This is a genomic window from Cellulophaga sp. L1A9, assembly GCF_009797025.1.
Classification (GTDB): Bacteria; Bacteroidota; Bacteroidia; order Flavobacteriales; family Flavobacteriaceae; genus Cellulophaga.
In genome coordinates this window covers 1-57,671 of the sequence record NZ_CP047027.1, presented here as the reverse complement: position 1 = coordinate 57,671, position 57,671 = coordinate 1, and the positions used below count along the sequence as shown (strand labels likewise).

Genomic DNA, 57,671 nt, shown 5'->3' with positions numbered 1-57,671 from the left:
GTGCAGAAGTTATCAATGAGACTGCAGGAACGGCAGAAGTATGGATGAATAAAGGAATTGATCTAGTGATGGATTTTGGTCCTAAGATTTTAATGGCAATAGTTCTATACCTTGTTGGATCATGGATTATTAAAAAAGCAGTAAAATCTCTTCATAAAGTTTTAGATAAAGGTAGTTATGATGAATCACTAAAGCGTTTTATCATGAACTTGTTGTCATGGGCTTTAAAAATATTCTTAATTATTATTGTAATCTCTAAACTAGGCGTAGAGACAACAAGTTTTGCAGCAGTTATTGCAGCAGCAGGTTTGGCTATAGGCTTAGCATTACAAGGTTCTTTATCAAACTTTGCAGGCGGAGTTTTAATTATGATCTTTAAACCTTATAAAATTGGAGATTTAGTAGAGGCGCAAGGTATTTTAGGAAATGTAAAAGAGATAGAAATTTTTACTACCAAATTAATCACTCCACAAAATAAATTAGCGATTGTACCAAACGGAGCAATGGCGAATGGGAATATTATTAACTATACCGCAGAAGGAAAAATGCGTGTAGATACTACCGTTGGTATTGGTTATGGAGAAGATATGAAAAAAGCTAAGGAAGTGCTTTTAGAAATGCTTGTTGCGAACCCTAAAGTATTAAAAGATCCTGCACCTTCAGTAAATGTAGAGGCCTTAGCCGATAGCTCAGTAAATTTAGCGGTTAGACCGTTCTGTAAGCCAGAAGACTATTGGGATGTGTATTTTGCAACGATCGAAGGTTCTAAATTAGCACTTGATAAAGCTAAAATTGAAATTCCTTACCCACACGAAGTTCAAATTAATAAGTAATTTACATTACGATTAAGCATAAAAAAAGACCGCAATTTGCGGTCTTTTTAATTTTTAAGCTATTACACGTTTAAATACCCGTATAATTACTAGGAGTAATTACTTTTAATTCAGCTTTAATAGCATCAGAAACCTCAAGCGTATCAATAAACGTAGCAATAGATTGCTGATTTATCTTCTCATTAGTTCTTGTTAAGCCTTTTAGAGCTTCATATGGGTTTGGGTAAGCCTCACGTCTTAAAATTGTCTGTATAGCCTCTGCAACCACAGCCCAGTTGTTTTCTAGGTCTTGTTCAAACTTTTCTTTATTCAATAATAACTTGCTAAGACCTTTTAATGTAGATTGAAAAGCAATCATGGTATGTGCAAAGGGCACGCCTATATTTCTTAAAACAGTACTATCTGTTAAATCGCGCTGTAATCTAGATACAGGTAATTTTGCAGACAAATGCTCAAAAATAGCATTAGCAATACCTAAGTTACCCTCAGAATTTTCAAAATCTATAGGGTTTACTTTGTGTGGCATTGCAGAAGAACCAACTTCGCCTTCTTTAATTTTTTGTTTGAAATACTCCATAGAAACGTAAGTCCAGAAGTCACGATCTAAATCAAGGATAATTGTATTTATTCTTTTTAAAGTATCAAATAAAGCGGCCATATGATCATAATGCTCTATTTGTGTAGTTGGGAAAGAGTGATAAAGTCCTAGTTTCTCTTGTACAAATTCTTGTCCAAATTCCTGCCAATTAATGGTAGGGTAGGCTACTTTATGTGCATTGTAATTTCCTGTGGCACCACCAAACTTAGCAGCACTCGGGATGTCATTCAATAAATTAAATTGCTCTTTTAAGCGCACGACATAGACCTGAATTTCTTTACCCAATCGGGTAGGAGAAGCCGGTTGTCCGTGAGTACGTGCTAACATAGGTATGTCTTTCCACTCCGATGCTAATGCTTCTAGTTCTTCTAGAACTTCAAAATACTGTGGCACATAAACTTCGTTCATAGCATCTTTCAAAGAAAGAGGAATTGCTGTGTTGTTGATGTCTTGAGAAGTTAGTCCAAAATGAATAAACTCCTTAAAAGCTTGTAAATTTAAACCGTCAAATTTATTTTTTATGAAATACTCAACAGCTTTAACATCGTGGTTCGTTGTTTTTTCTATCTCTTTGATTGCTAAAGCATCTTCAGAAGAAAATTTAGTATAAATTTCTCTTAGAGTTTCAAATTTAGAAGTATCAAAACTAGAAAGTTGCGGTAAAGGGATTTCGCATAAAGCGATGAAATATTCGATTTCTACACGAACTCGATATTTTATCAATGCTTCTTCAGAAAAGTAATCTGCTAATTTTTCAACTTTGTTTCTGTAGCGACCGTCGATCGGAGAAATCGCATTCAGTTTGTTTAAAGACATTTTATAGAAATTGATTGGTTTTATAGAAGCGGTAAATATAGCGATTCCTTAAACAGCTAAAAAACTAACAAGTAAATAATTGCCGAGGTAAAACCTATTTTATCTTCGCTAAGGTTAACCTTGCTCTGGCTTTATATGCAGCACTGCCTTCAGGATAATTTTTTTCTAGAATGACTTTTAATTCTGGGAGAATCCATTTAAATTTTTCACCCAGTAAGAGTAGGCTCGTCATCGCATATGCTTGTGCAGCAACTTTTTGATCTGAAATGAGCCAATCAAAACAAACGGATGTTATTTTTTCTAAATGTTTTTTTGTTAAAGCTTTCTGAGTATTGTTCGGTGTTTTTGAGAAATAGCTTTTCGTTAAATACTCGCATATTTTAGCCATAGGGCGTACTGAAGAATCTAAATGAACTGTTGCTAAGTTAGCGGTGAAAAGATTGAGGTAAGGAAATAGGTAAGGTAAGTTTTCTTTAGCGCTAAACTCCAAAACCCAAGATGCTTTACATGAAATGGGGTCGTCTGTGGTAAATGCAATCTCTAATAAGGGAGCGATTAAATATGGATTTGTAGACACAAGTGTTGCCATTTCTGCTCTTTTTTCTCTAGAGTGATTTACGGAGTTTAGCGTTTTATACAGGGCATCTGTCGTCATTAATTGGTTTTAATTAATTGCGCTACTAACTCTGGAATTCCTTCAACAGCAGTTTTTTCTATAATGCTTAAATTGTTAAAGTCATTTTTAGTGATATTAGGTCTGGGGTCTATAAAATAAATAGGCGTATCATTTTTTATAAAGTTGACAAGGCTTGCAGCCGGATATACTTGCATGGATGTTCCAATAATGATTAGAATATCTGCTTCTTGCGTAATTTCAATAGCTTTATCCAGTAAAGGCACCGCCTCGCCAAACCATACAATATGGGGCCTTAATTGATGTCCGTTTATACATTTATCACCTAATTTCATGTCTTTTTTCCAATCTAAAATCACGGGAGTTCCTATTCTAGATATTTTTGTGCTTCTAGCTTTTAACAGCTCTCCGTGTAAGTGAATAACCGATGTGCTACCTGCTCTTTCGTGTAAGTCATCTATATTCTGGGTAATGATGGTAGTGTCAAAATATTTTTCGAGGGTGGTTAATGCGGAATGGGCATCATTGGGGTGTACATTTAGAAGTTGTTTTCTTCGTTGGTTGTAAAAATCTAATACAAGTTTAGGATTCTTTTCAAACCCTTTTGGGGATGCAACTTCCATAACATCATATCCTTCCCATAAGCCATCTGCATCTCTAAAAGTCTGTATGCCACTTTCTGCACTTATACCTGCTCCTGTTAAAACAACAATTTTTTTCATATGGTGCGCTAATTTATTTATAAAAATATACATTTTTATATTTTTATTATCTTCGATTTATGATTGATTTAAAACTTTTAAATTATTTAGAAGAATTTATCTCTGAAGAACGCAAACAACGTTTTCTTCAGATATTGGAGGAACGTACATATGAAATTACGGTTGCAGTAGAAGATGTGTTTCAAATGCACAATACGAGTGCTGTTGTTCGTAGTTGTGATATCTTTGGCATTCAAGACGCACATCTTATAGAACGCAAGTATGGCGATCAATTGGATAGTCAAATAGCAATGGGGTCTCAAAAATGGGTAGACATACATAGGTATGAGAATACAAAAAGTTGCATTGATACATTAAAACAAAATGGATATAAAATTATAGCAACGACACCACATGATGATTCTTGTTTGCTGGATGATTTTGAAATAGAAGGTAAGACGGCTCTTTTTTTTGGTACTGAGCGAGACGGGTTAAGTGAAGAGGTATTAAAAAATGCAGATGGGTTTTTAAAAATACCGATGGTTGGTTTTACAGAAAGTTTAAATATTTCTGTATCCGCAGCAATTATATTACAAAGTCTAACCACAAAATTGAAGAAAGAGCGCAATGATTGGCAGCTTACCGATGATGAGAAAATTATCAAACAAATTGATTGGACGAAGAAGTCTATTAAAAGTATAGAAGGGGTGTTATCACGATATGTAAGTTAGATATACGGGTATGAAGCCCATAGTCACAAAACGTACGCTAAGTAATAATTTTCATAAGGCATCACTGGTCCATTTCAAAAAAACTGCTCCTCTTTAGTTTAAGTTGCAAATCAATATAACATATTAAAACTAGCTTTACTGAATCATATCTCAAGGGCTGGTGCTTTCTTAATTTTATAATCAACAGTTAACATTATGAAAAGCTAATCATTAGGTTAATATTTCATGTATCATAAAATGATTACAAAAGTTAACATTACGTTTGTAAGAATTTATAAACAGCTATTAAAACCAGTTAAAATGAGAAATCGATGTCCTATTTTAACTTTTGTAATTATCAGCACCTTATTAATCTTCTCTTGTCAGAAAGATTTGGATTACGAACAGGAAGATATTTCTTCAAGAGAACAGGTCGAAATATACAAAACTACTATATTGGGAAAGAAGCTTAACAACCCTTTTACGGTTGCGAACATGCAAGTCGCCTACGATAATCTAATCGAGAACAATACGGTTAAAAAAAATGCTCAAGCTAAGTCAGCCAAGACCAGTGACGAGATAAAGGCATCTCATTACTATTACCGATTTCTACCCAAAGATTCCGTAGAATATCTAAGACTTATCGATGATGAAATTCTCGACATAGTGAACGAGCCTTTGGATTATGAGGTAGACCAATCCGGCGTAGGCTATTTTGACCCGTCTTTGGACCCATCGCTACCCTATAGCTATCAGTATTCTATATTTCCAGTTGATTACAAATTTCCTGCTGACATAAAGCATGAAAAACTTGAGGAAATGTACTTTCCCCTTGATGAAGAGGATATACTCGACGCCGAAAAAGAAAAGTTCGTTTATCTTCCCTTGGACAAAACTTCCGCTAAGGTAAGAAAATATGGATTGAATTTTTTGAGTATGCTAGAGACGGAAGCTGTCAAGATTACCAACAACCTTGATTCTGACGAGCTTGAAAAGTATGTTTATACAGACAAGGAGGGTAAAACTGTCAGCTATAAAGATATAATGGATGAGAATCTTAATTTACAAGATTTTAATATTGACTACTCGAACTATCAGGATGAAAGCCTAAGCGCTAGAAGATGGAGTCCTAACGGTAGGGTAACCGTTTTGGAGGATGCACTATCAACTTCTAATAGGGTAATAGGTGTTGCGGATGCCGAGATCAAAATCAGGAAATGGGGTCTTATCGTAATAAAAAAGACCAGAACGAACTCCTTGGGAAATTTTATAAGTAGTTCGACTAGAACGAAGAAGGTAAAGTATGCTGTTTATTTTAATAGTCCTACCAGGTTCAGAATAAATCAAGGCACCGTATTGGTAGAAGCAAGGCATAGGGGTACAAGCACTTATAAATATGGGGCATGGAACCAATATTTTGGTTCGGGAAGAGCTCATTTTTATTCTTTGATTCAAAATGCCGCATGGGAATACCATACAAAATGGATTCCACAGTACAGCCTTAGAAGACCGAGGTTCTGTGAAATCAAGGCCGTTTACGATAACGATGTAAGCTCTCAACATAGACCTGCATTGTTAAGCGGTATAGTTTCAGATATTAGGATAACTAGAATCAGAAATGGTTCTTACAGAGGAAGTGATGGGGTATTTGCAACCACTACCCATGAACTTACACATGCCGGCCATCGTGAAATGGATCCAGGAATGTTTTCAATAGTGGCGAATAGTTGTAGAAGGGGCATACTCTTGGAAAGCTGGGCGGAAGGCGTAGAGACCATAATTACGAACAGAAGATACGACCGATATGATTCTAGTTATTTTAATGAAACCACAACATCATTTACTGGCTGGAACTCAGGTACACAACTACAAACACCTGCTGGAATGACTGAATATACACCAATAGTAATCGATTTAATTGATATCACGAACCAAAGAAATATTTTACCACTTCCAGTGCCAAACTTAAGACCAACAGACAATGTTTCTGGCTATACCCTATCGCAAATACAATCAGCTCTTAACGGATCTAGGTATCAGACAACTTGGAGAGATAAACTTAACAATGTTCGACCCAATGGGGTAACTACCGCCGAGCTGAATCAATTATTTTCTTATACGCTTACAGCATCATGTGATTAATTTTTTTAACTTATAACAATACAATGAAAAACTTGATATTTTTGATTCTAATATTGTTGTCGTCCTCTGGTTGTGAAAACTGTTCCGATGATGGGGAGGTAAACAATCTCTTGACCGACACGGAAAGGGAACTTATACCTTTTACCAGTACAACAATTGTAAATTTTATAAATGTAAATTCAGAAACCTTACCCGGCCAATACGATGCAAAAACCAATGAAATACGAGACCTGGATATCAGTAACGATGAGGAATGTTTTGCCACAAATATTGAAAACGAATTAACCATTCTAGAGATTGCGGAGCAAAATTTAACAATACAGATTTCGGTAGGTACAGATAGAAATGATAATCTAGGGTTCGCAATTGATTTGATTCAAGATCCAACGCAAAGATTCGTTTTATTGGAATGTGACGGAATCGTTGAAAACTTAGAAAATTTAAGAAAGGAAATCACCTCTCACGGCTTTCAGTTTACCAACGTGTATGTCTTCACCCCCTGTACCGAAAACTCGGTCGTTCAAAGGATACTATATTCATCGGAAAACGGTATTGAACTTATTGAATTTGCTGACGACACCTTTTTAAGATTAGATTTGTAAGCAATTATTTATACTTGACTTTAAAGTGGTCGCCGCTAAGTCGGAAGGCCACTTTCTATTTTTAGAGAAAAAAGCTTTAATCTACCAAAAATCAGTCCGAGATAAGTTTGATTGTCCGACAGTACGATAAATCAGGAACTCTACCGGGAGGTATTGGGGTGTGAAGCCCCCATATAAAATATTGAGGCCTCTGCTCTAGCAAAAAAACGAATCGGAAGTACTGTGGTACCGATACCTTTAGAAACATACATTTTTGTAGTCGTTTTTTTATACCAACCTCTAAGGTAATTTCCACTTCCTCCAGGGGTGTAAAATGGAATGCCAAAAAAAGTAATTTGTCCTCCATGGGTATGCCCCGAGAGTACGAGTTTAATGTTTATGTTTTCTTCAATATTCAAGGTGTCAATAACATCCGTGTAAGCAGGACAATGGTTTAAAACTATTGTTTCGATTTTTTTATCGATATTATGAATTGCTTTTAAAAAATCGGGTTTGCCGCGTAAAAAATCATCAATTCCTACGATGTTTATAGCTCTATTTGCTTTCTTGAAAACATAGTGCTCATTGATAAGAACAATACCGTTGTACTTTTTAAAAGTTGCTTTTAAAGTGTCCAGATCTACCCGTGCATCATATTCTTTATTGCCAAGAATAGCTATTTTTAAGAGGTTAGGATCAATAAGATCTAAGAGTTGTTCTAAAATATGGTAAGTATTTCTTCTGGATATGGTGTCTCCTGTAAATACAATAATATCTGGTTTTTCTGTATTGATTTTCTCAGCGATTGTCTTATGAAAATATTTAATCTCTTTTAAGTGCAAATCAGACAACTGAATAATCTTTATTTTAGCTTTTGTAGCATCGCTGAGATCATGTGTATTCCAATCAATGATGTATTTTTCTATCCAAAAACTATCGAGATAGATGAACCCAACAACCCCTAAAAGCCCTAAAATAAGATTCTTAATAAACACGCGTCTTTTAATATGCATTGTACACTAAAATGAAACAGGGAGTAAAGGAAGCGTATTTATGAAAATGGTATTGATTATTTAGTAAAATTTTAGCATACTATTTATTCTACCAACTCTAGGAGGGCTATATCAAACTCGTTGTCTAATTCAATTTTACCTTTATTGACCACAAGAAGGGTGTTAGAATAGGCTTCTCGTAATTTAGTTGCGTCACCAAAGAATCCTTTTACGCTAAGTGTTTTCTTTCCTTTGGGGAGGTTTAAGCCAATGACTACTTTGTCTTTGTATTCATTATTTGCGTAGGTTCTCTCAAAAACATAAGGGGTTTTGGAAAGCATTTTATGTGTACCTGCCCCAATTGCAGGATGTTTTGCTCTAAAAGAACCTAGTTTTTGCCAGTGGGTCAGTATTTTTTTTGTTTCAGGTAAGCTGTCTATTTCATTCCAATTCATAAACGAGCGTAATGTAGCATCACCTTGTGCACCTTCTACGGTTAGGCTTCGTGAAGATTCATCCCCGTAATACACTTGTGAAGCCCCAGGAGTAAGTAATAATACATTCGCGGCATGGTAAGGATCTAGGCGTTCTTTGTCAAAAGGCTGCCCATCATCATGTGATGTTAAATAATTTACTACGCTTTTGCCGTATAGTTTTGATTGTAATAAGGTGTTGTACTTTTTAAAAATGGTCTCGTAGTCTTTTTTAGCATCACTCTTAAGTTCAAAATTGATTAAGCTTTTGAATCCGTAATTGTAATAATCTACTTTTTTATCTCCAAAATCATATTCGCGACCACTGGAAATACCATAATTATAAACTTCACCTACCATATAAAATGGATTACTATCTAAAACGGCACTTGGGTGTTTCCTTTTCCAAGTATCAAAAGCAATAGAAGCTTGTTTGTAAAGTTCATTCCAAGCACTTTCGTCAGCGTGTTTAACAGTATCTACCCTAAAACCATCAATTCCAAAATCATTTACATAATCTGTCAACCATTTTGTAATGTAGGCTTTTGAGCTTCTGGAGCAACCAGAGCGTTTAAAGAATAAATCTAATTCATCCAATTCAGAACTTAACCTACCTTCTGCTTTCCATTTGGCCAATAAATGATCGGGTAGTGCTACTTCTTCATCACTTTCTGTTTTAATATCTGGTAAGTTTTTTACTAATGTACAGGCTGTGGTTGTTTCGTAATTCTCAAAAGTACAGGTAGGTGCTGTGCGTACCCATTCTTCTGGCCAAACAGGATCAATAGCTGTTACTGGACCGGTATGGTTTAAAACAACATCCATTAAAACGCGTATTCCGTTTTCATGTGCAGTTTTTACCATTGCTTCTAAGTCCTCTCGCGTACCAAAATTAGGATCTAGTGCAGTCCAATCTTTAGTCCAATAACCATGATAACCATAACTATTGCCAGTGCCTTCGTCTGTTGCACCATGAATTTGCTCTACAACAGGAGTAAACCAAATGGCATTGATGCCTAGTTTTGTAAAATAGCCTTCTTCTATTTTTGCCGTGATTCCTTTTAGGTCTCCTCCCATAAAACCTCTTAGAACACCTGTTTCTTCGGTTCTTTCAAAGTTTACATCATTGGTAGGATCTCCGTTGTTAAAACGATCGGTAAGTAAAAAGTAAATATTAGCTCCTTCCCAAACGAAAGGATTTTTTTTAGGAGTAACTATGCTATTTTTAGGTGTGTTTGATTGTTCAGGTTTAGGGGTGCTTTTTTCTTCCTTACAAGAGATGAAAAGAACAAATCCTAATAGCAATAGCAGGACTTTTTTCATTATTATTTATTTTCGTTAAAGCTATAAAATGATAATGAAAATAGAAAATTTATTTAGAATGCTTAGGTATTAAAAATCACTATTTTTTACGGTTTAAGACTTTGTAATCTTCATAACACCCGCTAATAGCATCTAGAATTTGCAAATCGTTTGCGGTTGCAATAAAAGATTTAGAATAATTGCAGTTGTTTAAGATGTCTTCAATATCTACTTTTTCAATATGCAATAGTTCCATTAGCGTTTCTCGGTCAAATTTAGAAGCCAATAAATCTTTAATGGCATCATCTTCTTTAACTTTTCTAAGCTTTTTCATTTGGTTCGGCTTTTTGCCGAATAAATTCCGCAATAAATCTGCGGGGTTTAGAATAGCCCCTAGAACTTTGGTTACGGCACTCGGATTTTTTTTACCAGCTTCATAACTCGTATTTAATCCTGAAATGCTATATTGATAAGAATCGTTTAAAGGTAAGTTTTTAACATCGATTTCTAAGTAACCAGTTAAATCATATGAGGTAACGATTACTTCTTCAAGGGCATATGCAAGTTCTGTTAAGGTGATTTTTGTATTCTTGAACTTTAACATGTCATTGGTGACACGAACTTTTTGAGATTTAAAACCCAAATAGCTAAAGTATAAGGTATCATTAGCCATGGCTAGGATGTTGAACTCTCCTTTTTCATTGGTAATGGTTCCTACGACTTGATTTAAGTTTACAACATGTACGCTTTCCATTAAAGAGCCGTCCTGTGCGTTTACCACAATAGCTTTTAAGAATTCGTTCTTTTCCTGAGTCTCTTGAGAAAATCCAATAGTAACAAAGGCAAATAAAAATATATAAATAAGGTTGTTCTTCATCTGAAAATAAATATTTAAATGCGTCAGATGTAATTCACTTTAAAAAATGCAATAGTGCAGTATTTATGGTGATTCTTACGTTTGACAAAGAAAGGCCTAAAATACTAAACAAAACAAAAAAATACGCCGAAGCGTATTTTTTAATATGAAATTAACTAAATTTTAGACTAGAAAAAGCCGCTTCTGCGTTTGCTTTTGCTGCCGCTACTAGATTCTCTACTTCCACTACGTGAACCAGATTTAGATCCTGAACCAGAATCAGATCTTCTTCTAGATGATCCTCCTTCAGAACTACCTCCATAACCACCATCTCTTGATGATGAAGATCTGCGTTTTTTGAAGTCTCCTCCGCCGCCACCGCCACCGCGATTACGATCTCTTCCACCGCCACCGCCACTGCGGTTACGATCTCTTCCTCCACGACCTCCGCCACCACCTGGGTTGCTAGAAATCTCAACATTTACAAATCTACCATCAACCTTAAAGTCTTTAAAAGTCTCTAAAATTTTAGGAGTTATTGCAGCATCAGTGTTAAAGAAAGAGAAACTTTCTTTAACATCTACTTTAAAAATATCATCTTGACCTACTTCTAAAGTATCTCTTAAGAAGTCTTTAAGTGACATCCAATCGTATTCATCTTTTTCTCCAACATTGATAAAGTAACGAACAGAACCACTAGTAGGTATTTCACCACTACCAGTATTGCTGCCTCTTTCTTCTCTATCTCCTCGGTCAGAGTTTCCAGAATTTAAATCTCTAGTTTTGTTGTAGTAATTAAAGAAACGTGTAAATTCTACTGAAATTACTTTCTTAATAAGCTCTTCTCTGTCGATATCTTTAAAGACATCATTTATTGCAGGTAAATAAGATTCAACTTCTTCGTTGATCTCAGTATCTTTTATTTTGTTTGCTAAGTGATATAATTGAATCTCACAAATTTCCATTCCGCTAGGAATATTTTTTGTGATGAATTTTTGACCAATTTTATTCTCTATAGCTTTAATTTTTCTAAGTTCACTTCTGGTAATAATAACCATTGAGATACCAGATTTACCAGCTCTACCAGTTCTACCACTACGGTGAGTGTAGGTTTCTATTTCATCTGGTAATTGATAATTAATTACGTGTGTAATATCATCAACATCAATACCACGTGCAGCAACATCAGTTGCAACTAACATTTGTATTTGTTTTTTACGGAAAGAACTCATAACCAAATCTCTTTGGTTTTGACTTAAATCGCCATGTAAAGCACCAGCGTTGTATCCGTCTTCAATAAGGCTTTCTGCTACTTTTTGAGTGTCTCGTTTTGTTCTACAGAAGATAACTGAGAAAATATCAGGATTTGTATCTGCTAATCTTTTTAATGCAGGGTATCTATCACGACCACTAACTACATAATATTCGTGTTGTACTGTTGATGCCCCAGAGTTTTTTGTTCCCACAGTAATTTCTTGTGGACTACGCATAAACTTTTTAGCAATTGTAGCTACTTCTCTTGGCATTGTTGCAGAGAATAACCATGTGCTTTTTTCTTTTGGAGTGTCAGAAAGAATTTCTTTGATATCTTCAAAGAATCCCATGTTAAGCATTTCATCAGCTTCATCTAAAATACAGTAATCAATTTTAGAGATGTCAACTAATCCACGGCTCATCATATCTTTCATACGACCAGGAGTCGCAACGATAATTTGTGCACCACGCTTAATTTGTCTTGCTTGATCAGTGATGCTAGCACCACCATAGATAGCAACAACATTAATGTTCTTTTCGTATTTAGAATACGATTGCATTTCATTTGTAATCTGCAAACAAAGTTCACGAGTTGGTGATAATATTAAACCTTGAGTGGTTCTACTATCTGCATCTATTTTTTGAATTAATGGAAAACCAAATGCTGCTGTTTTTCCTGTACCCGTTTGAGCAAGTGCAACTAAGTCTGTATCTTCACCTAGTAATATTGGAATTGCTTTTTCTTGTACATCAGAAGGGGTTTCAAAACCCATGTCTGTAATAGCGTCTAAGATAGACTTTTTAAGGCCTAACGCTTCAAATTTTGTCATAATATGTTATTGTTAATCGCAAATATGTCTGTTGCATAGAGCGATTATTTTTTATAACCTATTTAGACTCAGCGCAACACATGCTATACCAGCGGCGTTATTTAAAGCTGCAAAGGTACTGCTAATTAATTAGATAATAAATTAAATTTAAAATTACATTATTTAATTTGTAACAAACTGATTTATAAATATTTGTGTTTATGAAATTCTTCTATTTCTCCATTTTGTTTAAATAATCAATAAGTTTTTTCATTGCTTTTCCGCGATGACTAATCTTATTTTTGATTTCTACGGGCAATTCAGCAAAAGTGCTTTCGTAACCTTCTGGTTTAAATATAGGGTCATAGCCAAAGCCTTTAGTTCCGCTTTTAGTGGGGGTAATTTCCCCAGAAGCTATTCCGTTAAACAACAGTTGTTGTCCGTTTAAATTTAATGCAATAACAGTTTCAAATCTAGCTTTTCTATTTTCTTTGTTTTTTAAAGCCACTAAAAGTTTTTCCATATTAGCTTCAGAGTCTTTTTGTGCTCCAGCATATCTTGCAGATAAAACTCCTGGAGCACCGTTTAAACTAGCTACAAGTAAACCTGTATCGTCAGCGAAACAAGGGAGTTTGTAGTTTTTGGTCACAAAGTCCGCTTTAATTTTAGCATTTCCTTCTAGTGTATCTGCTGTTTCAGGGATTTCATCATAACAGCCTATAGTTTCTAACGAAAGAATTTTTATATGTTCAGGTACTAATAATTGAACTTCGTATACCTTATTTTTGTTGTGCGTTGCAAAAACAATTTCCATTTTAGTGTAATGTCATTTAATTCAAAAATAGTATTTTAATCGTTTATATTTTATCAGATGTATTTAAAATTACCGCCAGCGATAGTTTGGCTTTTAGCAGCGTTGATAATGTTTGGTGTTGCTCGTTTTTTACCATTCGGTCATTTTGACTTTACAGGGCGTATTTATTTTATATATGTTTTAATAGGTTTGGGTGGTATTATTGGACTGGTAGCTATTGTTCAATTGGTTAAAAAGCATACGACTATTAACCCAATAAAGCCTCAAAATGTAACGCAATTGGTCACGGGAGGATTGTATAATTACAGCCGTAACCCTATGTATTTGGGGTTGTTGTTCGCGCTTTTGGCTTGGGGTTTATATTTAGAAAATGCCTTTAATTTTTTAATAGCGGCTGGTTTTGTTTCTTATATGAATGCTTTTCAAATAATTCCTGAGGAGGAAGCGCTCTTTAATAAGTTTGGTTCTAAGTATAGTGCATATTTGAAAAATGTCAGGAGATGGTTTTAATATTAGCTTTTAAGCTTATATTTTTTATTATTACTTATTTTGCTTATATTTTAGTATATTAGCATTTTAACTTATATATATGATTGCGGTACTAACAGGTGATATTGTAAATTCTGAACATTATAAAGCTTCGGAATGGATGGGGGTTTTAAAAAAACAACTATCGGAAATAGGAGACGCGCCACAAGATTGGGATGTTTTTCGAGGCGATGAATTTCAATTAAAGGTTTCCATTGTTGATGCACTTAAAACCGCAATACTCATTAAGGCTAAAATTAAAACGATAAAAGGTTTAGATGTTCGTATGGGTATTGGTTTGGGGGAAGAAACCTTTGTTGGATCCAAAATAAGTGAGTCTAATGGCAGTGCATATCAGTATTCAGGTCGGATTTTTGAAACCTTAAAAGAGCAAAAACTAAAATTAGCCTTAGCTACTGCCGATGAGAAATTAGAGAAAATATTAAATTTAATACTTAAATTGGCATTAGATTTTATGGATGATTGGAGTGTTGTTTCTGCGGAAATTATTACACTTTCATTAGAAAACCCAGATTTACAACAACAGGAAATTGCAGATCAATTGGGCATAAAACAGTCGGCAGTCAGCCAGAGGCAAAAAAGAGCAAGGTTAGACCTAGTTTTAGAAATATTAGCTTTTTATAAAGATATAGTTAAACAAGAATAATATGATGTTATTTACCAAGCTCTTTTTAGCACATTTGCTAGGAGATTTTATTTTTCAACCTACTAAATGGGTAAAAGATAAAGAAGAAAAGAAAATAAAATCTAAATACATCTACTATCATTCGTTAATTCATTTTGCTTTAACCTTATTGTTGTTATGGGATTTAAGCTATTGGAAAATAGCCCTTGTTATTGCTGTTTCGCATTACGGTATAGACCTGTTAAAACTTTATGTCACACCAAGTTTTAAAAATAAAAGCATTCCTTTTTTTATAGACCAAGTACTGCACATAGCAGTATTGTATGGGTGTGTTTATTATGGAGATTTGTTTCAGCATACTGCTGCGTTAATTGATCAAATAGACCTTAATTTGGTTACAGCTTTTGTCTTTGTTAGTTTTCCTGCAGCAATAGTGATCAGTAAACTGTTGGAAGGAATGTCTAGACATATTGAAGATGATCACGAGTCTCTGCCCAATGCAGGAATGTATATAGGGATAATAGAACGCTTTTTTGTGCTCACTTTTTTAATTGCAGGCCATTGGGAGGTAATTGGTTTTCTAATCGCAGCAAAATCGGTTTTTAGATTTAATGATTTAAAAGAGAGTAATAGTAGAGAGTTAACAGAATACATTCTAATTGGGACCTTGTTGAGTTTCGGAATGGCAATTCTAACAGGTATCGTGTATAACAGCTTCTAAAAGTATGAGATATATTCTTGTTTTATTTTTTTTGCAAATTTCATTTATTGTAAATGCTCAAACACAATTCTTTTCTTCTTTTGATGGGGCGAAAATTGCGTATTCAGATGAAGGAAATGGGAGCGTGGTTGTTTTAGTGCATGGATTTATAAATTCAGGCAGTTCTTGGGAAGCTACTATTTTGAAAAAGGAACTTATAGAAAAAGGATATAGGGTTATTGTTCCAGATTTAAGAGGTAATGGGTTGTCTGAGACATCAAATGAGGCAGCGTTTTATCAAGAGGATGCCGAAGTAAAAGATTTACAAGCATTGATCTCTTATTTGAAAATTAAAAAATTTGGTGTTGTAGGGTATTCTAGAGGGAGTATTGTTACTGCCAAATGGCTGACTGCTGATAAGCGAATAAAAAAAGCAGTATTAGGCGGTATGGGCTTAGATTTTACGAATCCTGAATGGGACAGACGTATTTTGTTTGCAAATGCATTTGCAGAAGGAGCAGTGTTAACAGAAGAAACAAAAGGAGCAGTGGCTTATGCAACATCTATTCATGCTAATTTAAAAGCATTGCATTATTTACAGCTTTATCAACCTGTAACACCGGTAATGGAGCTTAAAAAAATAAAGGCAAAAGTGTTAATCATAGCAGGAGATAAAGATTTGGAAAATGGGAATCCTAGAGAATTGCATGCGGTAATTCCCAAGAGCAAATTTGTGATCATCAAAGGAGTTCATAATGAAGCGCATAAAACAGCATCTTTTTCAAAAGAAATACTTTCATTTCTCAGGTAAAATATTTTAGAGCGAAGAATAAATTGCGATTTTGATAATTATATAGGGTTCATAAAAACAATTCTACATCAAAATGTTACAATTACTAATTCGATAGTAGTTTTAGTATTATTTCAAAGAATCAGAGCAAATAAATTTTTACTTTTATGGCTTAATTTTATTCAAAAAATGGTTGCAACAGGAAGAAAGTATGTATTTGATTTTGACAGTACTTTAACGCGGGTTGAAGCACTTGATGTTTTAGCGGAAATCACACTCAAAGGCAGGTCCAATAAAGAAGAAATTATTAATGAAATTCAGGAAATTACCAATTTAGGTATTGATGGTGATATTTCGTTTACCACATCTTTAGAGCGCAGAATTAAATTGTTAAATGCTCACGAAAGTGATTTACCAATTTTAGTAGAGGAGTTAAAGACTAAAATCTCAAAATCTATAGAAGCTAATAAGGACTTTTTTAGAGATTATGCCGATGATATTTATGTAATATCCTGTGGGTTTAAAGAGTTTATAGATCCTATTGTAAAGGAGTATAACATTCCTTCAGATAGAGTATATGCTAATACGTTTAAATTTGATGAAGAAGGTAAAATAGTTGGTTTTGATGAAACCAATGTTTTAGCGATGCATAATGGTAAAATAGATTGCCTAAAAAATATGAATCTTGACGGTGAGGTTCAAGTTATTGGTGATGGCTATAGCGATTATGTAATGAGAGAAGCAGGAATCGCGCATAAGTTTTTTGCGTATACCGAAAATGTACACCGAGAAAAAGCTGCAAAAAATGCAGATTATATTACACCTAACCTTGATGAATTTTTATTTGTGAACGATTTACCTAGAAAAATCTCCTATCCTAAAAATAGGATAAAGATGTTATTGTTAGAAAATGTGCATCCAGATGCGTTTAAAAGTCTATCTGAAGCAGGTTTCTCCGTAGAAACCGTTAACCACAGTTTAACAGAAGAAGAATTAATAGAAAAAATAAAAGGCGTACATGTACTTGGTATACGTTCTAAAACACAAGTAACTAAAAATGTACTAGAAGCAGCAAATAAGCTTATGGTTGTTGGTGCTTTTTGTATTGGGACCACCCAAATAGACTTAGATGCTTGTAAAGTAAAAGGAGTAGTAGTGTTTAATGCTCCTTATAGTAATACTCGTTCTGTTGTAGAATTAGCAATTGGCGAAATTATTATGCTTATGCGTAGCGTATTTACGCGTAGTACAGAAATACACCAAGGACAATGGAATAAAACAGCAGCGAATTCTAGAGAGGTACGTGGTAAAAACTTAGGTATTGTTGGGTATGGTAACATAGGAAAACAATTGTCTGTTTTAGCAGAGGCTTTAGGGATGCGTGTATATTATTATGATGTTAATGATCAATTGGCTTTAGGGAATGCTGTAAAATGTAATACCCTTGAAGACTTATTAAATATTTCAGATGTAGTAACCCTACATATAGATGACAATAAGGCTAACCTTAATTTTATAGGGGAAAGAGAAATTAACCAAATGAAAAATGGTGCTATTTTCATAAACTTAGCGCGTGGTTTTGTTGTAGATATTCCTGCGTTAGCAAAAGCCTTAAAGAGTGGTAAATTGGCAGGTGCAGCTATAGATGTTTTTCCAGAAGAACCAAGAAGTAATGGTGAGTTTGAAACTGAACTTAAAGGTCTAGATAATGTTATTCTTACCCCGCATGTGGGTGGTAGTACCGAAGAGGCGCAAGCAAATATAGCAGATTTTGTACCGAATAAAATTATGGATTATATGAATACAGGAAATACAGTGGATGCTGTAAATTTCCCTAATATTCGTTTGCCTAAGCAAAATAAATCACACCGTTTCCTGCACATTCACAAGAATGTTCCTGGGGTTATGGCGAAGGTAAATAAAGTTTTGGCTGAATATGAATTGAATATTACAGGACAATATTTATCTACAGATAATGAAGTAGGTTATGTTATATCAGATGTGAACAAAGAATATAATAAAGATGTGATAAAGGAGTTAAAGAAGATAGAAAACACCATTAAATTTAGAGTTCTTTATTAAAGATAATTGATCATATATTAAAGAGTCCAATGAATTTTTTCTTGGACTTTTTTTTATTTAGAGCCTTTAGCTATCGATAAACAAGTGTTTCACAACAATTTGTTGTTGGTAAAATAGATTTCAAATATCTTGTAGGAAAATTCTTTTAAAACTGTTTAGGCACAAATTAAGTACGTGAAAAAATTTTATAAATATTATTTATTAGTCATTACGATCATTGTGCTGACGGTTTTAATTCAATCGATAATTCAATATTCTTTGAGAAACCAAGAGCGTATGGCTGCTGTTATCAATGTCGCAGGTAAACAACGTATGCTTAGCCAGTTAGTGTTAAAAAATTACTATGAATGTAAGTACTCTGAGTGCGATTATTCGGAATTGAAAGTAGCCTTGGCTAAACTATATAGAACAGATGAAGTTTTACAAAATGGGGATGAAAAGTTTGGCTTCTATCCTGTTGAAAATGCTGAAATTATAGCCGAGTTTAAAAAATTGCAACCCCATTTAGATTATATCTATTCGAAATTGAATGATGTGGACCATTTTTCTGAAATACCGGTCATTGAGCTAACAAATCATGTGGATAGTTTTTTAAGTATTATGGATGGTATCGTTCTTAAATTTCAAAAAGAATCGGAAGAAGAAATAAAAACGATTATGATCATTGAGATAGAATTGGCTGTGTTGTCTCTTTTTATTATTCTCTTTGAGATATTCTATATTGTAAATCCTATCATTAGTAAAACAACGAGTCAGAATCAAAAGCTTAAAGAAATTTCTTGGCATCAGTCACACGCATATGCTTCACATATGAAGAATATAAAAGACCTCCAGCATGTGCTTAAAATTGAGCGAAAAATAGAAAATAAGGAAGATCTAGTGGCTTGTGTTGTTACGGAGTTAGATGCGCTTAATGAAGTGTCAGAAAATATGCTAAAGTCTTTAGAGAGTAAAGAGGAAGAAATAAGTAAATTTGATGCGTTATTGAGTAAGTTGGATGCATTATTTGTTAGAAAAAAGTAGGTGCTATTGGTGGTGGTAAGGTTCATTTTTTAAAATGGTAAACGCTCTATATACCTGTTCTACAATAAAAAGACGAATCATTTGATGAGAGAAGGTCATTTTAGATAAACTTATTTTGCCTTGTGCTTTGTTGTAAATAGCATCACTAAAACCGTAAGGACCGCCAATTACAAAGACCAGTTGTTTAATTCCTGAATTCATCTTTTTTTGTAAATAATTAGAAAAATCAATAGAAGTAAATTGTTTTCCATTTTCATCCAATAAGATTAAGACATCGGTGTTCGTTATTTTTTTTAAAATAGCATCACCTTCTTTCTCTTTTTGTTGGGCTTCAGATAAATTTTTAGTGTTTTTAATATCTGGGATTAATTCTAAATCAAATTTGATATAATGTTTAAGTCTATTTTCGTATTCTTCAATAAGTTGAGACAGATGAGAACTGTCTGTTTTTCCGATGGCTAAAAGTTTGATTGTCATAGGGCAAATTTAATCAGAATTTTTACGTTTAAGAATAAAGAATATAAATTTATAGGGAGTCTTCTCTAAGTAAAGTATTTAGTAAATTAGCAAATAAGAAAAATTTTCGATGATTTCAAAAGAGCAATTCAATACAGAAATAGAATTAATCATAGCCAATGCCATTCGTGAAGATGTGGGAGATGGAGATCATAGCTCTCTAGCTTGTATACCTCCTACAGCAACAGGTAAAGCAAAACTTTTAGTGAAAGATACTGGTATTATTGCAGGGATAGATTTTGCAAAACAGGTATTTCATTATGTAGATCAAGATCTAGAAATTGAAACAGTTTTAAAAGATGGAGATAAAGTAAAGCATGGTGATATAGCTTTTTATGTAACAGGGAGTTCTCAAAGCATCTTAAAATCAGAACGTTTGGTTTTAAATGCGATGCAAAGGATGAGTGCTATTGCTACTAAAACAAACTATTTTGTAAAATTATTGGAAGGTACTGCAACAAAAATTCTTGATACTAGAAAAACGACTCCAGGAATTAGAGCCTTAGAAAAATGGGCGGTTAAAATTGGAGGAGGAGAAAATCATAGATTCGCATTGTATGATATGATTATGCTAAAGGATAATCATATAGATTTTGCCGGAGGTTTAGGGAAAGCTATTGAAAAAACAAAGCAGTATTTAAAAGAAACAAATAGAGATTTAAAAATAATAGTCGAAGCTCGTGATTTAAATGAGGTACAGCAAATTCTTGATGCCAAAGGTGTGTACAGAATTTTGTTAGACAACTTTTCATTTAAAGATACCAAGACTGCTGTTAAGTTAATAGGAGATCAATGTTTAACAGAATCTTCTGGAGGGATAAATGAACATACCATTCGCGAGTATGCGGAGTGTGGCGTAAATTATATATCCTCTGGAGCATTAACACATTCTGTTTACAATATGGATCTAAGCCTAAAAGCAGTATAAATGTCTACAGCAATAGAAGAAAAAATAGATAAGATTCCAGTTATAAATTGGTTGGCAAGGTTGCTAAAAAAGGTAAAATTAGCTGCTTTTGAAGGCCTTTCTTTGTATGAGCTTATAGAAATGTATCTATCGGGAATAATACAAGGAGCGCTATCTACAAGAGCCAGTGCCATTGCATTCAGCCTATTTATGGCGCTTTTTCCTTTGCTGATATTTTTATTGAGTCTATTGCCTTTCTTAATTCCTTATATCCAGATTGATGGAGAGACAAATTTTGAAGCTGATTTTCTAGCTTTTTTAGAATCATTTTTACCAAATGCAACTGGAGATTATTTCGAAGAAATTTTCATCCAAATTAAGGATCAAAAAAGAGGAGGGCTATTGTCTTCTACATTTGTTATTTCCATATTTTTAGTAGCAAATGGTGTCAATGCAATCTTTGGTGGTTTTGAAAACTCGTACCACGTAAATCTAACTAGAAATTTTTTCAGACAATATTTATATGCGCTCTTTGTTGGCTTAATATTATCCATTCTACTAATAGTTGCTGCAATTTCTTTTGTGTATTCTGAGTTTTATATTGTAGAATATGCCAGTGATTTAGTCACAAAAACATACGGTACTAACTTGGAGGAAACCGATATTATGGGAGTACGGATTGCCAAAGTCATGTTCTTTATTATTTTGTCTTATTTGACTACCGCAATATTGTACTATTTTGGAACGGCTGAAGGTAAGCAGGCAAAATTCTTCTCTGCAGGTGCTACAATGACCACCTTGTTATTTATTTTTACCTCCTATTTGTTTGGGGTTTATGTAGAGAAATTTGCACGTTATAATGAGTTATATGGAGCTTTAGGAGGATTATTAATATTAATGGTGTTTATTTGGTTAAATTCTAATATATTGTTGCTAGGTTTTGAGTTGAATGCAACGATAAACGCAGTTCGAAATAATCTAAATCAGAAAGATGAAACAGCTTAAACTATTGCCTTTTTTTATAGGAATATTTTTAATAAATTTTGGGTATAGTCAATCTGTCTTTGATGAGTGGAAAACAATAGATGATCGCACCGGGAAACCAAAAGGGGTCATTAAAATTTATGAGAAAGATGGGCAGATGTATGGTGATGTTGTACAAATATTAGAAGACGGGAAGGAAAATTTCAAATGCACCAAGTGTGAAGGTGATTTAAAAGATACGCCTGTTTTAGGAATGACAATTATCAAAGGGGCTAAACATGAAGGTGGCGGAGAATGGAAAGGAAAACATTTATTTGATCCTGAACAAGCAATGACTTTTCGTTGTAAAATTTGGTTAAATCCGGACAACTCCAATGAACTTAAAGTCCGAGGATATCTTGCATTTATTTACCGAACCCAAACTTGGATACGAGTAAAAGATTAGAACACAGTAGCATGTCTTATTTTATCAATGTAATTCTTCCTATACCGTTAGAAAAACTGTTTACATACAGTATTTCCGATGCAGAAGCCGATTTTTTACAACCAGGAATGCGGGTCGCTGTTCCATTTGGGAAATCTAAAATATATACTGCTTTGGTGCATGAAGTGCATCAAACACCTCCAGCGGTGTATGAAGCAAAAGAAATTCATCAAATATTAGATGAAACTCCTTTGGTAACTGCCACGCAATTAAAACATTGGTTTTGGATTGCAACCTATTATATGTGTAGTGTAGGTGAGGTTTTTAGATCAGCTGTACCTAATGCTTTCTTGCTAGAAAGTGAAACCTTAATTTTAAAGAACAAGAACTTTCAAGCTGATGAAAATGAGCTTTTAGATGATGAGTTTTTAGTCTATGAAGCTTTAGAACATCAATCTATATTACGAGTGCAAGAAATAAGCGCCATTTTAGAAAAAAAGAATGTGCTTCCAGTGTTAAACCGACTCTTAAAAAAGAATATTATCATTCTGAAAGAAGAAGTATACGAACAGTATAAGCCAAAAATGCTGCGCTATGTTCGTATGGGGAAAGCCTATCAATCCGAAGAAAAATTAGAAGAATTATTAAATACCTTGACGAGAGCACCTAAGCAAAGTCAAGTGGTACTTACATTATTTCAATTACAAGCGACTACTAAAAAACCAATCAAAGTTTCTGAGCTAGAAGTGGCAAGTAAAAGTTCTTCGGCTATTATAAAAACATTAATAGATAAAACTATTCTTGAGGAATATTTTATACAGACAGATAGAGTGGTATATCTTGAGGATGGTGAAAACGAAAGTTTAAAATCATTAAATGAATATCAAGTAGAAGCGCTAAAAGACATTAAAAAAGGATTTGAACAAAATCTACCGACCTTATTGCACGGAGTAACATCTTCGGGAAAAACAGAGGTTTATGTTAAATTAATAGAAGAGTGTATTCGTTCTAATAAACAGGCTTTGTATTTGTTGCCTGAAATTGCGTTAACCACACAGTTAATTTCTAGGCTACAGGAATATTTTGGAGAAAAAGTGGCCGTGTATCATTCTAAATATAGCGTTCAAGAACGCGTAGAGGTTTGGAACAATGTTTTGGCAAATAAAGCAAAGGCACAAATCGTAATCGGAGCAAGATCGGCATTGTTCATGCCTTTTGCAGATTTAGGTTTGGTTATTATTGATGAAGAGCATGAAAGTTCATTTAAACAATATGATCCTGCGCCGCGCTACCATGCACGAGATACAGCAATCGTTTTAGGGAAACTGCATAAAGCTAAAATTTTATTAGGTTCGGCAACACCTAGTGTAGAAAGTTATTACAATGCACAAACCGGTAAATATGGCTATGCTAGTATTTTAAGAAGATTTGGCAATGTTCTCATGCCAGATATAGAACTGGTTGATATTAAGGAGTTGACTAGAAAAAAGAGAATGAAAGGTCATTTTTCTGAGCGCTTACTGGATGAAATTAAAGAAACGATAGAAAATGGAGCGCAAGTAATTTTATTTCAAAATAGAAGAGGATATGCACCTATCATGGAATGTACAACTTGCGGGCACTCTCCTCAATGTCCCAATTGCGATGTTAGTTTAACCTATCATCAACATAAAAAACAACTCCGATGTCATTATTGCAGTTACAATATTGCAGTGCCTTTAGCTTGCGAGGCATGCGGAAGTGCAACACTAGATACTAAGGGTTTTGGAACAGAACAAGTAGAGCAAGAGTTGAATACTTTATTTCCTGAGGTAAAGGTTGGTCGTATGGATCTTGATACAACACGAGGGAAATATGGGTATGAAAAAATAATTACAGCTTTTGAGCAGCAAGAAATAGATATTTTGGTAGGTACGCAAATGCTCACAAAAGGATTAGATTTTAGAAATGTAAATTTAGTTGGGATTATGAATGCGGATACGTTACTAAATTTTCCGGATTTTAGAGCTCATGAGCGTAGCTACCAATTGCTTACTCAAGTATCGGGTAGGGCGGGGCGAACTAAAAAAAGAGGCAAGGTAATTATCCAGAGTTATAATCCATACCATCAGATTCTAAAACAAGTTTCTACGGGAGATTATGAAGGAATGTTTAAGGAACAGTTGTATGAAAGGCAGCAATATAAATACCCTCCAGTAAATAGAATTATAAAAGTAACCTTTAAACATAAAGATTACAATAAACTAAATGAAGCTGCGGAGTGGTTTACTAAAGGGTTGCGTAATGCCTTTGGTATTCATGTGTTAGGTCCTGAGTTCCCTCCGGTGTCTAGAATTAGAAACCAGTATTTAAAACATGTTTTGATAAAAATTCCTAATGGTCAGGCTTTGGCTAAAACTAAAAATAGCATTAAAAGAATTGAAAAATCTTTTAATGCTATTTCGCAGTATGCTAGTGTACGAGTAATCTATAATGTAGATTATATCTAATTTAGACGTTGTTAAGTGCTTCAGCTAATTCAGTCTTTTTATTTCTACTTAAAGGAATAGAGCGCCCACTTACTTCAACATTTTTACTGTTGAACTTCTCTACTTTCTCTAAATTGATAATATAAGATTTGTGAATTCTTAAAAATTTATCGTCTGGTAATTGTTCTTCAAAGGATTTCATTGTAGATAAGATTACAATATTAGCTTCATCAGTAACTAATTTAATATAGTCACCAAGAGCTTCAATCCATTTAATATCGTTTAAAATAACCTTTCTTTTTTTAAGATTACTTTTTACAAAAATATGCTCTTCATCTTCATTTATCCTATGTAACTGTTCAAATTTTGCAACGGCTCGTTTTACAGAGGCATCAAATCTTGACATAGTAATAGGTTTATGCAAATAATCGGTTACATCATATTCAAAAGCTTTAAGTGCATAGTCTGGTTTACCGGTAATTAATATTACCTGTGGTCTATTGTCTAATGATTCAAGTAAATCAAAACCACTAATAATAGGCATCTCAACATCTAGGAATATAAGGTCAATTTCATTGTTCTTAATTCCATTTTTTGCTTCAATTGCATTGCTGTATTCAGCTACCAACGCTAAGTTTGGATGATTGTTTACTAATTTAGCAACTGCCATCCTCTGCATGGATGAATCGTCTACAATTATACTTCTTAATTTCATAAAAGGTTGATTTGTGGGGTTAAATCATAGGCAAAGTACTGAAAAAACACGATGAACTACAACAAAAGACGTGAATATGGTATAATTTGTTGTGTAATCAGCAAAATACATGATCAAAATTTAGGTTAAGTTTATTTTTTTAGGTTAAGTTTATACATACTGAATCTTATAACGAAGTTTTTAGAGAAATCTTGTGTAAACTCAGAATTATTGTTACTTTTGCGCTCTTAAAAATATATTAATATGAATCATTACGAAACTGTTTTCATTTTGAATCCCGTTCTATCTGATACTCAGATAGAGGAAACAGTTAAGAAATTTGAAGATTTCTTAATTAGCAAAGATGCCAAAATGGTATCTAAAGAAAATTGGGGCCTAAAAAAATTGGCTTATCCAATACAACACAAAAAAAGTGGTTTTTACCATTTGTTTGAATTTAGTTCTACAGGAGAAGTTGTTTCCCCTTTTGAATTAGAATTCAGAAGAGATGAGCGTATCATGCGTTTCTTAACTGTAAAGTTAGATAAGCATGCTATTTCATGGGCAGAAAGAAGAAGAACAAAGTTAAAAACTAAAGCTTAAGTTATGTCATCAATAGAACAACAAGCAAAAGGTAAAAAAGACGGAGAAATTAGATATTTAACTCCTCTAAATATCGATACAAATACTCAAAAGAAGTATTGTCGTTTTAAGAAATCTGGTATCAAGTATGTAGATTACAAAGATCCAGACTTTTTAATTAAATTAGTTAATGAGCAAGGTAAGTTACTTCCTAGAAGACTTACTGGAACTTCATTGAAGTACCAAAGAAAAGTGGCTGTAGCTGTGAAAAGAGCTCGTCATTTAGCATTAATGCCATATGTTGGTGATTTATTAAAATAAAAAAAAACGGACAATGGAACTTATATTAAAAGAAGACGTTCAGAATTTAGGCTTTAAGGATGATTTAGTAACTGTGAAAAACGGCTACGGAAGAAATTTCCTTATTCCTAATAGATTAGCTACTATGGCTACTGTTTCTGCTAAAAAAGTATTAGCGGAAAACTTGAAGCAAAGAGCTCATAAAGAAAAGAAAATTGTTGATGCTGCTAATAAAATTGCGGAAGCATTAAGACAATTAGAAATTAAAATTTCTGCTAAATCTGGTGCAGGTGACAAATTATTTGGATCTGTAACTAACATTGATTTGGCTGAAGCTTTAGTTAAAGAAGGACAAGATATCGAGAAAAAATTCATCTCAATCGCAGGTGGAGCTATCAAGAGAACTGGCCCTTACAATGCTCAAATCAGATTACACAGAGATGTTGTTGTTGATTTTGCTTTTGAAGTAGTTGGTAACAAATAGAAAATTGTTAACAAACAGTTAACAAATATTTTATAAAAAAGAGTCATGTTCGCATGACTCTTTTTTTTTTGCGCTAAATTCGTTTTAAACTATAAACTCACTCAATTATGTTTAAAAAGGCTTGTGCATTCTTTGTGCTTCTATTTGTCTCCTTCGGAGCATTTTCCCAGGTAACGACCTCTAATATTAAAGGTCTTATCGTTGATGATGTTAATGAACCATTATTTGGCGCTAACATTGTAGTCGTTCATACACCAACAGGCACAACTTATGGTGCTATATCTAATGAGGACGGTAGATTTAATTTGTTAAATTTGAGAGTAGGTGGCCCTTACGAGGTTTCAATCTCTTATATCGGTTACAAAACACAATCAAAGTCAGACGTGTATCTTACTTTAGGACAGACCTTTAATGTAGATGTTACTTTGGCTTCAGATAGTCAGGCATTGCAAGAAGTTGTGGTCGTATCAGATCAAAGTGGAACTTTTGGTAGTGGACGTACTGGAGCAGAAACTAGTGTTGGTAGTAGGGAATTAACACGTCTACCAACAATTTCTAGATCTGCACAAGATTTTACACGATTAGAACCTACGGCTAGTGGTAACTCTTTTGGTGGTCGTAATGATCAATACAATAACTTTTCTCTAGATGGCGCTATTTTCAACAATCCATTTGGCTTAGATTCTCCTACTCCAGGAGGGCAAACAGGTTCTCAGCCTATTTCTTTAGATGCTATTGAACAAATTCAAGTATCTACAGCTCCATATGATGTAACGCAATCTGGTTTTACTGGAGCGTCAGTAAATGCAGTTACTAAAAGTGGTACCAATGAATTTCATGGTACTGTGTATGGTTTTTTTAGAAATGAAGATTTAACAGGTGGTAAAATTAAAGGAGAAGATGTTACAAAGCCAAAATTGTCTCAAAATCAATACGGTGTTAGTATTGGTGGGCCAATTGTAAAAAATAAATTATTCTTTTTTGCAAACTTTGAGAAAGATGAAAGAGATGATTTAGGGAGCAATGGATGGGTTCCAAATACGGGGTCAGGTGCAATTAACGAATCTAGAGTGTTGGAAAGCGACTTAATAGCTGTGCAATCTGCATTAGCTGATTTGGGTTATGATACAGGTAGCTATGAAGGTTTTACGTATGGCTCAGAGTCAACAAAAGGATTGTTTAAATTAGATTGGAATATTAATGATAAAAACCGTTTAGCATTAATTTATAATTTTTTAAGATCATCTGCGGAAAAACCAGCGCATCCAACAGCATTAACAAATAGAGGTCCAAGTTTTACAACCTTACAATTTGAGAACTCTGGTTACGAGATAAATAATAATTTAAATTCGTTTCAGTTAGAATTAAACTCAACCTTATCTAATTCAGTAACTAATAAGTTTCAATTTGGTTATTCTCATTTTGATGATTTTAGAGATCCACTTTCAGTGCCTGCTCCAGTTATTACTATTCAAGATGGTAATAATTCAAATTATATTATTGCTGGTCATGAGCCATTTTCAATTAATAATAAATTAGATCAAAAAGTATTTCAGTTTACAAATAACTTAAATATTTTTAAAGGAGATCATACGTATACTATTGGAGTTTCGTTTGAAAAATTTGAATTTAAAAATTCTTTTAACTTGGCAGCTTATGATGTTTTTACTTTCCCCTATAGAGGTACTTTTAATATACCTGGTTTTGGTGGTCCTTACCCATCTGTAGAAGATTTTTTAGCAGATGCAGCTGACCCTGATGGTGTTTTAGCATTTAACTTGGCAAATGCACAAAATGTTTATGATAGTTCAAATGTAGCAGGTGATGGGAATGATGGTGGTTGGAAACTTTCGGAATTAAATGTGGGACAAGTTGCGTTTTATTTACAAGATGAATGGAATGCTTCGGATAAATTTAAATTAACTTATGGAATTCGTTTTGATAAGCCTCTATATTTTGATACAGCTGATTTAATTCAAAAATTTATCGATACAGACAATGGTGGAGCAGGAAGAGATACTTCTATACAATATTATAATCCAAACACAGGCGAAGATGTCACTTTAGATTCTACAACTTTGCCTAATAATGATTGGTTAATATCACCAAGAGTTGGTTTTAATTGGGATATTGAAGGAGATAAAGCTATTCAATTACGTGGAGGAACAGGTATTTTTACCGGTAGACTACCATTTGTGTGGATCGGTAATCAAGTAAGTGGAGCTGATGATGGATTTTTTCAAATAGTAGATCCTGATTTTAAATTTCCTCAAGTATGGAGAACTAATTTAGGTGTTGATAAACGTTTTGAAAATGGAATTATCGGTACTTTAGATGTTTCTTATACTAAAGATTTAAATGCAGCTCATGTTCAAAACTGGGGATTAAGAGATCCTTCAGGAACCTTGAATGGTGTAGGAGATAATAGAACTTATTATGAATCAGATGATTATGTGGGTAATAATGCTTATGTTTTTACGAACTCAGATAAAGGTAGAGTGTTTAATATCTCTCTCAAAGGGCAAAAAACTTTCGATAATGGTTTATATATAATGGCGGCGTACAGTTATTTGGATTCAAAAGAAGTAAATTCTATTGAAGCAGAGATAACAGGAGATGCTTTTGATTTTAATCCAACTGCTGGTGATGCAAATGCAGATGTATTATCTTATTCGGCTTATGGAGATACCCATCGTTTTATCGGAGTATTATCTAAAAATTTCGGATATGGTAAGGGCAAATGGAATACAACAATTTCTTCATTCTTTGAATATGCGCAAGGGGCTAGGTATAATTATACATATGCGGGTAATATAAATGGAGATAGTTCAGGTCAAAACAACGATTTATTATACATTCCTACAGCGGCAGAAGTTGGTCAAATGCAATTTTCAGGAGCAGGACAAGCAGAAGCTTTCGAAGCGTATATCCAACAAGATGATTATTTAAGTGATAATAGAGGTGATTATATGGAACGTTATGGCGCTTTAGCACCATGGAGAGGGAAGTGGGATGTTAAATTTCTACAAGATTACAAGTTTGATAACAATAATAAAATTCAGTTTAGTATTGATGTGCTGAACATTGGTAATTTAATTAGTTCTGATTGGGGAGTTGTTCAACAGCCAAATAATGTAAGTCCAATTGGTGTTTCTGTAGATGCTACAAATACGCCAACCTATACATTTGATCCTAGCTTAACGGAAACATACGGTTATGATGCTAGTTTATTATCAAGATGGCAAGCACAATTTGGTTTGCGTTATATCTTCTAGTGAAAATAAATAATATTAAATCTAAAAAAGGCTGTACAATTTGTACAGCCTTTTTATTTTTGCCTAGATTTTGATTTCAGAACTATTCGTAAATCAAAAATTATAAAGACCTAATGAAGTATACAAGACTTACAAAGCAGCAGTTAGAAGAATTACAGCAGGAATTTATTAATTTCTTAGCGACTCAATCTATTACAGGAGGGGAGTGGGAAAATATTAAAAGCAATAAGCCAGAAGTAGCAGAAGAAGAATTAGATGTTTTTTCAGATTTGGTGTGGGAAGGCGTATTAAACAAAGTAGATTTTGTGGAGAATATTTCAACACAGCAAATGCATTTATTTCACTTAACGGATAAAGAAATGAAATTGATATCTGTTAAGGTGATGAATCCTGAGATAGATCTAACCACAGAAGTAGGCTTTAAGTGGTTTAAGAAAAACTGGCAATCAGATTTTGTCGAATACCTTTCTGCTTCTAAAGCGTATAAGGACGATAAAAACCTTGATAAGTTTGAGCTTATTCAAAAAGGTGCCGTAATAACCAAAGGAGAGCTGTATCAGTGGTTTGAAAAAGTCATTGGATAAGTCGATATTTACGTTGTAGTATAATCTTTAGGCATAATCAAGAGTGTTTTAATTTATTTAAAACAATGTCAAGATACAGTAGAAAATCACTTGTAGCAATAATTATAATGTCTGAACATAGTTGAAGACAAGAACTTAAAACATTAAATGGCACAAAAACCATCTATTCCAAAAGGAACCAGAGATTTTACACCTTCAGAGGTAGTAAAACGTAATTATATATTTGATAGCATAAAGAAGAATTTTCAAACTTTCGGATTTCAGCCCATTGAAACACCGTCTTTTGAAAATTCAGATACCTTAATGGGTAAATATGGAGATGAAGGAGACCGTTTAATCTTTAAGATATTAAATTCTGGGGATTATTTGAATAAAGTAGATGATGTAACCTATGCTGCTAAGAATTCAAATGCAATAACCTCAAAAATATCAGAAAAAGCATTGCGTTATGATCTTACCGTGCCGTTTGCGCGTTATGTAGTAATGCATCAGAATGAAATAGATTTTCCGTTTAAAAGATATCAAATTCAACCGGTGTGGAGAGCAGACCGTCCTCAAAAAGGACGTTTTAGAGAATTTTATCAATGTGATGCAGATGTAGTAGGCTCAGATTCCCTTTTGCAAGAAGTGGAGTTTGTGCAATTATACGATGCTGTTTTTTCTGATTTGAAGTTAGATGGGGTTACTATCAAAATGAATAATAGAAAAATCTTAGCCGGTATTGCAGAAGTAATTGGTGCTAAAGATAATTTGATAGACTTTACAGTCGCTTTAGATAAATTAGATAAAATAGGAGAAGAGGGAGTAAAGAAAGAAATGCTAGAAAAAGGTATTTCAGAAGCTTCTATAGAAAAAGCTTCGCCATTATTTTCTTTAAAAGGGACAAATTTAGAGCAGTTAGATGCCCTTGAATTACTATTGGCAACTTCAGAAGAAGGAGCAAAAGGGGTACAGGAACTTCGTTTTATTATGGAAACAATTTCTGAGCTTGGTTTGCAAACCGCAACTTTGGCTATAGATGTTACTTTAGCACGCGGACTTAATTATTACACAGGGGCTATATTTGAAGTTGGAGCTCCAGAAGGAGTAAAGATGGGCTCTATTGGTGGCGGTGGTCGTTATGATGATTTAACGGGTATATTTGGGTTGAAAGATGTAAGTGGAGTAGGTATTTCTTTTGGATTAGATAGAATCTACTTAGTTTTAGAGGAATTAAATTTATTTCCTGAAGCTATAGATCAATCTTTACAGGTACTTTGTGTTAATTTTGGAGATCAAGAAGCTTTGACGGCTTTAAAGCTTGTAACAAAATTAAGAAAGCAAGGGGTTAAGGCAGACGTCTACCCGAATAGCGCAAAAATGCAAAAGCAAATGAAATATGCAAATAATAGGAATGTACCTTTTGTGATTTTGATAGGGGATGAAGAATTAGCGAATAATTCTTTTGTAGTCAAGAATATGAAAGAGGGATCGCAAGAAACGTATAGTTTGGATAAGGTAGAGGAATTTATAAAAAAACTATAATTCTTTTTTAATTGATTTTATCACCGTTTTGTAATATTGAACGGAGTGTGGTACATATTTTCTAAGATTAGCCATACCCCAAGTTTCTTCCGAAAATTTTAAAAGCGAGGTGAGTTGTAAATCTTCCACTTCGCTTTCTTGTTTTGTAAGCTCCTGTAGTGGTACGTTTAATTCTGCAATGAATGCATGATGAAACTCAGCATCAATCAATTCTGGGCTATGGTTTTGAATAGATTTAAATACACCTATTTTTTTTAACTCCCTCTTGGAGATATTTAGTCCTATTTCTTCAGCAACTTCTCGAACTGCAGCGTCTTCAATTTCCTCGCCAGAAGCAATATGTCCTGCTACAGAAACATCAAACAATAAAGGAAAAATGGTTTTGTCTTTCCCTCGTTGTTGTAATAAGATATGTTGATTTTTAGTATAAAACCAGATATGCACCGTTTGATGAAAAATTCCGTTTCTATGTGCAATAGATTTTAAAACGGTCTCGCCAGTTTTATTTCCGTCAGCATCTAATATGTCTATGAGTTCATCCATACTGTTATATTAAAATCCTCCCTTTTGAGGAGGATTTAGTAAAGGATATATTATTCAAAATAACTGAACGTTTCTCCGTCTTTTATATTTAAGATTGTTTCGTAAATAAGTTTAATCACATTTTCTACGTCATCTTGATGTACTGTTTCTACAGTAGTGTGCATGTAACGTAATGGTAAAGAGATTAAAGCAGAAGCAACACCGCCATTGCTGTATGCAAATGCATCTGTATCCGTACCGGTATAACGTGAAGAAGCCATTCTTTGAAAAGGTATTTTATTAGCTTCGGCCGTTTCAATAATACGTTCTCGTAATTTGTTTTGTACTGCAGGAGCGTAAGATATCACGGGGCCAGCACCTATTTCAGTATGACCTTGTTTTTTCTTGTCAATCATTGGGGTAGTGGTATCGTGACACACATCTGTAACTATGGCAACATTCGGATTAATAGTTTGCGTAATCATTTCGGCACCTCTAAGTCCAATTTCTTCTTGAACAGAATTGGTTATGTAAAGTCCAAATGGCAATTTTTGTTTGTTTTCATGTAAAAGACGTGCTACTTCGGCAATCATAAAGCCACCAGCTCTGTTATCTATCGCTCTACAAACAAATTTGTTTCCGTTTAAAATCTGGAAAGTATCAGGGTATGTGATAACACATCCTACATGAACTCCCATTTTTTCGACTTCTTTTTTGTCTTTAGCACCTATATCAATAAAGATGTTGTCTAATTTTGGTGGTTCTTCTTTTGAGTTATCACGGGTGTGAATAGCGGGCCAGCCAAATATTCCTTTTACAATGCCTTTTTTGGTATGAATATTTACCCATTTCGATGGTGCAATTTGATGATCGCTTCCGCCATTTCTAATCACATATATTAATCCTTCATCGGTAATGTAATTTACATACCATGAAATTTCATCAGAATGCCCCTCAATAACAACCTTGTATTTTGCATCAGGGTTTATGACTCCTACAGCAGTGCCGTAGGTATCGGTAATGAACGTATCTACATATGGTTTTAGATATTCCATCCAAATTTTCTGTCCTTCTGATTCATAACCAGTAGGGGAGGCGTTATTTAGGTATTTTTCTAAAAAATCAATTGATTTTTTAGTCAGTATCTTATTTGTACTCATTTGTGTATATTTTCTAACGAAGTTAAGAATATTCACTTTTATTTGATAGCAATGCTGTAGTTTATTATTAATTTTGATATTCAATACGTGATAATATTAAAGATGAAAAAGAACTTTTTATTAAGCTTTTTGTTGCTTGTGTATTCTTTTTGCTTTGGGCAAGAAGAGGAAACCCCTTTAGATTCCATTGCTGAAAATATGATTATTATAGAAGGAGATTCAATTATGCAAAGTACTATTGCGCTAGATGAATATTATGTTTTTAGTAAACTTAAGTTTTCAAGCTACGAAGAGAAATTACGGTACTATATATTAAGGAGGAAAACACTTAAGGTGTATCCTTATGCGAAATTAGCGGCAGATAGGCTTACGGAGTTGAATGATAGTTTGACCAAGATTACAAAAAACTCGCATAAAAGAAAGTACACTAGAGAAATTCAGAAATATATTGAAGGAGAGTTTTCCGATGAGTTAAAAAAGCTAACACGTACGGAAGGACAGATATTGGTTAAGCTTATACATCGTCAAACGGGCAATACTGCTTTTGATTTGGTGAAAGAATTAAGGAATGGTTGGCGTGCTTTCTGGTATAACGCTACGGCAAAAATGTTTAAGATAAGTCTTAAGGAAGAGTTTCATCCAGATTTGGTCCATGAAGATTACTTAATAGAGGACATATTACAGCGCGCTTTCTCTCAGTTTAGAATAGAAAGACAGAAATCTGCTTTAAACTTTGATTACTCCCAATTAACAGACAAGTGGTCTGGTCAAAAGAAATAGATGTTTACATTTGTTTATATGGTTAATTAAATGTAAATTTAAGACCCTAATTTTTTTACTGAGATTATTATTAAAATAATTTTCAGGCGTAACGTATTGTTATAGTGGGTGATGAGAAAAGGTTTTAAATTTTATTAAAAAAACTTCATCAAAACGCTTGTAGGTTTCAAAAGAGGGTGTATATTTGCAGCCGCTTAGGGAAACAACGATACTGAGATAAGCGTTAAGAAATACGAAATAAAAGTTCATTGACATATTGTAAGACAGCGTTTAATTACTGGAAACGGTAATTAAATAAATTGAATTAAAGAATTAGCTTAAAGAATACTAAGGGCTAGGATTCGGATGATTTTATTGTTGGTTTAGGATGTTATATAATATTTACAAAACAACGATGAAGAGTTTGATCCTGGCTCAGGATGAACGCTAGCGGCAGGCCTAACACATGCAAGTCGAGGGGTAACAGGGAGCTTGCTCCGCTGACGACCGGCGCACGGGTGCGCAACGCGTATGCAATCTACCTCTTACTAAGGGATAGCCCAGAGAAATTTGGATTAATATCTTATGTGGTATATGAGTGGCATCACTTATATATTAAAGGTTACGGTAAGAGATGAGCATGCGTCCCATTAGTTAGTTGGTGTGGTAACGGCACACCAAGACTTCGATGGGTAGGGGTCCTGAGAGGGAGATCCCCCACACTGGTACTGAGACACGGACCAGACTCCTACGGGAGGCAGCAGTGAGGAATATTGGACAATGGACGGAAGTCTGATCCAGCCATGCCGCGTGTAGGAAGACTGCCCTATGGGTTGTAAACTACTTTTATACAGGAAGAATAAGATCTACGTGTAGATTGATGACGGTACTGTAAGAATAAGGACCGGCTAACTCCGTGCCAGCAGCCGCGGTAATACGGAGGGTCCGAGCGTTATCCGGAATTATTGGGTTTAAAGGGTCCGTAGGCGGGCTGTTAAGTCAGAGGTGAAATGCTGCGGCTCAACCGTATGCACTGCCTTTGATACTGGCGGTCTTGAGTTATAGTGAAGTGGCTAGAATAAGTAGTGTAGCGGTGAAATGCATAGATATTACTTAGAATACCGATTGCGAAGGCAGGTCACTAACTATACACTGACGCTGATGGACGAAAGCGTGGGTAGCGAACAGGATTAGATACCCTGGTAGTCCACGCCGTAAACGATGGATACTAGCTGTTCGGTTTTCGGACTGAGCGGCCAAGCGAAAGTGATAAGTATCCCACCTGGGGAGTACGTTCGCAAGAATGAAACTCAAAGGAATTGACGGGGGCCCGCACAAGCGGTGGAGCATGTGGTTTAATTCGATGATACGCGAGGAACCTTACCAGGGCTTAAATGTAGATTGACAGGTTTAGAGATAGACTTTTCTTCGGACAATTTACAAGGTGCTGCATGGTTGTCGTCAGCTCGTGCCGTGAGGTGTCAGGTTAAGTCCTATAACGAGCGCAACCCCTGTCGTTAGTTGCCAGCATGTAATGATGGGGACTCTAACGAGACTGCCGGTGCAAACCGTGAGGAAGGTGGGGATGACGTCAAATCATCACGGCCCTTACGTCCTGGGCCACACACGTGCTACAATGGCCGGTACAGAGAGCAGCCATCTGGCAACAGAGAGCGAATCTATAAAACCGGTCACAGTTCGGATCGGGGTCTGCAACTCGACCCCGTGAAGCTGGAATCGCTAGTAATCGGATATCAGCCATGATCCGGTGAATACGTTCCCGGGCCTTGTACACACCGCCCGTCAAGCCATGGAAGCCGGGAGTGCCTGAAGTCCGTCACCGTAAGGAGCGGCCTAGGGCAAGATCGGTAACTAGGGCTAAGTCGTAACAAGGTAGCCGTACCGGAAGGTGCGGCTGGAACACCTCCTTTCTAGAGAAAAACATCTCAATGATAAAATACGAAAGAGTTCTAGTCCTTGTATTTTTAAGTTATTAATTGTTCAAATTGCTGTCTTATAATTATGTTATTATAATATTGATAGAGTCTGTTAAAGGATTCGCTAAGTGAGAGTCTCATAGCTCAGCTGGTTAGAGCGCTACACTGATAATGTAGAGGTCGGCAGTTCGAGTCTGCCTGAGACTACAAGCTTAAAGTTTGGTTATTTATTTAATCAAGATACGTTCATTAAAATTGAGGATACTAATTTAAATTAGTATCACTTGAAAGGAAATTTTAGAGGTTGAGTATAGCCGTTATAAGTACTGTTAACTAATAACTGTTAACTGATCACTAAAAGACGGGGGATTAGCTCAGCTGGCTAGAGCGCCTGCCTTGCACGCAGGAGGTCATCGGTTCGACTCCGATATTCTCCACCAGGCAATGCCTGGAGATATTTATATCTTCAAGTATTGAGGAGGAATCATTGATAATTTTATTGTCATTGGTGAATCACCGAAAGTTCATTGACATATTGGGACAAAGTGAATTACAATTATCTTCAGGGATATTGTAATCACAAGAAAACACAAATTTAAAAATAGAGTAAAGTACGATAGAGGTACTGCTGTATTTATACAGTAGTAATTTATATAATAGAATAAAAAGGACTAGTGACAAGCTAGAAAAGGGCGTATGGGGGATGCCTAGGCTCTCAGAGGCGATGAAGGACGTGATAAGCTGCGAAAAGCTGCGGGGAGGTGCACACAACTTGTGATCCGCGGATATCCGAATGGGGCAACCTGTCTGGTTGAAGGCCAGTCGTGATCGTAAGATCAAGCAAACCCGGTGAACTGAAACATCTAAGTAGCCGGAGGAGGAGAAAACAAAAGTGATTCCGTTAGTAGTGGCGAGCGAACGCGGATTAGCCCAAACCAGTATTGTTTCGGCAATGCTGGGGTTGTAGGACCACGATATTTGATGCGCGATGAATTAGAACTATTTGGAAAGATAGGCCGAAGACGGTGATAGCCCGGTATAAGTAAAGGACGTTATTGATAGTGGTATCCTGAGTAGTGCGGGGCACGTGAAACCTTGTATGAATTTGCCGGGACCATCCGGTAAGGCTAAATACTCCTGAGAGACCGATAGTGAACCAGTACCGTGAGGGAAAGGTGAAAAGAACCGTGAATAACGGAGTGAAAAAGATCCTGAAACCATACGCTTACAAGCGGTCGGAGCCTTTAGGGGTGACGGCGTGCCTTTTGCATAATGAGCCTACGAGTTACTTTTACTAGCAAGGTTAAGATTTTAAGGATCGGAGCCGTAGCGAAAGCGAGTCTGAATAGGGCGCCATAGTTAGTAGTAGTAGACGCGAAACCGTGTGATCTACCCATGGGCAGGTTGAAGCTTTGTTAACCCAAAGTGGAGGACCGAACCCGTTGACGTTGAAAAGTCTTGGGATGACCTGTGGGTAGGGGTGAAAGGCCAATCAAACTCGGAAATAGCTCGTACTCCCCGAAATGCATTTAGGTGCAGCGTTGTGATAGTTTTATAGAGGTAGAGCTACTGATTGGATGCGGGGGCTTCACCGCCTACCAATTCCTGACAAACTCCGAATGCTATAAAATGTTTCACAGCAGTGAGGGCATGGGTGCTAAGGTCCATGTCCGAGAGGGAAAGAACCCGGACCATCAGCTAAGGTCCCCAAGTGTATACTAAGTTGATATAACGCGGTGGAATTGCATTGACAGCCAGGATGTTGGCTTGGAAGCAGCCATTCATTTAAAGAGTGCGTAACAGCTCACTGGTCGAGCGATTCCGCATGGATAATAATCGGGCATAAGTATACCACCGAAGCTATGGCTTCTGTACTCGGTACAGAGGGGTAGGGGAGCATTCTATGGGTGTTGAAGGTGATCTGTAAGGGTTGCTGGAACGCATAGAAACGAAAATGTAGGCATAAGTAACGATAATGCGGGCGAGAAACCCGCACGCCGAAAGACCAAGGTTTCCCCAGCTATGCTAATCAGCTGGGGGTCAGTCGGGACCTAACGCGAACCCGAAAGGGGTAGTGGATGGACAAGCAGTTAATATTCTGCTACCTGCTCACGCTAAAAGTGACGGGGATGTGGTGTTGGTGCGCGCTGACGGAATAGCGCGTTGAAGGGAGTGGTGACACCCCGATAGTACGATAAAGCTTCGGCTGCGTCGATAATCCAGCGTAACATCCTCCGAGAAAAACAAGTGAAGCAGCCCGTACCGTAAACCGACACAGGTGGTTGGGATGAGTATTCTAAGGCGCTCGAGAGATTCATGGCTAAGGAACTAGGCAAAATAGACCCGTAACTTCGGGAGAAGGGTCGCCCTCCTTTTAGGAGGGCCGCAGTGAAGAGGTCCAGGCGACTGTTTATCAAAAACACAGGGCTCTGCAAAATCGAAAGATGAAGTATAGGGCCTGACACCTGCCCGGTGCTGGAAGGTTAAGAGGAGATGTTAGTTTCGGCGAAGCATTGAATTGAAGCCCCAGTAAACGGCGGCCGTAACTATAACGGTCCTAAGGTAGCGAAATTCCTTGTCGGGTAAGTTCCGACCTGCACGAATGGTGCAACGATCTGGACACTGTCTCGGCCATGAGCTCGGTGAAATTGTAGTATCGGTGAAGATGCCGGTTACCCGCAGTGGGACGAAAAGACCCCGTGCACCTTTACTATAGCTTCGTATTGGTTCTGGGTAAGTAATGTGTAGGATAGCTGGGAGACTTTGAAGCGGCGTCGCCAGGCGTTGTGGAGTCATTGTTGAAATACCAGCCTTTGCTTATCTAGGGCCTAACCCTAACACTAGGGAACAGTGCGTGGTGGGTAGTTTGACTGGGGTGGTCGCCTCCAAAAGAGTAACGGAGGCTTCTAAAGGTACCCTCAGTACGGTTGGTAATCGTACGTAGAGTGCAATGGCACAAGGGTGCTTGACTGAGAGGCATACAGGCCGAACAGGTTGGAAACAAGAGCATAGTGATCCGGTGGTTCCGCATGGAAGGGCCATCGCTCAAAGGATAAAAGGTACGCCGGGGATAACAGGCTGATCTCCCCCAAGAGCTCATATCGACGGGGGGGTTTGGCACCTCGATGTCGGCTCGTCACATCCTGGGGCTGGAGAAGGTCCCAAGGGTTGGGCTGTTCGCCCATTAAAGTGGCACGCGAGCTGGGTTCAGAACGTCGTGAGACAGTTCGGTCTCTATCTACTGCGGGCGTTAGAAATTTGCGTGGATCTGACTCTAGTACGAGAGGACCGAGTTGGACTGACCTCTGGTGCACCAGTTGTTCCGCCAGGAGCATTGCTGGGTAGCTATGTCGGGATTGGATAAGCGCTGAAAGCATATAAGCGCGAAACCAGCCACAAGATGAGATTTCTTTAAAGGGCCGTGGGAGATGACCACGTTGATAGGCTATAGGTAGAAGGGCAGTAATGTCTGTAGCCAAGTAGTACTAATAGCCCATAGGCTTGCACAACTTGCCCCCTTTAATTAGGGGGCGGACTTCCTTTTTACATTACATAAGCCGTAAATCGTAGCTTACTTTAATTATATACAAGTGTTTTATGTGAGTGGTTATACCACCCATTTTGTCCCTTTAATATGTTAACAATATTAGTTGCTATACCGTAGGTGTAGTACAAAGATTTAAGGTGACCATGGCGATAGGGTCCACCCCTTACCATTCCGAACAGGGAAGTTAAGCCTATCAGCGCCGATGGTACTGCTATACCAAGTGGGAGAGTAGGTCGTCGCCTTTTTTTAATTAAGTCCTCAATAGAAATATTGAGGACTTTTTTTGTTTATATAGGTTTGTGTAGTATTGTATCTTCTGCAAGGTACACGGGAGTATAGCGCTCTACCTAATATTAAATCATTACCCAAGTGCAAGTTTGTTCTTAAGACTTCGAAGAATCCTGTAGCGTATAATTCGTTTTTATGCACTCTATTAATACTTAAACACCGCTCAAGACTTCCTTTTTCCTGTCTTGTGTCAATTTTTAGTTGGTATCCTGAAGGGGTAAGACGTATATGATGCTCGTTTTTAAATGCAGATGTCTGTAGTTTTAAAGCAAAAAAAAGCCACTTACATGAATTGTAAATGGCAGTTTGTTATTTATATGGTAGAATATGCTTATTTCTTTTTCTGTTTTTTACCAAATAGGCTATCCATTATCGTTTTTATACCTAAGAAAGCCATAAATAACGCTGCTATAGCTAATATAAAGCCCAAAATTAATACTGGGATATACAAGGAGTGTTCTTGGTTTTTAAAGGCTTGGTAGATTACAACTGGAGCAGAAAACATTAACGCTACGGTATAGCCTAAATATTTTAATCCTTTAACTAAAATGTCTTTATCTGTATGCATGATTTCTTATACCTTATTCAATAGTAATTAGTTGTGTAAAAGTTTCAGAAATTGAAAAATAGCCTAAAGCGTAATTTTCAACTGTAGTGGTGTTTATGATATTACCACGAACGGTACCAGCAGGAGTTTGAAAAGGCCCTTGACTACCACCACTTTGTGCAATTATTTGATTCATATAATTATAAAAGGTTTCATCTACTCCCAATATACTTACTTGTGCGGTTCGCCCTGCTTCTAAATCTGAATCATAAAAATAGGAGAATTCAAATTGCTCTCCTTCATAAAAAGTATCTTCAGACACTAAAAACTCATTAAAATCAAAGTCAAACAGATAGAAATTTTCAGTAGCTATATTATCCGTATACGCGATGATAATTTCTGTTTCGTCATCATCAAACAAAGTGCCTTCTCCCTGAATCAATTTATCGATTGGAGCAGAAGAAGTAAACGTGGAAATTCCTTCATAGGTTTCATTATTGTACACAATGTTTAGCGTAATTGGTCCTTCTTTTAAAATTTCTGTGGATACGCTGGTGGTGTATGTTCCTGTTTGCGATTCAATAAGCGTAATTTCGGCGCTGCTATTGCTGGTTTTTATTACCACACTTGTAACCGTTAACGGGGTTATCATCTCAAAAAAAGAATTGGATAAACTTGTTTTTATTACCAGGTCAGTATTTGTCTCTGTATCAGATACGCGTATAAGGCCATCAATAACTAATCTGGATTGTTCTGTTGGCACATCTACGTCAATTACATCTTCGCAACCTAAAGCTACTAAAGAGACTAATAGTATGAAATATATATTTTTCATCGCTTAAAATTTAAAGTTATAAGTTACTGCAGGTACAATTCCGAATATAGAAGTTCTTACTGCTTCATTGACTCCCGTTTCATTATTGTTGCTAAAATTAATGGAAGCTGCGTTTTTACGATTATACACGTTATAAATACTAAAAACCCATTCCCCTTGTATTTTTCTGTTCTTATTTTTTGTGGGAGTTAAGGTCGCAGAAATATCTAGTCTGTTATAATTGGGAAGCCTTTCTGAGTTTCTCTGTCCATAATAAGGAACAGTTAGCCCTTGAAATTCAAACTGGCCTATAGGATAGTTCGTGGGTTGTCCGGTTTGAAATACGAAATTGGCATTGATATCCCATTTTTCATTAAGCTCATAACTCCCAAAAACAGAAACGTCATGGGTTTTATCATAAGGCGTATTATACCACTCTCCATTGTTAATACCTGTTTCTAATGGGCTAATCCCGTTTGTACTGGTTGCAACTCTACCTGGAGTATGTTGTTCTGATTTTGACAAGGTATACGACAGCCATCCTTGGAATTTCCCCACATTTTTTCGAAATAAAATTTCTAATCCATACGCTCTGGCCTCACCGTTTAGGATGACTTGTTCAATGGCATTGTTCGCAATTAAATTAGCACCATCTATATAGTCAATTCTATTTTTTATTTTTTTATAATAAACTTCCGTTTCAAGGGAATAGTCCCCATTTTTTAAATTTCTAAAATAACCCAAGGCATATTGATCTAATAATTGAGGTTTTATAAAAGAGCCACTTGGTGTCCATACATCTAATGGAGTAGGTGAGTTGGTATTTGACAATAGATGTAAATATTGTGCTAATCTTGTGTAGCTAGATTTAATAGAATTATCATCATTCAGCTTATAAGACATTGATATTCTTGGTTCAAGATTCGTAAACGTTTTTAGGGATGTCTTTCTTCCAACTGTATTTGTTGCAATAGGGTCTGCTTTTTCGTAAATTAAAAGGTCTGAATTAAAATCTAGAGGGTTATTGTTGGCATAAACATTTATTTCCTCTTGTCCTAACCTATTAAAATTACTAAGTCTTAACCCATATTCTACACTTAATTTATCTGTAATATCATGCTCTATATCTATATAGGCCGCAAATTCATTGGCATATTTCTGAATAAGTTGTTCTTCTACAATCCCGGAATCTTCACTACTCGGTACAATTTTTCCAGGGTTAAATTGATAATAAATATTATTTATACCGTAATTAATTTGAAGGTTATTTTTCACGTAATGTTTAAGATCGTACTTTAAATTAAAATTCTGAATACCTGAATTCCATTCAAATCCGACAAAATCTAATTTTAAACCATAGTAGTAGTCGGAATAGATTAATGATAAATTAGAAAATAGCTTATCGGAAAAGAGATGATTCCATCTCAGATTACCCACGGTATTACCGTACGTGTTTACGAAACTATCACTGATGCTAAAAACATCCCTTCCAAAGTACCCTGATAAGAAAATATTGTTGCGGTCATTTAGTTTAAAATTCAATTTTGTATTTAAATCATAGAAATAAGCCTTATTATCTATATCAAAAAGAGGTAAAAATAAATGTGCGTAAGAAGATCTACCTCCTATAAGAAATGCAGCTTTATCTTTTATTATAGGGCCTTCTAGGAGTAGTCTACTAGCGACTAATCCAATACCTCCATTTACTTTGAACGCTTTACTATTGCCTTCCTTTTGAAATATTTCTAAAACGGAAGATACACGTCCACCGTAGCGCGATGGAATTCCCCCTTTAAAAAGTTTAATGTCTTTTATTGCATCTGGATTAAAAACAGAGAAAAAACCGAAAAGATGTGATGAATTAAAAATTGTAGCTTCATCTAAAAGAATTAGATTTTGATCAGCAGAACCACCTCTAACATTGAAACCAGAAGAACCTTCACCTGCGTTACTAACTCCAGGAAGTAAAACAATGGCTTTAAGAACATCAGATTCACCTAAAACGACGGGTATTTTTTTTATGGTTTTAACCGCTAAATTACTCACGCTCATTTGAGGAGTACGAAGATCTGTTTTTTCAACATTTTCTACTACAACAATTTCTTGCAATTGCTCTGCAGACTCCTCTAATTGGAGATTAAGCTTTGTGTTTTGGTTTAAAACGATGGTTTTGTTTAAGGTTTGGTAGCCTAAATAGCTAATTTCGAGAGTATATTCTCCTGCAGGTAGCGATAGGGAATAGAACCCGTATTCATTAGTGGTTACTCCTGTCGCTAATTGAGGAACGGCAATAGTAACACCAATTAAAGTCTCATTACTTTTCGTTTCACTGATACTCCCACTAATGGAAAATTTTTCTTGAGATATTCCAGAGAATGAAATGAGCGCTACTAGAAATAAGAGTAAATAGTTAATTTGATTCATTGATTGCAATTTTTAGTAAAAATACTAGAATTGAATCTTTTTACACTAGGAATATTTGTTAATAAAAAAAGCCATCTTTAGAATTAAAGATGGCTTTTAAGGTAGATTTTAGCTGAAATTATAATGCAGCTAGAATCGTATTAAATGTTTCACTTGGGCGCATTGCTTTAGCAATTAAAGCATCGTCTCCTTTGTAATAACCATTAATTTCTACTTTATGACCTTGAGCGTTATTTAGCTCTTGAATAATTTTTGCTTCATTACTTTTCAAAGCATTCGATATTGGTGTAAACTCAGCTTTTAGCTCCGCATTTTTATCTTGTTTCGCTAACTCTTCTGCCCAATATAATGTTAAGTAGAAATGACTGCCTCTATTGTCTAGTTCACCTACTTTTCTAGAAGGCGATTTATCGTTATCTAGGAATTTTTCAGTAGCGGCATCTAATGCATCAGCTAAAACCAAAGCTTTTTCATTAGAATACTTTTCGCTGTAATGTTCTAAAGATACTCCTAGGGCTAGAAATTCTCCAAGAGAATCCCATCTTAAATGTCCTTCTTCTAAAAATTGTTCTACATGCTTTGGAGCAGAACCACCAGCACCAGTTTCAAATAAACCTCCTCCGTTCATTAAAGGAACTATAGAAAGCATTTTTGCACTTGTACCAACTTCTAAAATTGGAAATAAATCTGTTAAATAATCACGTAAAACGTTACCAGAAACAGAAATGGTATCTTCTCCTTTAATAATTCTTTCAAGAGTTGCTTGGGTAGCATCTTCTGGAGAAAGAATTCTTATATCTAAACCTTTGGTGTCGTAATTAGGTAGGTAAGTATTTACCTTTTTAATTAATTCAGCATCGTGAGCACGGTTTTCGTCCAACCAGAAAATAGTAGGTAATTGCGATGCTCTTGCTCTAGAAACAGCAAGTTTTATCCAATCTTGAATAGGAGCATCTTTAACTTGACACATTCTAAAAATATCACCCTCTTCAACATCGTGAGAAAGTAATACTTCATTAGAATTTAAATCAAGAATGTTTACTTTGCCTTTTGCACTTATTTCAAATGTTTTGTCGTGAGATCCGTATTCTTCTGCTTTTTGAGCCATAAGACCAACATTAGGAACAGTTCCCATTGTAGTAGGATCAAAAGCGCCATGTTTTTTACAGAAATCTATGGTTACTTGGTATATGCCAGCGTAACTACTATCTGGAATTATTGCTTTGGTATCTTGTGCTTTTCCATTTTTATCCCACATTTTACCAGAATTTCTGATCATAGCAGGCATAGAAGCATCAACAATAACATCGCTAGGTACATGAAGGTTGGTAATTCCTTTATCAGAATTTACCATAGCTAAATCAGGTCCGTTTGCTATTGTGTTTTCTATAGCAGAAAGAATTTCCTTATGCTTAGCTTCAGGTAGGCTATTTAGCTTATTTAAAAGGCTCTCTAAGCCGTTGTTCGCACTAACTCCTAATTCCTTAAAAGTATCAGCATACTTAGAGAATACAGCTTCGAAATAAGTTTCTACAACGTGACCAAATATAATTGGGTCAGATACTTTCATCATGGTGGCTTTTAAATGCACCGATAAAAGAACTCCTTTTTCTTTAGCGTCTTTAATTTCCTTTTTTAAGAAGTTAATTAATGCTGTTTTACCTAATACCGTAGCATCAATAATTTCACCTTCAAGAAGGCCTAAGTTTTCTTTTAATATAGATTTTGTACCATCGGCTGCTATAAATTCTATATTTATTTTAGTCGCTTTAGGAAGAGTTAATGACTTTTCATTTGTTTTGAAGTCATTTTCCCCCATAGTAGCTACTTGAGTTTTAGAATCTGAACTCCAAGGACCCATTGAATGTGGATTTTTCTTGGCGTAATTTTTTACCGCTCTAGGAGCTCTACGATCAGAGTTTCCTTCGCGTAATATTGGGTTTACAGCACTCCCTTTAATCTTGTCATAACGAGACTTTACATCTTTATCTTCTTCTGACTTAATTTCATCTGGATAATTTGGTAACGCATATCCTTTTTCTTGTAATTCAGTGATTGCCTCTTTTAGTTGAGGAACAGAAGCGCTAATATTTGGAAGCTTAATAATATTGGCATCTGGGCTCTTTACCAGTGCCCCTAATTCTTTTAAATCATCGGCAATACGTTGATCTTCTTTAAGAAAATCAGGGAAGGTTGCAATGATTCTTCCAGCTAAAGAAATATCTTTAGTCTCTATCTTTATTCCTGATGTTTTTGTAAATGCTTTAACTATTGGTAAGAAGGACTGAGTTGCCAAAGCTGGAGCTTCGTCAGTCTTAGTATAAATTATTTTTGGCATTATTGCAGTTTATTTGAATTAAGCGGTGCGAATATACGATATTTTCATGTTTTACCTTGGGTAGATTTAAGGATAATATGATGTAATATGTACTAAAATGTTATTTTTTTTTGTTATCAAAACGATAAAAGCCATATCACTGCATTTAGCATTTGATATGGCTTTTTTGGAATAGTTTACAAATCTTTTTGTCTTGTCTATTTACAAAACGGCAACCCTTGATTGCATTTGCTTCACTATTTATACTATGAAAATAGGTTTTTTATTTCAGTTTTCCAAATTCAGAAAACTTTTTTATACTTTTTGGGTGTAAAAAAACCCGCTAAAAGCGGGTTTCTATAGTATTTAGGTCTTAAATTAAGAACGAATTTCTTTAATTCTTGCTTTCTTACCAGTAAGTCCTCTGAAGTAAAAGATACGAGATCTTCTAACTTTACCTCTTTTGTTAACTTCTACTTTTTGTAATGCAGGCAAGTTAATAGGGAAGATACGTTCAACTCCTACTGTTCCAGACATTTTTCTAATGGTAAAAGTTTCTGATGATCCAGAACCTCTTCTTTGTATTACAACACCTCTAAAAAACTGAGTACGTGTCTTTTCACCTTCCTTAATTTCATAGTATACGGTAATTGTATCACCTGCTGAGAAATTAGGAAATTCTTTTTTAGTTACAAATTCGTCTTGAACAAATTTTAATAATGCTTCCATCGTATTGATTTACTGTTTGTTATAAAGCAACATTCACGATTTTCGTCAGAGGTTGATTTATTGGATTGCAAAAGTAGTAAAATATTGATAAGTGACAATATTTCAATCTTGTTTATTTTAAAAAAATCACTTATTTTTTTTAAACCTTTAATCTGGTTTTAGAAGACATGAGTTTTTATTTCAATAAATCAGGTCTAAGCTTTTCAGTGCGCTCGTAAGCTTTATCTTCTCTCCACTTTTCTATTTTAGGAAAATTTCCGCTTAAAAGAATTTCAGGAACATGCATTCCTTTATATTCTGCAGGTCTGGTATAGACAGGAGGAGCTAATAAATCATCTTGAAAGGTATCTGTTAAGGCGGAAGTTTCATTACTTAATACTCCGGGGATTAAGCGAATAATGGTATCACAGAAAACAGCTGCTCCTAATTCCCCTCCGGATAAAACATAATCTCCTATAGATATTTCTTTAGTAATATACGCGTCGCGAACCCTTTGGTCTACGCCTTTATAATGGCCACAGAGAATAATAATATTTTCTAAGAGCGACATGCTATTTGCTACTTTCTGATTTAACGTCTTGCCATCAGGAGTCATATAAATAACTTCATCGTACGTTCTTTGCTCTTTCAATGCAGCGATGCACTTGTCTATAGGCTCAATCATCATAACCATACCTGCGCCACCACCAAATTGATAATCATCAATTTGGTTGTAGCTTAAATTGGTATAATCTCTAAGGTTATGCATGTGTACTTCTACAATACCTTTTTCAATAGCTCTTTTTAGAATACTAGCTTCAAAAGGACTTTTGAGTAATTCCGGTAGAACTGTTATAATATCAATACGCATGTTGTTCTAATTTAACAGACAAAAATACGATTGCCTGTTTGAATTTAAGAAATTGAATTAAAAATAAAAAGGCTGTTTATTTACCCTTTTTATTTTTATTAATCTCGTCTTGGTATTGTCTGCTAATTTTTTGCTCTCTCTCTAAAGCTCTACGTCTATGTTCCTCATATTCTACTTCAAGCTCAGATAAGTTTGTCTTCGCTTCTTGAGTAAGAATATTACTATTTCTAAATTTATAGATAAAAAATAATAAAAATAGGAGAAGAGCTGCAATTAGCGTCCATAAGATAACATTATAAGTAGCCTTTGCGATTAAAATACCTAGAATGGACATACTATCTTTTTCTTCCGTTACAGAAGATAGATTGTTTGTTGTTTCAGATAGTTTTTCGTTTAAAGATTTAATGTCTTTTTCATTATCTACAATAACTTTATTTAGTTCTGTAGTTCTCTTGTTAATTAAATTAAGAGTGTCAATAACATTTTGCTTTAGCTTTTCTAAGCTCGTAATCTTTACTACTTCGTAATACACGCCATCTGCTCTGTAATTTCCAGATTTTTTAGCTAAGTAATCAAACTGCCCATGTATTGAACCTGATTCTAATGACGCGTCTTCTTCGGTGTCGTCTTGTGATTCTTGAGCAAAATGTAAGTTAACCGATAACAGTGCTAAGGTTACAAGTAATAATCTAATGTTTTTCATCTAGTAAGTGTTCTTAATAATTATTTAATGATTTAGAGAAGCGCTAAATTACTTCATTAATATTAGAAAGGAAAAAAAATTAGTAATAAGTAAAGCGTCTAACCTTAGAAATATACTTAGCGAGCCTAATTACTTGGTGCGAATACCCGTATTCATTATCATACCAAATATAAAGAACAATGTTTTTTCCGTCTTCGGAAACAATAGTAGCTTTGCTATCATATATAGATGGGGCAGAAGTACCTACAATGTCAGAGGAAACCAATTCGTTGTTAAAAGAATATTTAATTTGCTCCACCAAATCGCCTTGAAGAGCATATTTTTTCATAATCGTATTTATCGCTTCTTTTGATGTTTTAGTAGCTATCTCTAAATTTAAAATAGCCAATGATCCATTTGGAACGGGAACGCGAATAGCATTAGAGGTTAATTTTCCAACTAAACTAGGTAAGGCTTTGGTAACAGCTTTACCTGCTCCAGTTTCAGTAATCACCATATTTAGGGTAGCAGCTCTACCACGACGGTATTTATTGTGCATATTATCCACTAAATTTTGGTCGTTTGTAAACGCATGAATTGTTTCAATATGACCTTTGATAACGCCTAAAGAATCTTCAATGACTTTTAATACTGGGGTAATAGCATTCGTGGTACACGAGGCAGCGGAGAATATTTTATTTGTTTTAGGGTCAAATTCTTTATGGTTAACTCCATGAACAATATTCGGTATTCCTTGTCCGGGTGCCGTTAATAATACTTTTGCAGCTCCTTTAGCTTTTAAATGTCTTGACAAGGCAACTTTATCTCTGAATGCTCCTGTGTTGTCTATAACCAAGGCATTTATAATTCCATAGGCAGTGTAATCAATGTCTTCTGGTTTGTCTGCATTAATAATATGAACTGTAGTACCATTTATAATCAAAGCATTATTTTCAACGTCAATATCTACAGTGCCGTTAAATTCGCCATGAATAGAATCTATACGAAGTAAGCTTGCTCTTTTTTCTAATACATCTTTGTTGATAGCACCCCGAATCACAATAGCTCTCAATCGCATTTGATTGCCTTTTCCTGTTTTTGCCATTAATTCTCTAGCGACAAGACGACCAATTCTACCAAAACCATACAGCACTACGTCCTTTGGCTTTATTACTTCCGCTATTTCTGCATCTTTGAGCCTGTTAAAAACAAAAGCTTTTACATGTTCTTCGTCATCATTGTTTGCGTGGTATTCATACGTAAGTTTACCAATATCTAGTTTAGAAGGAGGTAATTTCATATCATTAATAGCTCTCAGTATTTCTACAGAATCAAATATCGAGATTGGTTTTTGAACAAATTCACAGGCATATTGATGAAGGTTGATAATGTCACTAACATTTTTATCAATTACTTGATTTTTAAATAAAACGACCTCAATAGATTTATCATACCATAAGTCGCTTACAATTTTTATAAACTCTGTAGTGGCCTTTCGCCTATCTGCTTGAAAAGCAAGTTCTTTCTCGTAAGATTTAATTTTGTCCATCAGTTATTTTTAAGTTGAGTTGTTAAAAATTTCTGCAAAAATAGAGAATTCAAACGTTTTCGTAACAATTTGTGTTAATAAAAAATGCTCCACTAGGGAGCATTTTTTATTAATTGTTTAAACGTTATTGAAGAATAATACGTTCTTTTTCACCCTTTTTATTCAACATAGTGATGCTTGTACTATGGTATTTAGTGATTTTTCCAAACAAAACTTTGGCGTCTTTAATGTCATTTATCTCTTCATCGCCAACGGCAAGTAATACTTTGCCGTCTAAGCCATATCCTTCATAGCGTTCGGAAACTCCTACAATTTTGACTCCTTTTTTAGTTCTAAAATCCTTGCGATCTTTCTCATTCAAGTTTTTTACTTCTAAATCCATTATAGGTAGGATAATCGTTTGACGCTCTTTTAATAAAACAGGAATTGTTAATAATTCTCCTTCTCGTTCTATGGTTACTTGCACTTCATCCCCAGGTCTTTTTGTAGCAAGGTATCCATTAAGTTGTGGGAAATTTTTTATTTTAACCTCGTCTATTTGCTTGATGATATCTCCTCGTTCTAGGTTTGCATCTGCCGCACCAGAATCTTCTTCTACGCCATCGATAAAAATTCCAGTCAATTCATTTAAGCCTTTTTCTAAAGCATATGGTGTATTTAATGAAGGTGTCTTAATACCTAAAATGCCTTTTTGAACATTTCCGTATTCTAAAATATCATCAATCACTTTTTTAGCTATATTACTAGGTACGGCAAAAGAATACCCTACATATGATCCTGTTTGAGAGCTTATAGCGGTATTAATTCCTATTAAATCGCCATTCGTATTTACTAACGCACCACCACTATTTCCAGGGTTAACCGCAGCATCTGTTTGAAGAAAAGATTGGTTGCTTCCGCCTAGTGATCTTGCTTTTGCGCTCACAATACCTGCAGTCACCGTTGATGTTAAATTAAAAGGGTTACCAACAGCCAATACCCATTCTCCAATTTTAGCATTATCAGAATCACCAAACGCTAAATAAGGCAATTTGTGATCCGTATCTACTTTAATTAAAGCAATATCAGAATTAGGGTCTGTTCCAATTAACTCGGCTTGATACGTGGTGTTGTCATTTAAGGTAATCTGGAGTTGCGATGCACCGTCAATAACATGGTTGTTAGTGACAATATATCCATCAGGTGAGATAATTACTCCAGAACCAGCACCTCTAACCTGAGGTCTTGAATCTGTTTCATATCCATATAAAAACTCCATGATATTCTTTGGACCATTATTTATAGCTACATTTTTAACGTGAACAACGGCATTGACAGTCCTTTCAGCGGCAGAAGTAAAATCTACCTCATTAATACCTGCGCCTCTAGCACTCGTAGGTGTATAACTAGCTGTGGTATAAGGTGTGGCTCCTGAATCTGTGAAAATATAAGCGTTTTGTTCAAAAAAAAGTTTGTATGCTCCTAACGTAATAGCTCCTGCAAACACAGAAACCAATAATAAATTCGCAATATTCTTCATAATCAATTTACATTTTAACTTTTGTACTACAAAATTAACAGTTTAATACACATCATTTTTCTGTTTAACGTTGTTTTAACTGCTAAAATTCCCTTAATAAAATGCTACCTTTGTGCTATAAACGCAAAAGATGAAACTTACATTTTATAAATTTCAAGGTACGGGAAATGATTTTGTAATGGTTGATAACCGTCAAAATATATTTGATAAAGAGAATTCCAGCCTTATTGCGTTCTTGTGTGATCGAAGATTTGGGGTAGGTGCAGATGGTCTTATACTATTGGAAAATGAGGACGGATTAGATTTTAAAATGGTTTATTTTAATTCTGATGGAAATGAAAGTACCATGTGTGGAAATGGAGGAAGATGTTTGGTGGCTTTCGCTAAATATTTGGATATTATAAAAGATTCCGCTTCTTTTAATGCCATTGATGGTTTGCATAAAGCATCTATTAAGGAAGGGTTAGTTAGTTTGCAAATGAAAGATGTAGCGGAAATTAAAGAGAAGCCTAATGCGGTTTTCTTAGATACTGGCTCTCCTCATCATGTTCAGATGGTAGCTAATTTAAAAGATTTTCAAGTAAAAAAAGAAGGAGCTCGCTTGCGTTATGGCGTATATGGAGAGAAGGGGAGTAATATCAATTTTGTAGAACAGATAGATGCTACTAATTTCTCGGTGAGAACTTATGAAAGAGGTGTGGAAGATGAGACGTTATCTTGTGGTACAGGTGTAACAGCAGCTGCAATAGCAATGCATAAAACAGGGAAAACAACGAGCAATGAAATATTTGTCAAAGCGCTAGGCGGAAATTTAACAATTAAATTTGATGTAAATGCTGATGTGTATTCTAATGTTTTTTTAACCGGACCCGCAAAATTTGTATTCAAAGGCGAAATAGATGTATAGTCTAAAAGGAGAAAAAGTTTACTTAAGAGCATTAGAACCTTCAGATCTGGATTTTCTGTACCAATTAGAAAATACTACGGCGGTTTGGGAGGTTAGTGGTACTACTGCGCCCTATTCTAGACAGGTTTTAGAGATGTACCTTGATAATGTGCATCGCGACATTTATGAAGTAAAACAATTGCGTTTGTGTATTTGTTCTCTTGATGATACGGTTGTTGGTTTAATAGATTTGTTTGATTTTGATCCTAAAAATCGCAAAGCTGGAATAGGTGTTGTAATAGCTTCAGAAGAACGTCGGAATAATGGGTTTGGGGCAGAGGCTCTAGAACTACTTTGTGGATATTCGCGTATAACTTTAGAGATGCATCAAGTGTATTGCAATATTCTAGAGGATAATCATGCGAGCATACATCTTTTCGAAAAGTTAGGTTTTGAAAAAATAGGTACTAAAAAAGATTGGATTTTATCCGAAGGAAAATTTAAAAACGAAATTCTTTATCAAAAAATTTTTAATTAATGTATTTGAAAAAAATAATTCTAGCAATTTTAATAATTGGACTAATCATCGGAGGTGTTTTTGTATACATGGTGTATGGCGCTTTCTTTACTCCTAATACCGCATTTAATAACGATCAAGCTTATGTATATATCCCTTCAGATGCAAATTTTACAACTGTAGAAGAAGTGTTAACCCCATTATTAAAAGATTTCGCTTCTTTTGAGTCTGCAGCGCAGAAAAAAGGATACGCATCTCATGTAAGACCGGGTAAGTATGCCATTTCAAAGGGGATGAATAATAATGAGATCATTAATACGCTAAGGAGTAAGAATTTACCTGTAAAGTTAGCTTTTAATAACCAAGAAACTCTTGAAGATTTAGCAGGTAGGGTTGCTACTCAGATAGAAGCGGATAGTTTGTCTTTGTTAAATGCATTTAATGATGCTGATTTTTTAAAAGAAAATGGATTTAATGAGCAGACAAAATTAGTGATGTATATACCTAATAGCTATGAGTTTTTCTGGAATACTTCAGCAGAAAAATTTAGAGACAGAATGTTTACGGAATATAAGAGGTTCTGGAATGATGCTAGAACAGCTAAAGCAAAGGCCATGAATTTAACGCCTATTCAAGTTTCTACGTTGGCATCAGTAGTGCATAAAGAAACAGCGAAAGTAGATGAGCGCCCTAGAGTAGCGGGGGTGTATTTAAATAGACTGCGTGACGGAATACTTTTGCAAGCAGATCCAACCGTTATTTATGCGCTAAAATTGCATACGGGAGATTTTGATCAAATAATTAAGAGAGTATTGTATCGTGACTTGGAACTAGATTCGCCTTACAATACCTATAAATATGCGGGATTACCTCCGGGGCCAATTGCAATGCCAGATATCACGGCTATTGATGCTGTTTTAAACCCAGAAGAACATAATTACTACTATTTTGTGGCCAACGTCGAAAATTTTGGATATCATAAGTTCGCAAAAACGCTTGCGCAACACAACCAAAATAAAGAACAGTACGTCCGATGGATAAATAGCCAAAATATAAAAAGATAGGTCAAACGTCTGATTTTAACGTCACTTTATCTAAATGAGGTAATTTTTATGATTTCTACAACAATAAAATATTCTGTATAGCGGTACATTTGCCCCGCGAATTTAAGCAAGCTACTTTTTTGTTGCTGTAAGTCTTAAGAAAACAGATATATGAGAAAGTGGATCAGCATAAGTTGTCCCCTTGCCATTACATTTATTTTAATTAGTTTCGGATTCAAAAATAAACCAGTATTGGTTCCGGATAGCCTTAAAGTAAATAAACCTACGTTAGTTTCGTTTCCCCAAAATGAAACTTTTAATGCAAAATTTTTATTAACACCTCCGTATGTAGGTAGCTCCTATATCGGTTTTAAAGAAGCTTTAGCTTTTAAAGAATCAAGAGGTAGATACGGAATTATTAATTCTTTAGGGTATTTAGGTAAATATCAATTTGGTGCAAGTACTCTTGAATTGGTCGGTATTTATAATGTGGACCGATTTTTATCAAATCCAGAGCTTCAAGAAGAAGCTTTTATGAAGAATATTGCTCGTAATAAATGGATTTTGAGAAAAGACATCGAGCGATTTTCGGGAATTAAAATCGGAAATTCTAATGTAACTGAGTCTGGTATTATTGCAGCAGCTCATTTAGCAGGTCCAGGTAATGTAAAAAAGTATTTACGTTCTTATGGTGCTTATGATGTTTTTGATGATTATGGAACGAATATAGCTCGTTACATAAATTTGTTCTCAGGATATGATATTTCTATCATCAAACCCCAGAGAAATGCTAGAATTTTAAAATAAAAAAGATATAAAAAAAGCCCTTGTAAATTTTTACAAGGGCTTTTTTTATGCTTGAATGATAAATATTGTAGGTCTCTTATGTAAATCAATATTCTCTGTAGTCCAATCTTTTGCTGTTTTTGTAGCAATTAGTTCTGTTGGTAGTGTTATGTCGCAGGCGACACAAATTTTTGTAAATGGATGTACCGTTTTAATTAACTCCGCCAGAAGCTTATCATTTCTATAAGGTGTTTCAATAAATATTTGTGACTGATCTGCGTCCTTTGATAGTCGCTCTAATCGCTTAATTGTACTTTTTCGATCACTGTTATCAATAGGAAGGTATCCGTTAAAAGCAAAATTTTGACCATTAAATCCGCTTGCCATAAGGGCTAAAAGAATTGATGATGGTCCGACTAACGGAATAACACGGATGTTTTTTTCGTGAGCAATACGTACCACATCTGCTCCTGGATCTGCAATACCTGGGCAGCCAGCTTCAGATATAATCCCAACATCTTTGCCTTCTAAGCAAGGTTGAAGAAAGGTGGGTATCATCTCTGGTTCTGTGAATTTATTAAGAGATTCTAAAACTAAATCTCCTTGTGATTTTTTGGAACTAATTTTTTTTATAAACCTTCGTGCGGTTTTTTCATTTTCTACAATGTAGTAATTGATATTTTCAATGGCTTGTTTTACGGATAGGGGTAATACTTCTAAAGGTTCATTCTCGCCTAATGTAGTAGGAATTAAGTATAATTTACCAAATTTTGTATTATCCATAGGAAACGGTTTATTTAGAATTCAATTTTTCAGCAACAATGGTGCAAGCACTATCAATTAACTGAAAAACATGTTCGAAGCCATTATCATCCCAATAGGGGTCCGGAACTTCATTGTTGTCAAGATTTAATTCACTTAAAAGTAATTTGACTTTTAATTTTTCTTCTTGATTGGTAGCTAGTGCAATGATATTTTGATAGTTTTTAGCATCCATCACATAGATGTAATCAAATGCCGAAAAATCTTCTTTCTTAAATTGTCTGCACTTTTGATTAGAAATATCTATACCGTGTTTTTTAGCAACAGCAATAGAGCGAATATCTGGTGGATTGCCAATATGATAATCTCCCGTTCCAGCAGAATCTACATAGAAAGAAGCTGTGTTTAGCTTGTCCTGCAAGATACCTTCGGCTAATGGCGACCTACAGATGTTTCCGAGGCATACCATTAGAATATTCGTTTTCATAAATAGTAATTAAGAAAATTTCTTAGTAAGATCGTCTATGTATTTACGAAATTGTTTATCGGTTTCGGCAAGATTATCCACAGTTTTACAGGCGTGTAAAACAGTTGCGTGATCTCTTTTCCCTATTTGTGAACCAATACTAGCTAATGATGCTTTTGTAAATTTCTTAGCAAAGAACATCGCTAACTGTCTCGCTTGTACAATATGACGCTTTCTTGTTTTAGATTGTAAGGTTGCAACATCCATTTCAAAATAGTCAGAAACTACTTTCTGGATGTAATCTATAGAAACTTCACGTTTTGTGTTCTTAACAAATTTTTCAACAACTTGTTGCGCTAAATCTAAAGTAACTTCTTTTTTATTGAAAGAAGACTGAGCAATTAATGAAATAATAGCACCTTCTAATTCGCGAATATTTGTTTTGATATGCTTTGCAACGTATTCTATAATATCATCAGGCATTTCAACACCATCACGATATAATTTATTTTTTAAGATAGAAATTCTAGTCTCGTAATCTGGGTTCTGCAATTCAGCGGATAGTCCCCATTTAAATCGAGATAACAAGCGTTGTTCAATATCTTGCATATCTACAGGAGCTTTATCTGATGTTAAGATAACCTGTTTTCCATTTTGATGTAAATGGTTGAATATATGAAAGAAAACATCTTGTGTTCCTGATTTTCCTGATAAGAATTGTACGTCATCAATAATTAATACATCTATCAACTGATAAAAATGTATAAAATCGTTTCTTGTATTTTTCTTTACAGATTCTATATATTGTTGCGTAAATTTTTCAGCAGAGATATATAGAACAGTACGTTCTGGGTACTTGTCTTTTATTTCAACACCAATAGCGTGTGCTAAGTGTGTTTTTCCTAAACCAACACCACCAAAAATTAATAGTGGATTAAAAGAAGTTCCTCCTGGTTTATTTGCTACAGCCATACCAGCAGAACGCGCTAAACGGTTTGAATCTCCTTCTAAAAAGTTTTCGAAATTATAATTTGGATTAAGTTGTGACTCTATCTTGATATTTCTAATCCCAGGAATTATAAATGGATTTTTTAATTGTGGGTTTTTAGATTTGATAGCAACATCTAATTCTTGTGCAGGAACGGTGCTTCTATTTGAACTTGGAATTTTCTCGGTAAAAGGTTCTCTGTTACCGTATGTATTTTCCATTTTTATAATGTAAACTAATTTAGCGCTTTCACCAAGCTCTTTGGTTAGCGATACCTTTAAAAGTTTTACATAATGCTCCTCGAGCCATTCGTAGAAAAATTTACTTGGTACTTGAATACTTAATGCCTTATCCGTTAACTTGACAGGCTTTATAGGTTCAAACCATGTTTTGAATGCCTGCGGTTGAATGTTGTCCTTGATAAAGTCCAAACAATTGTTCCATACGGAAATAGCAGTAACACTCATTTTTTAAATTATTCTTAAATATTGGTTAGTAATAAAATAGATTTTCTAAACTGAAATTTGCGAAAAAACCCTTCGCTTAATCGGAT

The 57,671-nt window shown here is 35.0% G+C and carries 49 protein-coding genes, 2 tRNA genes and 3 rRNA genes (1 of these 54 running past the window's edge); 30 read left to right on the top strand and 24 right to left on the bottom strand.

What is annotated here, in order from left to right; translation table 11 throughout:
- On the top strand, positions 1-833 hold the 3' portion of the coding sequence (locus tag GQR94_RS00270) for a mechanosensitive ion channel family protein (RefSeq protein ID WP_158973451.1). 10 nt of this gene lie to the left of the window's left edge; 833 of the gene's 843 nt are visible here — the last part of the coding sequence; its start codon lies off the left edge, out of view; it ends in the stop codon at positions 831-833.
- Between the two features lie 70 nt (positions 834-903).
- Here GQR94_RS00270 and purB read toward each other — a convergent pair whose 3' ends face one another.
- From purB to GQR94_RS00255, 3 genes are all read right to left on the bottom strand, one after another.
- Positions 904-2,247: an adenylosuccinate lyase gene (gene purB / locus GQR94_RS00265; protein WP_158973450.1), complete on the bottom strand. Its 1,344-nt coding sequence runs from the start codon at positions 2,245-2,247 to the stop codon at positions 904-906.
- Positions 2,248-2,341: 94 nt separating this feature from the next.
- Positions 2,342-2,902 (bottom strand): adenylosuccinate lyase, encoded by a 561-nt coding sequence (locus GQR94_RS00260; protein WP_158973449.1) that lies wholly within the window; start codon positions 2,900-2,902, stop codon positions 2,342-2,344.
- The gene (locus GQR94_RS00255; RefSeq protein ID WP_158979418.1) at positions 2,902-3,603 is read right to left on the bottom strand and encodes an NAD-dependent deacylase; all 702 of its coding nucleotides are present in this window, start codon (positions 3,601-3,603) and stop codon (positions 2,902-2,904) included. Before GQR94_RS00255 ends, GQR94_RS00260 begins: the two co-directional genes overlap by 1 nt.
- Before the next feature lie 59 nt (positions 3,604-3,662).
- Here GQR94_RS00255 and GQR94_RS00250 point away from each other — a divergent pair, with 59 nt between their 5' ends.
- The 3 genes from GQR94_RS00250 to GQR94_RS00240 all read left to right on the top strand — a co-directional run bounded on the left by GQR94_RS00250 (position 3,663) and on the right by GQR94_RS00240 (position 7,036).
- Positions 3,663-4,313, top strand: coding sequence for an RNA methyltransferase (locus GQR94_RS00250; protein ID WP_158973448.1), 651 nt, complete (start codon positions 3,663-3,665; stop codon positions 4,311-4,313).
- Between the two features lie 237 nt (positions 4,314-4,550).
- The gene (locus GQR94_RS00245) at positions 4,551-6,434 is read left to right on the top strand and encodes a hypothetical protein (RefSeq protein WP_158973447.1); all 1,884 of its coding nucleotides are present in this window, start codon (positions 4,551-4,553) and stop codon (positions 6,432-6,434) included.
- A gap of 23 nt (positions 6,435-6,457) precedes the next feature.
- Complete coding sequence (locus GQR94_RS00240) at positions 6,458-7,036, top strand: hypothetical protein (RefSeq protein WP_158973446.1); 579 nt, start codon at positions 6,458-6,460, stop codon at positions 7,034-7,036.
- Between the two features lie 140 nt (positions 7,037-7,176).
- On the opposite strand, the gene GQR94_RS00235 is transcribed toward GQR94_RS00240, so the two are convergent.
- From GQR94_RS00235 to GQR94_RS00215, 5 genes are all read right to left on the bottom strand, one after another.
- On the bottom strand, positions 7,177-8,028 hold the full coding sequence (locus GQR94_RS00235) for a metallophosphoesterase (protein WP_158973445.1): 852 nt from the start codon (positions 8,026-8,028) through the stop codon (positions 7,177-7,179).
- An 83-nt stretch (positions 8,029-8,111) separates the two neighbouring features.
- Positions 8,112-9,803 carry an alpha-amylase family glycosyl hydrolase gene (locus GQR94_RS00230; protein WP_158973444.1) on the bottom strand — a complete coding sequence of 564 codons (1,692 nt, stop codon included), beginning with the start codon at positions 9,801-9,803 and terminating at the stop codon, positions 8,112-8,114.
- 79 nt (positions 9,804-9,882) lie between these two features.
- Complete coding sequence (locus tag GQR94_RS00225; RefSeq protein WP_158973443.1) at positions 9,883-10,659, bottom strand: carboxypeptidase-like regulatory domain-containing protein; 777 nt, start codon at positions 10,657-10,659, stop codon at positions 9,883-9,885.
- A 167-nt stretch (positions 10,660-10,826) separates the two neighbouring features.
- Positions 10,827-12,722, bottom strand: coding sequence for a DEAD/DEAH box helicase (locus tag GQR94_RS00220; protein ID WP_158973442.1), 1,896 nt, complete (start codon positions 12,720-12,722; stop codon positions 10,827-10,829).
- Between the two features lie 211 nt (positions 12,723-12,933).
- Positions 12,934-13,515 carry a non-canonical purine NTP diphosphatase gene (locus tag GQR94_RS00215; protein WP_158973441.1) on the bottom strand — a complete coding sequence of 194 codons (582 nt, stop codon included), beginning with the start codon at positions 13,513-13,515 and terminating at the stop codon, positions 12,934-12,936.
- A gap of 57 nt (positions 13,516-13,572) precedes the next feature.
- Between GQR94_RS00215 and GQR94_RS00210 the strand changes: the two genes are divergently transcribed.
- The 6 genes from GQR94_RS00210 to GQR94_RS00185 all read left to right on the top strand — a co-directional run bounded on the left by GQR94_RS00210 (position 13,573) and on the right by GQR94_RS00185 (position 19,284).
- Entirely contained in the window at positions 13,573-14,025 is a 453-nt protein-coding gene (locus GQR94_RS00210; protein WP_158973440.1) for an isoprenylcysteine carboxylmethyltransferase family protein, read from the top strand.
- A 79-nt stretch (positions 14,026-14,104) separates the two neighbouring features.
- Positions 14,105-14,710, top strand: coding sequence for a SatD family protein (locus GQR94_RS00205; RefSeq protein ID WP_158973439.1), 606 nt, complete (start codon positions 14,105-14,107; stop codon positions 14,708-14,710).
- A 1-nt stretch (position 14,711) separates the two neighbouring features.
- Positions 14,712-15,410, top strand: a complete 699-nt coding sequence (locus GQR94_RS00200) for a DUF3307 domain-containing protein (RefSeq protein WP_158973438.1) — start codon at positions 14,712-14,714, stop codon at positions 15,408-15,410.
- 4 nt (positions 15,411-15,414) lie between these two features.
- On the top strand, positions 15,415-16,200 hold the full coding sequence (locus tag GQR94_RS00195) for an alpha/beta fold hydrolase (RefSeq protein WP_158973437.1): 786 nt from the start codon (positions 15,415-15,417) through the stop codon (positions 16,198-16,200).
- 168 nt (positions 16,201-16,368) lie between these two features.
- Positions 16,369-18,261, top strand: coding sequence for a phosphoglycerate dehydrogenase (serA, locus tag GQR94_RS00190; protein WP_158973436.1), 1,893 nt, complete (start codon positions 16,369-16,371; stop codon positions 18,259-18,261).
- Between the two features lie 174 nt (positions 18,262-18,435).
- The gene (locus GQR94_RS00185) at positions 18,436-19,284 is read left to right on the top strand and encodes a type IV pili methyl-accepting chemotaxis transducer N-terminal domain-containing protein (protein WP_370458265.1); all 849 of its coding nucleotides are present in this window, start codon (positions 18,436-18,438) and stop codon (positions 19,282-19,284) included.
- Positions 19,285-19,287: 3 nt separating this feature from the next.
- Here the strand turns inward: GQR94_RS00185 and rlmH are convergent, their stop codons facing one another.
- Entirely contained in the window at positions 19,288-19,761 is a 474-nt protein-coding gene (gene rlmH, locus GQR94_RS00180; RefSeq protein ID WP_158973434.1) for a 23S rRNA (pseudouridine(1915)-N(3))-methyltransferase RlmH, read from the bottom strand.
- Positions 19,762-19,870: 109 nt separating this feature from the next.
- On the opposite strand from rlmH, the gene nadC reads away from it, so the two are divergent.
- The 4 genes from nadC to priA are packed head-to-tail and all read left to right on the top strand — an operon-like array spanning position 19,871 to position 24,604.
- Positions 19,871-20,728, top strand: coding sequence for a carboxylating nicotinate-nucleotide diphosphorylase (gene nadC / locus GQR94_RS00175; RefSeq protein WP_158973433.1), 858 nt, complete (start codon positions 19,871-19,873; stop codon positions 20,726-20,728).
- Positions 20,729-21,712, top strand: a complete 984-nt coding sequence (locus tag GQR94_RS00170; protein WP_158973432.1) for a YihY/virulence factor BrkB family protein — start codon at positions 20,729-20,731, stop codon at positions 21,710-21,712.
- Positions 21,699-22,136 (top strand): DUF2147 domain-containing protein, encoded by a 438-nt coding sequence (locus GQR94_RS00165; RefSeq protein ID WP_158973431.1) that lies wholly within the window; start codon positions 21,699-21,701, stop codon positions 22,134-22,136. The genes GQR94_RS00170 and GQR94_RS00165 overlap by 14 nt, the downstream gene beginning before the upstream one ends.
- An 11-nt stretch (positions 22,137-22,147) precedes the next feature.
- Positions 22,148-24,604, top strand: coding sequence for a primosomal protein N' (priA, locus tag GQR94_RS00160; protein ID WP_158973430.1), 2,457 nt, complete (start codon positions 22,148-22,150; stop codon positions 24,602-24,604).
- A gap of 1 nt (position 24,605) precedes the next feature.
- On the opposite strand, the gene GQR94_RS00155 is transcribed toward priA, so the two are convergent.
- Complete coding sequence (locus tag GQR94_RS00155; RefSeq protein WP_158973429.1) at positions 24,606-25,298, bottom strand: LytTR family DNA-binding domain-containing protein; 693 nt, start codon at positions 25,296-25,298, stop codon at positions 24,606-24,608.
- 243 nt (positions 25,299-25,541) lie between these two features.
- On the opposite strand from GQR94_RS00155, the gene rpsF reads away from it, so the two are divergent.
- From rpsF to hisS, 6 genes are all read left to right on the top strand, one after another.
- Positions 25,542-25,880, top strand: a complete 339-nt coding sequence (gene rpsF, locus GQR94_RS00150; RefSeq protein WP_013548889.1) for a 30S ribosomal protein S6 — start codon at positions 25,542-25,544, stop codon at positions 25,878-25,880.
- Positions 25,881-25,883: 3 nt separating this feature from the next.
- Positions 25,884-26,180 carry a 30S ribosomal protein S18 gene (gene rpsR / locus GQR94_RS00145; RefSeq protein ID WP_013548888.1) on the top strand — a complete coding sequence of 99 codons (297 nt, stop codon included), beginning with the start codon at positions 25,884-25,886 and terminating at the stop codon, positions 26,178-26,180.
- Positions 26,181-26,193: 13 nt separating this feature from the next.
- Positions 26,194-26,643 (top strand): 50S ribosomal protein L9, encoded by a 450-nt coding sequence (gene rplI / locus GQR94_RS00140; protein WP_158973428.1) that lies wholly within the window; start codon positions 26,194-26,196, stop codon positions 26,641-26,643.
- A gap of 107 nt (positions 26,644-26,750) precedes the next feature.
- Complete coding sequence (locus GQR94_RS00135) at positions 26,751-29,918, top strand: carboxypeptidase regulatory-like domain-containing protein (RefSeq protein ID WP_158973427.1); 3,168 nt, start codon at positions 26,751-26,753, stop codon at positions 29,916-29,918.
- Between the two features lie 113 nt (positions 29,919-30,031).
- Complete coding sequence (locus tag GQR94_RS00130) at positions 30,032-30,502, top strand: DUF6495 family protein (protein WP_158973426.1); 471 nt, start codon at positions 30,032-30,034, stop codon at positions 30,500-30,502.
- A gap of 147 nt (positions 30,503-30,649) precedes the next feature.
- Positions 30,650-32,026, top strand: a complete 1,377-nt coding sequence (gene hisS, locus GQR94_RS00125) for a histidine--tRNA ligase (RefSeq protein WP_158973425.1) — start codon at positions 30,650-30,652, stop codon at positions 32,024-32,026.
- On the opposite strand, the gene GQR94_RS00120 is transcribed toward hisS, so the two are convergent.
- Both GQR94_RS00120 and GQR94_RS00115 read right to left on the bottom strand, forming a co-directional pair.
- Positions 32,021-32,569 carry an NUDIX domain-containing protein gene (locus GQR94_RS00120; protein ID WP_158973424.1) on the bottom strand — a complete coding sequence of 183 codons (549 nt, stop codon included), beginning with the start codon at positions 32,567-32,569 and terminating at the stop codon, positions 32,021-32,023. The genes hisS and GQR94_RS00120 overlap by 6 nt on opposite strands.
- 50 nt (positions 32,570-32,619) lie before the next feature.
- Entirely contained in the window at positions 32,620-33,708 is a 1,089-nt protein-coding gene (locus GQR94_RS00115) for a M42 family metallopeptidase (RefSeq protein ID WP_199271510.1), read from the bottom strand.
- Positions 33,709-33,810: 102 nt separating this feature from the next.
- Here GQR94_RS00115 and GQR94_RS00110 point away from each other — a divergent pair, with 102 nt between their 5' ends.
- From GQR94_RS00110 to rrf, 6 genes are all read left to right on the top strand, one after another.
- Complete coding sequence (locus tag GQR94_RS00110) at positions 33,811-34,488, top strand: DUF4294 domain-containing protein (protein ID WP_158973422.1); 678 nt, start codon at positions 33,811-33,813, stop codon at positions 34,486-34,488.
- Positions 34,489-34,879: 391 nt separating this feature from the next.
- Positions 34,880-36,398: ribosomal RNA gene (locus GQR94_RS00105) — 16S ribosomal RNA — on the top strand.
- 139 nt (positions 36,399-36,537) lie between these two features.
- Positions 36,538-36,611 (top strand) — tRNA-Ile (locus GQR94_RS00100).
- A gap of 156 nt (positions 36,612-36,767) precedes the next feature.
- Positions 36,768-36,844: transfer RNA gene (locus GQR94_RS00095), tRNA-Ala, on the top strand.
- A gap of 234 nt (positions 36,845-37,078) precedes the next feature.
- Positions 37,079-39,913 (top strand): 23S ribosomal RNA (locus tag GQR94_RS00090).
- Positions 39,914-40,084: 171 nt separating this feature from the next.
- Positions 40,085-40,196: ribosomal RNA gene (gene rrf / locus GQR94_RS00085) — 5S ribosomal RNA — on the top strand.
- The 16S, 23S and 5S rRNA genes sit together here with 2 tRNA genes alongside, the layout of an rRNA operon.
- 374 nt (positions 40,197-40,570) lie before the next feature.
- On the opposite strand, the gene GQR94_RS00080 is transcribed toward rrf, so the two are convergent.
- From GQR94_RS00080 to GQR94_RS00040, 9 genes are all read right to left on the bottom strand, one after another.
- Positions 40,571-40,807, bottom strand: a complete 237-nt coding sequence (locus GQR94_RS00080; protein WP_158973421.1) for a DUF6095 family protein — start codon at positions 40,805-40,807, stop codon at positions 40,571-40,573.
- A gap of 13 nt (positions 40,808-40,820) precedes the next feature.
- The gene (locus GQR94_RS00075; RefSeq protein WP_158973420.1) at positions 40,821-41,621 is read right to left on the bottom strand and encodes a DUF4249 family protein; all 801 of its coding nucleotides are present in this window, start codon (positions 41,619-41,621) and stop codon (positions 40,821-40,823) included.
- Between the two features lie 3 nt (positions 41,622-41,624).
- Positions 41,625-44,024 carry a TonB-dependent receptor gene (locus tag GQR94_RS00070; RefSeq protein ID WP_158973419.1) on the bottom strand — a complete coding sequence of 800 codons (2,400 nt, stop codon included), beginning with the start codon at positions 44,022-44,024 and terminating at the stop codon, positions 41,625-41,627.
- A gap of 118 nt (positions 44,025-44,142) precedes the next feature.
- Entirely contained in the window at positions 44,143-46,362 is a 2,220-nt protein-coding gene (locus GQR94_RS00065; RefSeq protein ID WP_158973418.1) for an NADP-dependent isocitrate dehydrogenase, read from the bottom strand.
- A gap of 357 nt (positions 46,363-46,719) precedes the next feature.
- On the bottom strand, positions 46,720-47,070 hold the full coding sequence (rplS, locus tag GQR94_RS00060) for a 50S ribosomal protein L19 (RefSeq protein WP_158973417.1): 351 nt from the start codon (positions 47,068-47,070) through the stop codon (positions 46,720-46,722).
- A 175-nt stretch (positions 47,071-47,245) separates the two neighbouring features.
- The gene (gene trmD / locus GQR94_RS00055; protein ID WP_158973416.1) at positions 47,246-47,920 is read right to left on the bottom strand and encodes a tRNA (guanosine(37)-N1)-methyltransferase TrmD; all 675 of its coding nucleotides are present in this window, start codon (positions 47,918-47,920) and stop codon (positions 47,246-47,248) included.
- A 76-nt stretch (positions 47,921-47,996) separates the two neighbouring features.
- Positions 47,997-48,623 (bottom strand): tRNA (guanine-N1)-methyltransferase, encoded by a 627-nt coding sequence (locus tag GQR94_RS00050; RefSeq protein WP_158973415.1) that lies wholly within the window; start codon positions 48,621-48,623, stop codon positions 47,997-47,999.
- Between the two features lie 79 nt (positions 48,624-48,702).
- Entirely contained in the window at positions 48,703-50,151 is a 1,449-nt protein-coding gene (locus GQR94_RS00045; protein WP_158973414.1) for a glyceraldehyde-3-phosphate dehydrogenase, read from the bottom strand.
- 124 nt (positions 50,152-50,275) lie between these two features.
- Positions 50,276-51,670, bottom strand: coding sequence for a S1C family serine protease (locus GQR94_RS00040; protein WP_158973413.1), 1,395 nt, complete (start codon positions 51,668-51,670; stop codon positions 50,276-50,278).
- Positions 51,671-51,800: 130 nt separating this feature from the next.
- Here GQR94_RS00040 and dapF point away from each other — a divergent pair, with 130 nt between their 5' ends.
- The 4 genes from dapF (at position 51,801) to GQR94_RS00020 (ending at position 54,923) form a co-directional block, all read left to right on the top strand.
- On the top strand, positions 51,801-52,577 hold the full coding sequence (dapF, locus tag GQR94_RS00035; protein ID WP_158973412.1) for a diaminopimelate epimerase: 777 nt from the start codon (positions 51,801-51,803) through the stop codon (positions 52,575-52,577).
- Entirely contained in the window at positions 52,570-53,094 is a 525-nt protein-coding gene (locus GQR94_RS00030; protein WP_158973411.1) for a GNAT family N-acetyltransferase, read from the top strand. The genes dapF and GQR94_RS00030 overlap by 8 nt, the downstream gene beginning before the upstream one ends.
- Positions 53,094-54,137 (top strand): endolytic transglycosylase MltG, encoded by a 1,044-nt coding sequence (gene mltG, locus GQR94_RS00025; protein WP_158973410.1) that lies wholly within the window; start codon positions 53,094-53,096, stop codon positions 54,135-54,137. The genes GQR94_RS00030 and mltG overlap by 1 nt, the downstream gene beginning before the upstream one ends.
- Positions 54,138-54,287: 150 nt before the next feature.
- On the top strand, positions 54,288-54,923 hold the full coding sequence (locus GQR94_RS00020; RefSeq protein ID WP_158973409.1) for a hypothetical protein: 636 nt from the start codon (positions 54,288-54,290) through the stop codon (positions 54,921-54,923).
- A gap of 45 nt (positions 54,924-54,968) precedes the next feature.
- Here GQR94_RS00020 and GQR94_RS00015 read toward each other — a convergent pair whose 3' ends face one another.
- The 3 genes from GQR94_RS00015 to dnaA are packed head-to-tail and all read right to left on the bottom strand — an operon-like array spanning position 54,969 to position 57,585.
- Positions 54,969-55,685, bottom strand: a complete 717-nt coding sequence (locus GQR94_RS00015; protein WP_158973408.1) for an SAM-dependent methyltransferase — start codon at positions 55,683-55,685, stop codon at positions 54,969-54,971.
- 10 nt (positions 55,686-55,695) lie between these two features.
- Positions 55,696-56,151: a low molecular weight protein-tyrosine-phosphatase gene (locus GQR94_RS00010; protein WP_158973407.1), complete on the bottom strand. Its 456-nt coding sequence runs from the start codon at positions 56,149-56,151 to the stop codon at positions 55,696-55,698.
- 9 nt (positions 56,152-56,160) lie between these two features.
- Positions 56,161-57,585: a chromosomal replication initiator protein DnaA gene (dnaA, locus tag GQR94_RS00005; RefSeq protein WP_158973406.1), complete on the bottom strand. Its 1,425-nt coding sequence runs from the start codon at positions 57,583-57,585 to the stop codon at positions 56,161-56,163.
- Between the last annotated feature and the right edge of the window lie 86 nt (positions 57,586-57,671).

Coding starts and splice junctions, on each gene's coding strand:
- GQR94_RS00245 (WP_158973447.1), top strand. CDS start 4,551: ATGATTACAAAAGTTAACATTACGTTTGTAAGAATTTATAAACAGCTA.
- trmD (WP_158973416.1), bottom strand. CDS start 47,920: ATGCGTATTGATATTATAACAGTTCTACCGGAATTACTCAAAAGTCCT.
- dnaA (WP_158973406.1), bottom strand. CDS start 57,585: ATGAGTGTTACTGCTATTTCCGTATGGAACAATTGTTTGGACTTTATC.
- rlmH (WP_158973434.1), bottom strand. CDS start 19,761: ATGACAATCAAACTTTTAGCCATCGGAAAAACAGACAGTTCTCATCTG.
- GQR94_RS00210 (WP_158973440.1), top strand. CDS start 13,573: ATGTATTTAAAATTACCGCCAGCGATAGTTTGGCTTTTAGCAGCGTTG.
- GQR94_RS00135 (WP_158973427.1), top strand. CDS start 26,751: ATGTTTAAAAAGGCTTGTGCATTCTTTGTGCTTCTATTTGTCTCCTTC.
- GQR94_RS00215 (WP_158973441.1), bottom strand. CDS start 13,515: ATGGAAATTGTTTTTGCAACGCACAACAAAAATAAGGTATACGAAGTT.
- hisS (WP_158973425.1), top strand. CDS start 30,650: ATGGCACAAAAACCATCTATTCCAAAAGGAACCAGAGATTTTACACCT.
- dapF (WP_158973412.1), top strand. CDS start 51,801: ATGAAACTTACATTTTATAAATTTCAAGGTACGGGAAATGATTTTGTA.
- GQR94_RS00255 (WP_158979418.1), bottom strand. CDS start 3,603: ATGAAAAAAATTGTTGTTTTAACAGGAGCAGGTATAAGTGCAGAAAGT.
- GQR94_RS00045 (WP_158973414.1), bottom strand. CDS start 50,151: ATGGACAAAATTAAATCTTACGAGAAAGAACTTGCTTTTCAAGCAGAT.
- GQR94_RS00120 (WP_158973424.1), bottom strand. CDS start 32,569: ATGGATGAACTCATAGACATATTAGATGCTGACGGAAATAAAACTGGC.
- GQR94_RS00225 (WP_158973443.1), bottom strand. CDS start 10,659: ATGAAGAACAACCTTATTTATATATTTTTATTTGCCTTTGTTACTATT.
- GQR94_RS00050 (WP_158973415.1), bottom strand. CDS start 48,623: ATGAAAAACATTAGATTATTACTTGTAACCTTAGCACTGTTATCGGTT.
- rpsR (WP_013548888.1), top strand. CDS start 25,884: ATGTCATCAATAGAACAACAAGCAAAAGGTAAAAAAGACGGAGAAATT.
- GQR94_RS00110 (WP_158973422.1), top strand. CDS start 33,811: ATGAAAAAGAACTTTTTATTAAGCTTTTTGTTGCTTGTGTATTCTTTT.
- GQR94_RS00115 (WP_199271510.1), bottom strand. CDS start 33,708: ATGAGTACAAATAAGATACTGACTAAAAAATCAATTGATTTTTTAGAA.
- GQR94_RS00030 (WP_158973411.1), top strand. CDS start 52,570: ATGTATAGTCTAAAAGGAGAAAAAGTTTACTTAAGAGCATTAGAACCT.
- GQR94_RS00205 (WP_158973439.1), top strand. CDS start 14,105: ATGATTGCGGTACTAACAGGTGATATTGTAAATTCTGAACATTATAAA.
- GQR94_RS00260 (WP_158973449.1), bottom strand. CDS start 2,902: ATGACGACAGATGCCCTGTATAAAACGCTAAACTCCGTAAATCACTCT.
- GQR94_RS00040 (WP_158973413.1), bottom strand. CDS start 51,670: ATGAAGAATATTGCGAATTTATTATTGGTTTCTGTGTTTGCAGGAGCT.
- GQR94_RS00070 (WP_158973419.1), bottom strand. CDS start 44,024: ATGAATCAAATTAACTATTTACTCTTATTTCTAGTAGCGCTCATTTCA.
- rplI (WP_158973428.1), top strand. CDS start 26,194: ATGGAACTTATATTAAAAGAAGACGTTCAGAATTTAGGCTTTAAGGAT.
- GQR94_RS00155 (WP_158973429.1), bottom strand. CDS start 25,298: ATGAAATTAAGAAGTATAATTGTAGACGATTCATCCATGCAGAGGATG.
- rplS (WP_158973417.1), bottom strand. CDS start 47,070: ATGGAAGCATTATTAAAATTTGTTCAAGACGAATTTGTAACTAAAAAA.
- purB (WP_158973450.1), bottom strand. CDS start 2,247: ATGTCTTTAAACAAACTGAATGCGATTTCTCCGATCGACGGTCGCTAC.
- GQR94_RS00065 (WP_158973418.1), bottom strand. CDS start 46,362: ATGCCAAAAATAATTTATACTAAGACTGACGAAGCTCCAGCTTTGGCA.
- GQR94_RS00240 (WP_158973446.1), top strand. CDS start 6,458: ATGAAAAACTTGATATTTTTGATTCTAATATTGTTGTCGTCCTCTGGT.
- GQR94_RS00075 (WP_158973420.1), bottom strand. CDS start 41,621: ATGAAAAATATATATTTCATACTATTAGTCTCTTTAGTAGCTTTAGGT.
- GQR94_RS00165 (WP_158973431.1), top strand. CDS start 21,699: ATGAAACAGCTTAAACTATTGCCTTTTTTTATAGGAATATTTTTAATA.
- GQR94_RS00015 (WP_158973408.1), bottom strand. CDS start 55,685: ATGGATAATACAAAATTTGGTAAATTATACTTAATTCCTACTACATTA.
- nadC (WP_158973433.1), top strand. CDS start 19,871: ATGATTTCAAAAGAGCAATTCAATACAGAAATAGAATTAATCATAGCC.
- serA (WP_158973436.1), top strand. CDS start 16,369: ATGGTTGCAACAGGAAGAAAGTATGTATTTGATTTTGACAGTACTTTA.
- GQR94_RS00230 (WP_158973444.1), bottom strand. CDS start 9,803: ATGAAAAAAGTCCTGCTATTGCTATTAGGATTTGTTCTTTTCATCTCT.
- GQR94_RS00010 (WP_158973407.1), bottom strand. CDS start 56,151: ATGAAAACGAATATTCTAATGGTATGCCTCGGAAACATCTGTAGGTCG.
- GQR94_RS00195 (WP_158973437.1), top strand. CDS start 15,415: ATGAGATATATTCTTGTTTTATTTTTTTTGCAAATTTCATTTATTGTA.
- rpsF (WP_013548889.1), top strand. CDS start 25,542: ATGAATCATTACGAAACTGTTTTCATTTTGAATCCCGTTCTATCTGAT.
- GQR94_RS00220 (WP_158973442.1), bottom strand. CDS start 12,722: ATGACAAAATTTGAAGCGTTAGGCCTTAAAAAGTCTATCTTAGACGCT.
- GQR94_RS00250 (WP_158973448.1), top strand. CDS start 3,663: ATGATTGATTTAAAACTTTTAAATTATTTAGAAGAATTTATCTCTGAA.
- GQR94_RS00080 (WP_158973421.1), bottom strand. CDS start 40,807: ATGCATACAGATAAAGACATTTTAGTTAAAGGATTAAAATATTTAGGC.
- mltG (WP_158973410.1), top strand. CDS start 53,094: ATGTATTTGAAAAAAATAATTCTAGCAATTTTAATAATTGGACTAATC.
- priA (WP_158973430.1), top strand. CDS start 22,148: ATGTCTTATTTTATCAATGTAATTCTTCCTATACCGTTAGAAAAACTG.
- GQR94_RS00130 (WP_158973426.1), top strand. CDS start 30,032: ATGAAGTATACAAGACTTACAAAGCAGCAGTTAGAAGAATTACAGCAG.
- GQR94_RS00170 (WP_158973432.1), top strand. CDS start 20,729: ATGTCTACAGCAATAGAAGAAAAAATAGATAAGATTCCAGTTATAAAT.
- GQR94_RS00020 (WP_158973409.1), top strand. CDS start 54,288: ATGAGAAAGTGGATCAGCATAAGTTGTCCCCTTGCCATTACATTTATT.
- GQR94_RS00235 (WP_158973445.1), bottom strand. CDS start 8,028: ATGCATATTAAAAGACGCGTGTTTATTAAGAATCTTATTTTAGGGCTT.
- GQR94_RS00200 (WP_158973438.1), top strand. CDS start 14,712: ATGATGTTATTTACCAAGCTCTTTTTAGCACATTTGCTAGGAGATTTT.